The following is a 55612-nucleotide window of genomic DNA, read 5'->3' on the forward strand; positions in this document are numbered from 1 at the left end:
CACTCTCCGGGGCAGGTTGAGAGCGCCGTGGCTGACGCGTTGGTAGGTCCAGTCGGCACGAAGATCCTCGGGCAGCGCCTGTTGGTTAGGACGCTGGCCGTTGACGGCCGAGGCCTTGAGGGCCTTGTGAGCGATGATGTCCGCGGCCAGGGTCAGCTGGTCCCATTCCTCGTCTCCAGGGTAGTCGTGGGGCCTGGCCCGCGGAAGGGGCTTGAATTCCAGATAGGCCCACCCCCGGTCCATCCGACACAGGTCGATGGCTTGAGAACCCTTGGCATAGACATGCTCGCCAAGAGGCTCGCCTGCAGCGTTGTAAGCCACGATCTGCAGATCCCCAACCTCTTCACCGGGCTCGGGGTGGACCAGGTCGGTGATGGGCGTGTTTTCGAAATCAACAATCCTGAGCCGCAGGCAGCGTCTTTCAAAACATCGAATTGGGGCAATCTGCATGATGCATCCTCCTCATCTATTCACTGTTGAAGAAAATCCGGCAACGCCCACACGTCGTCAGAGGCAAGATAGCTGAGTTGTTCTGGAGTTATTGTGACCGATGTTTGATTTTTTTCCTTTAACCCAGTATTAACCAAGATTAATACGTATGAATCATGCACTTTCTTTATCTTCCAAAAGATATTTTCTGTTAATGATGTATCAATATAAATTATTTCATTATCTTTGAAATTAATATTCTTATTATAAGAATAAATAAATGATTTATTATTTTCATAGTAATTCCTTGTAATGTATAAAATTTTATTTCTCGAAAAATTAATATTAATTTTCCCAGAATCTCTTAAATATAGAGCAACATATGGAGTTGCAGACATATGAGTTTGGCCTTGAGCTTTTGGATTGTTGCATTCATATGATCGCCTTTGTTCGACATAATTTTTGTCCGGAAATATCTTTTCAGAATCGAACTCGGAAATATCACAAACAAGAAACGCCTCGTTTTGACCATCTTGAAAGTCTTTCTGCTTGGCTGGATTTTCGAAATCTGACTTTGTTTCCTCAAGAAGATAGGCATACGCCAAATCATAAAATCGTGTCCTCTCTTCATTGGCATCCATACCGATAGTCAACTGCCCGAATTCCCAGGTACAGAAGGGATGCCATACCTTGGTAGGAATGTGAGAAACCCACTCCCCTGGTGTCTGCTCCACGTTATCGAATGCGTCTCCGTATTCAGTGCCTTCGAGCCTTCCCGAACCGAAGCTCAGGTGCCGACACATGAAGGAGTCACTGTACCACGACGCCCCCGCATACATTTTGCCCCTCATCTCGTCGGGCACATTGTAGTGCAGGGTGAACATGCCGTCGTCGCGCAGCACGATCAGTTGGGTGTCGAACAGGAAGGCCAGGAGAAGGAGCCCAAGCACCGTCAGGCAGATCCTGGTTCGCGTGATCATCGTGACTCCCCCTTCAACTGAACCAGCATGCGGAGTTGATCGAGGGCCGAGACGGGATCCTGCGAGGCGTCCAGCATGGCGTCCCTGACAACGCTGTCGTTCTGGGCGCCGAAGGGCATGGTCAGGCACAGACGCAGGAAGATGAATATGTGCGTTTCATCGGCAAAACCGTATCTCATGGCCGCATCCACATATTCACCGACAGCCGCGTCCAGCGAGCCGTAATGCTCCGCAGTCAGCGCTGCCGTAACGGGCGAGTTTTCCTTGAGATCCTGGGAAAGGTTGTAGACGAGAGCCGCCCGGTTTTCCTGCGACAGGCCCCCCAGATGCTCCTCCCGCACCTCCCACCAGGGCCTGCCCTTCGCCAGCCGGTGTAAGTCCGCCAACTCGCGCTCCGTGCGCCCGGACAGGACCGGGCTCGGGACATCCAGCCACGCCCGCTCCCCGTCATGATTGCGGATGGGGATGAACAGGCGCGCGGCAGGCCCGAGAAACCAGCCCAGTTCCTGGTCGCTGAAGGTCGGCAGCATCTTTTCCAACGCACCGGGGTCCTGGAACCTGAAGAACGATTTCTTGCCCGAAGGCAGAAGGACTTCGCACAGGCTCCGCCAGTGGCCGCAATGCGTCTGCTCGCTTGCCGCCGTGACGGCAAAAAATCCCCAGGCAGAATGCTCGGCAAGGAGATGGGTTTCGAGTCTGGAACCCGCCCCAATTCGACTCAGGTAAGGCATCGAAGCCCAAAGCGATGCGTACGGCGTATCTTGCAGCACGGGATGAAAGGCATCGGCACCCTTCCAAGAAAAATAGTCCTCAAGCATCTGCGGGGTCGCATCGACGGCGACAATGGCGTCAATGTGCAGACCGCGATGCCGGGCGTCGGTGAACGCGGCGGTAAGGTCGGACGACGCGAGTTTGCGGAAATTGCGGATGGCGCTGTTGTCCGGCATGTTCATTCCTCCTTCGGGGATGTCGCGCATGAGATACACAAAGGCATGCAGGTTCGGTTGGATAGCGTGAGCGCAGATCTCTTCCCGGCCTTTCTTGTCCTCGATGCGCAGCTCGTTGAATCCGCGCAGCTCGCCTTCCCTTCCCGGCGTGGACATGGACTTGAAGACCGTTCTCGTCTTGTGTTCCGGAAGAGGGTACGGGACCGGGTTGCGGGAATTGAAGACTCGGCCCGTGATGACGGGCCGGTCCGGGGCGCCCTCCAGGAAGGTGACCAGCACCTCCTGGCCGAGGCGGGGGATGGCCATGGTACCGAACTGCCCTCCGGCCCAGCCCTGGGAGGCGCGGATCCAGCAGGTGGTGTTCTCTTCGCGCCCCCCAGTCGGTCCCTGTGGAATTGTACCTTGTTGTCCAGATCGTGGACGAGTTCGATCTCGAACTCGTAGGCGCGATGCGCTTCCTCAAAGCCGGAGAAGGCATAGACCCTGAAGCCGCTTGCGGCCGCAGTCTCGAACGTGAACCACGGGCTCTCTGCTGCCGGATGCCTCATTGAACCTCCCTGTGCCGTGCGCGGCACAAGTTTTCAGCCCATTGTGCCAGCATCGCGACGTTAGGGATATTCGGGGACATGCGCACGCTGTGCGGGAGGAATCTGGAGACAAGGAATCAGCGACAGGCCGGAACATTTACGGCATAGGCGCCCGGAGGGCGCGTTCGTCACACGTGCGCATGGCCAGGACGCGAACAGGTGCGGGGCAATTTCCGATAAGCGCGGTCGAGATGGGAATGCCGGCGAAACGTGTTTGAATTCCGCGTCCTGCAGGGTATACATGCAGGACGACACATTTTCGTCCTGGGGAGCCCGTCATGCATCCTTACGTCCGTCCACTTCTGGTCCTGGCCACCCTGCTGCTCGCCGCCTGCAGCCAGGAAGCCCCAAAGCAGCCCGAACTCCGCGACATCAAGGCCGGCACCCTGCGCCTGGCCCTGACCGATGCCCGGGAGTGCGTCAGCCTCCCCGGCCAGGTCCAGTCGCGCAACAGCGTGACCCTGGCCAGCAAACTAAGCGGCACCGTGGTCGAGGTCCTGGCCCGGGAAGGCGACGCCCTGCAGGCGGGACAGCCCATCCTGCGCATCGACGACGCGGAGCTGCGCCAGCGGGAGCAGAGCGTTCGTTCCTCGGCCGGCCAGGCCGGTCTGGAGTCCAAGGCCCTGGCCGCGCGCAAGGCCCAGGCCAAGGTAAGCCTGGACCGCATGCAGAAGCTTCTGGACCAGAATGCCGTGAGCCGCGACGACGTGGACCGCGCCCGGGCCGAGTACGAAGCGCTGGCCAGCCAGGAGAAGGCCATGGCCGCCCAGTCTTCGGCAGCCGGTTTCCAGGGCGCGGAGATTCGGGCCCTCATGCAGTACAGCACCGTGACCTCACCCCTGACCGGAGTGCTGAGCCGGCGTCACGTGGACTTGGGCGCCTTCGTACAGGCAGGCTCCCCCCTGGCCGAGGTCGATGACCTGACGAGCGGCTTCGAGCTGGTGGCCCAAGCCGACGAAACACTCCTGGGCCGCGTCGAGACGGGCATGACCGTGGTCGCACTCATCCCGGCCCTGTCTCCGGCCCCCTTCCTGACCAGACTGTCGGCCGTGATCGGCCAGGTGGACCCCGCGAGCCGCTCCTTCCGCGTCAAGGCGGCCCTTGACGAGACGCCGCGACCCGGCATGTTCGGCAAGATCTGCGTGCCCGTGGCCGAAGGGCCCAAGCTCCTGGTGCCGGAGTCCTGCATCCGACGTCGCGGCGAGCTGACCACGGCCCTCATCGTGGATGAGGATTCCGTGCTGCGCCTGCGCCTGGTCAAGACCGGCGGGGTCTACCAGAAGGCCGACATCGAGGGCCAGACCTTCATTCTGCAGACCGGGACGGACCGGCCCGAAGCGATGCCGGCAGGGGGTCTGGTGGAGGTGCTCTCGGGCCTGGCACCCGGAGACGAGGTGGTCACGGACGCGCCGGACGTGGCGCGCGAAGGCGACCGTCTGGTGCGGGGCTGACCATGTCCCACAACCACGACTTCCTGACGCGTCTCACGGCCGGCTTCGTCGACTCCAAGCTCGTGCCGCTCATCGTCGCCTTCTCCATCTTCCTGGGCGTCTTCGCCGTGCTGCGCACCCCGAGCGAGGAGGAGCCGCAGATCATCGTGCCCATGATCGACATCATGGTGCGGATGCCCGGCGCCATGCCCGAGGAGATCGAAAAACGCGTCGTGGGGCCCATGGAAAAGCTCCTGTGGGAGATTCCCGGCGTGGAGTACGTCTATTCGACCTGCATGGACGGCGAGGCCCTGACGATCGTGCGCTTTCTGGTCGGCGAGGATGTGGAGAAGAGCCTCATAAAGGCCTACAGCAAGCTGTACCAGCACCTGGACTGGATTCCGCCGGGCTGTTCCCAGCCGATTTTAAAGCCCCGCTCCATCGACGACGTGCCCGTCCTGGCCGTGGCCTTCATCGGCGAGGCCCACGACGGCCGCACCCTGCGCATGGTCGCGGCCGAGGCGGCCGAAAGCCTGCGGGCCCTGCCGGGCGTGTCGGAGGTGGCGGTCACGGGCGGGCGCAGACGCGCCCTGACCGTGGACGTCAGCCCCGAGCGCCTGCGCGCCCTGAACCTGGACAGCGTGGACGTGGCCGGGGCCATCGCGGGCCAGAATCAGGCCGACCAGAGCGGGCTCATGACCCGCGCCGGGGCGTCGAGGCAGGTGCGCCTGGACAACGCCCTGCGCACGGCGGCCGACGTTTCCGCCACGGTCGTGGCCGTGCGCGACGGCCGGCCCGTGACCCTGGGCAGCGTGGCCGAGGTGCGCGACGCCACGGCCGAACCCGAGGACTACGTGCTCTTCGCGCCGGGCCCGCGGGCCGACGCCAAGGGCGTCCGGGCGGAAGCGGGCCGGCTCCAGCCCGCCGTGACCCTGACCGTGGCCAAGCGGCCCGGCATCAACGCCACGGACCTCTGCCGCAAGGCCATGCAGACCATCGAGAGCCTGCGCGGAACCGTCATCCCGGACGACATCCAGGCCGTCATCGTGCGCGACTACGGCGAGACGGCCAAGCACAAGTCCGACGAACTGCTCCTGCACCTGGCCATAGCGGCCCTGTCCGTAGGCGCCATCGTGGCCTATTTCCTGGGGCACAGGGCCAGCGCCGTGGTCATGGTCGCCGTGCCCGTGACCCTGGCCGTGACGCTCGCCACCTACTGGCTCATGGGCTACACCCTGAACCGGGTCACCCTCTTCGCCCTCATCTTCTGCATCGGCATCCTCGTAGACGACCCCATCGTCGACGTGGAAAACATCGTGCGCCACGTACGCCTGCCAGGCTCGGCCGGCCGCCCCTTCACCCAGGTCATCATCGAGGCCGTGAGCGAGGTGCGCGCGCCCCTGGTCCTGGCCACCTTCACGGTCATCGCGGCCATCATGCCCATGGCCTTCGTCGGCGGGCTCATGGGGCCGTACATGCGGCCCATGCCGGTCGGCGCGAGCATGGCCATGCTCCTGTCCATGGCCGTGGCCTTCGTCATCACGCCCTGGCTGGCCCGGCGGGTGCTGAAACCCTCGGACGGGCACGAGCCCGAAACCCACGACGACCCCTTCACCCGCGGTTACGTCTGGCTCATGCGCCACCTCATCGAGCGCCCGGCCTTCCGCTGGACCTTCCTGGCCGCCGTGGCCGGGCTGCTGGCCCTGGCCGTGTCCCTCTTCCCGCTGAAGGCCGTGCTCGTGAAGATGCTGCCCTTCGACAACAAGAGCGAGTTCGAGATCGTCGTGGACATGCCCGACGGCACGAGCCTCGAATCAACGGCCGCGGCGGCCGAGGCCCTGTCGCGCCGCGTCCTGGAGCAGCCCGAGGTCACGGACGTGCAGCTCTACGTCGGCACGGCCGCGCCCTTCTCCTTCAACGGCCTGGTCCGCCACTACTACCTGCGGCGAGGGCCGAACGTGGCCCAGATCCAGGTCAACCTGGTGGGCCGCGGCGACCGGGTCGCGTCGAGCCACGAGATCGCCGGAAGGGTACGCGAACTCGTGGCCCCTGCGGCCAAGGCGCACGGGGCGAGGATCAAGGTGGTGGAGGTGCCGCCCGGGCCGCCCGTGCTGCAGACCCTGGTGGCCGAGATTTACGGGCCCACGCCCGAGAGCAGGCTGGCCGTGGCCCGACAGGTCAAGGACATATTCTCGGAAACGCCGAGCGTGGTGGACGTGGACTGGTTCGTGAACGACCCGCGGCCCGAGACGCGCGTGCGCCTGGACCCGGACAAGGCCCTGCAGAGCGGCGTCAGCCCCGACCGGGCGCGGCAGGTCCTGGCCGCTTCGGTGGCTGGCGTGCAGGCCGGCATCCTACACGACCCGACGGCCCGCGAGGACGTGCCCATCGTGGTCCGTCTGCCCCTGGCCAGGCGCTCGGCCCCGGCCGACCTGGAAACCCTTCCCGTGCGAGGCGAGAGCGGCATGGTTTCTCTGGGACAGGTCGCGGCCTTGAGCGAAGCCGTAACGCCCGGCTTCATCTACCACAAGAACATGCTGCCCGTGGTCTACGTCACGGCCGACATGGCCGGCAACGAGGAAAGCCCGGTCTACGGCATGGCCCGCGTGGACAAGGCACTGGACGAACTGGCGGCGACGGGCCGGGGTGCGTGGCAGGCCGGCGACACGCGGGTGCTCAGGCGCCTCTATACCGCCGGGCCCGAAACGACCCACGACATCGCCATGAAATGGGACGGGGAATGGCAGATCACTTACGAGGTCTTCCGGGACATGGGCGTGGCCTTCGCCGTGGTCCTGGTGCTCATCGCCATCCTGGTGGTGGGCTGGTTCGGGTCCTACACCACCCCGCTGGCCATCATGATCCCCATCCCGCTCTCGCTCATCGGCATCATCCCGGCCCACGCCGTTACCGGCGCCTTCTTCACGGCCACGTCCATGATCGGCTTCATCGCCGGGGCGGGTATCGTGGTGCGCAACTCCATCATCCTGGTGGACTTCATCGTCATGCGCCGCGAGCAGGGCGCGACCCTGGAGGACGCCGTGGTCGAGGCCGGGGCCGTGCGCTTCCGGCCCATGGTCCTGACGGCCCTGTCCGTGGTGGCCGGGGCCTTCGTCATCCTTTTCGACCCCATCTTCCAGGGCCTGGCCATCTCGCTCCTGGCCGGGGAAGTGGCGGCGACGCTCTTTTCGAGGATGGTCGTGCCCGTGATGTATTATCTGGATCAGCGGCGGTAACGCGACCCTGACTCCCGGTTGTGAGGCGATCGTGTTGCGATGGGGATGCCAAGGAGCATGCCCGCGCTTGTGCTTTGCGCCGGTCCTGGGCTACGTTTCGAGCAAATGCCAGCCATCGGGAGGAACGAGACATGGGGAACTCATCGAGCTTGCCGCTGGCGGCCACTACCAGCCGGCTTCATGGCAAATATCCCTCCACTCCCCGAATTCCGGGCGTAAATCGATCCATGGCGAAATGCTTTGCGCTGCTCTGCCTCTGTTTTTTGCTCCTTTCCCCCGCAATGGCCTTATCCCAAAACGACAACGCGACATCCCGGGCGGTGCGCGTGGGCGTCATCAACCTCGCGCCCCTCTCCATGAAAACCGCCGACGGCCGGTGGGAGGGATACAGCGTCGAGCTTTGGCAGGATGTGGCCGCGCGCATGGGAGTCACCTTTGAATTTCAGGAATTCCACACTCTGGAACCGATGCTGGAGGCTCTGAAACAACGGACAATCGACGCCATCCCATCGCTGCCTGTACGCGAAGGGCTCGAGACCGTGATGGACTTCAGCCAGTCGTATCTCAAGTCGGGGCTCGCCATCGCCGTACCGGCGGAAGAGGTGGAATACGCCTGGCGACGCATTTTCGAGGCCATCTTTTCCTTCCACTCCCTGAAGGCGATCGCCTTCCTGATGGCGTTGTCGACCGTTGCCGGGGTCATCGTCTGGCGCCTGGAGAACGTCAGGAACAGCGAGATGTTCGGGGGCGGGCATGTCAAGGGAATCGGCCACGGCATCTGGTGGGCCATGGTCACGATGAGCACCGTGGGCTATGGGGATCTGGCCCCCAAAACCCTTGGCGGACGAATCGTGGCCCTTGTCTGGATGATCTTCTCGATCGTTTTCATCGCAGTCTTCACGGCCAGCATAACGACAACGCTGACCATCAGCGAACTGAAAGGAAAAGTCCGCGGCTTTGGGGACCTCTACAAGGTGCGGACAGGGTCCATACCAGGCTCGGAAGGGTTTGATTATCTGACCCGGCAAGGAGTGGCCGTCGTCTCCTGCGCAAGCGTTCCGGAAGGCATGGAGGCCTTGACGAGCGGCAGGATCGACGCGTTCGTCCTGAACGAACAGATCCTCAAGCATCTGGCCAAAAGGGATTATCCCGGTCGAATTCAGGTTCTGCCGGGAACCTACGACGAATATTTCGTGAGCATCGCGCTGCAGCAAAACAGCACGCTCAGGAAACCGATCAACAAGGCGCTGCTGTCGCTGATGAAAACGCAACGGTGGACCGAGCTTGGCAACCGCTACATCCAGTGACTCGCATTTTCAGGAATTATTGCCGCGGGTGAAGCGCTTCAGGCAGTTCAAGCACGAAATGTCGGGACAACCCGCAGCCAGGGCTGCTCGGAAGGCTGCAAAGGGCTCAGAGTTCCAGACGGCCATCGGGTCGCCCGTCAGGCAGGAGCCGAAAACCCGGCGGCGCGGGTCGTCCAGGGTGGTCGGCAGGTTGAGATGGACGCAGGGGGCCATGTTGCCTTCAGCGTCGATGAACACGTTGCGTTCGGCGTCTTCGAAACAGCTCCCCGTGGGCGCGGGTTCCGGCAGGGAAAAGTGAAAATCGAGGCCGAGGCTCCGCGCCTGTGCGGCGGCGGCTTCGAGCGCACCGCGCGCTTCGACAACCTTATCCCGCTCTTCCGGGTCGAAGCACTCTCCGCGCCAGCCCGGAACGAGGCTACCGTCCAGGATGCTGACCACCGTGGCGTGGACGCCCAGTTCCTGCATCAGGCCCGGCAGGCGGCCGATGTCGCCGATACGGCTGGCCAGGAGCAGGTAGGCGATGTGGATTTCCAGATGCACGCCGCCCCTCCCTCGCCGCACCTCCTGCAGGACCCGGATTGATTCCAGCACCCTCTCGAAAGGCGTCCCGGCGCGGAGGCTGTCGTTGGTCCCGCCAGTTGTTCCGGCCAGGGAGAAGGCGATGACATCGAGCCCGCTTTCGACCAGCGCTTCGGCCAGGTCCCGAGTCATGCGCCGGCCCGACGTGGTGGTAGAGACGCTGCAGCCCGCCTCGCGCGCCTCGGCGACCATGTCCAGAAAATCCGGATGCTCCAACGGCTCCCCCCACCCTTGCAGGTGCACCCGCCCGGACTCACGGAACAGGGGCCGGAGCCGGGAGAAGGTGCCGGGCTGCATATGGCGGGACTTCCAGTGTTCCCCCTGGGCCGTGCGCGGGCAATAACCGCACCTGTTCGGGCAGACAGACGTCACCTCGACCTGCGCCACGCCCACAAGCCGCCTGCGCAGGCCCAGGGCGTCCTTCAGCCCGGCCCAGAACCCGACCCGGTCGGCCGGGGCCGCTGCGGCCGTGCCGCCTTCCGGGCCGCCCGCCCTCTGCATTCCGATGATTTCCTTCCTGGATACCGCCATACGCCCCCTTCACTCCGCCGCCGCGGCAATCGGAACCTTACAGCCCCCGATAGCGCTGCATGCCCATGACCCGGTGGAAATCCTCGAACCGCGGGGTCTGCACGGCGCCCTTCTTTTCGGCCCAGCCCAGCTCACTGAAACGCGAGCCCTGGATCTGGACGAGGACCCGCGTGCCGCCGGGACCCAGGACCAGGGTTTCGTAGGCGCGGACCACTTCCCCCAGCGTCGCCGTTCCCACGGCGGCCGTAAGCCGCTGCAGCCCGTCGAAAGCGGCGTTGCCCAGGCGCAGGTCCGTCTCGTACCAGCCGAATTCCTCGTCCAGGGTGTCCGGGGTCTTGGTCAGGGAAGCCAGCACGCCCTGGCGCACGCTCTCGAACTCGCTCTCGCTCACACCGCGCAGCTGCGTCAGGGCCTTGAAGTAGAAGGACTCGAAGCGGTCCGCCAGGTCGGCGGTGCCGGCCACGGGGCTCTGCACGCCGAAGCCGATGCCCGCCCCGTGGGCGAACATGACCGGGAAGCTCGTGGCCACGTAGCCGAGCTGCTCCTCGGTGCGCAGCCTGCTGTAGAACCGCGTGGACAGCAGGCCCTCGAGCAGGAGCAAGCGCGACCTGGACTCGGGGCCCACGGCCGGGTCGAGGAACATTTCGACCAGGGCGCTGTCCTCCAGCACGCTGTCCCGCCGGTAGTCGGCCACGACGCCCTGCGCGGGCAGGATGCGCGCGGCCTCGGCCGGCTTGCCGGCTTCCGGCCCGATGAAGGGCGCGACGGAGTCCGCCATGGCCAGCACATCACCCTGCGTGACGTTGCCGAAGCCGAAGACCGTGAAGCGCAGGTCGCGGCGCACGGCGGCCATGTAGGTCTTCAGATCGTCAAGGGTCACGCCCCTGACCGCCCCCTCCACTGCCCTGTGGTCCCAGGACGGGACCTTGAGGAGCCCGCGCATGGCGCCCATGGCCTGGCCGAAGGGCCCCTGCTTCTCCATGTTGGCCAGGCTTCTGAGCTGTTCGGCCCTGGCCAGTTCGAAATCTTCGGCCGTGACCTCCTGGTTCAGGAAACCGAGCACGCGGGGCAGCAGGTCGGCCTGATGCTGGCTGAAGCCTTCGATGCGGATGACGATGCCCTCGTCGCCGGAAAGCGAAAGTCCCAGCCCCGCCTCCTGGGCCTGGTAGCGCAGGCCGGCCTGCTTCTGGCCCCAGAGTTCCAGGAGCACGCCCTGCATGGCCGTCTGCTCCAGGGTACTGGCGATGTGCGCCGACTGCAGCCTGGCCATGAGGATGGCCCGGGGCTCGCGCCGGAACTGCGACAGGCCCTGCCAAACCGTCAGCCCGGGCCTGTCGGCCAGCTTGCGGGGGCCCTTGCCGCCGTCGCGCAGCACCAGGGAGAAATCGTCGGGAACGAAGGGGTTGAGGTCCGGCAGGGCCAGTTTCACGCCGTGCCCAAGCTCCGCCCAACGCGCCGTGTCGGCCGCGGCGACGGGGCGCACGCTGTAGGGCGTCTGATAAAAGAAGGCCTCCCGGTCCGTCGGCTGGTCCGGTCCCACATGAAAGATGCGGGAGTTGGCCGGCGTGAGCATCCCCACCAGTTCCCCGACCGCCGCGGCGTCATAGGAGTCCAGCCTGTAGGGCCCGTAATTGACGTCCTCCACCGGGTGGCGGAGCATGACTCCCGCGGCCTCGGCCACGTAGTCGAAGCCGCTGGTCAGGGGCGCGAAGCGGAACTCCATGGACATCATGTTCCCCAGCTGTTCGACGTACTCCTGCCCGATGCCCCTGGACCGCAGCATGTCGAGATAGGCGAAGACCGTGGCCAGAATCTCGTCGCGCCGCCGGTCGCCTTCCTCCGTCAGCTGCAGGAAGAGGGACATTGTCACGCCGTTGCGCAGGGACGTCGAGTCCCCGCCGGCGGAAAGCCCCAGGACGAGACCTCGGCCGCGCAGGTTCGCCACCAGGGAATTGTCCGTCTCGGTGCCGAGCACCGCGGCCGCGACCTGCAGGGGCTTGGTGGACGGGTCGTCGAACTTTTTGGGAAGCACGAACTCGATGGTCATGCTGCGGGTTTCGCGCACGGGACGCACGCCGAAGATCACGCCGCGCTCGCCGTCCGTGACCGGCGGGACCGAGGGCTCGCGCACCTGCGCCCCCCGGTCGGGGATGACGGCCAGCTCGGCCCGGGCCAGACGCTCCAGTTCGTCCAGGCTCTGGGGCCCGTAAAGCACGCCCTTCATCAGGTTGGCCGAGTACCAGGTGTGGTGGAAGCGCACCAGTTCGTCGTGCAGGCGGCTGCCCGGCTTGTCGGACAGGGTTTCGAGGTTGCCGCCTGTGAAGCGCGTGGCCGGGTGGGCCGGGTTGAGAGTCGAAAGGGTCAGCATGGCCAGCCTGCGGCCGTCGCTGTGCTTCTTGGACTCCATCTCGGCGTTGACGGCGTTTCGTTCCTTGTCGGCGTAGACCGGGTCGAGCCTGGGCCTGGCCAGGGTGTCGGCCATGCGGCGCAGGGCCTCGGGGAAGGCTGGGGTGTCGACCTCCATCATGTAAGTCGTGGAGGTGTAGCCCGTGGCCGCGTTGGTCTGTCCGCCGTTTCTGGTGATGAAGGACTGGTACTCCTCGGCCCCGGGATAGGACTCGGAGCCCAGGAAGAGCATGTGTTCCAGGTAATGGGCCAGGCCCGGCTGGGAGTCGGGGTCGTCGAGGCTGCCCACGGGCAGGGCCAGGGCGGCGGCGGCCTTGGAGGCCCGTTCGTCGTGCACCAGCAGGACCGTGAGGCCCGTGTCCAGGGTCAGGGCCCTGTAGGCGCGGTAATCGGTGTCGGAGACGCGCACCTGGGCCGCCAGGGCCTGGGTCGCGACGAGCAGAAAGAGAATGACAAAGCGGATTATGGGCATGGCTGCACCTCGGGTGGTCGTGTGTAGAATGGGCGTCGCCGCCTCGCGCGACGAGCCCGGGCGGCGAAAGGTTACGGTAAAACCGTTCGGGAGCGCGTCAAGGCCTAGTCCGAAAAGGCAAGGCGCGCTCCGAGCCCGGCCAGGAGGCCTCCACCCAGTCGTTTGAGCCAGGCCGCGGCCCGGCCGGTTCCGGCCAGGCGGCGGTGCACGGCTCCGGCAGCGACGGCCACGAACAGGCACCACAGGGTGCCCGTGGCGACGAAGGTCAGGCCGAGAACCAGGAAGGCCAGTCCCGGATGGGCGGCGCCGGGGGCGATGAATTGCGGTATGAGGGCCAGGAAGAAGAGGGCCACCTTGGGGTTCAGGACGTTGGTCACCACGCCTTGGAGATAGACCCGGCCCAGGGTCTGGCTCGCGGCGGGGATCCTGCCGGGCCCTTCGGGCCTGGACAGCAGCATGGCCAGGCCGAGCCAGACCAGATAGACGGCTCCGGCCCATTTGACGAGCTGGTAGGCCGTGGCCGAGGCTGCGACGATGGCCGTCAGCCCCGCGGCGCCGAGCAGGGTGTGGACGACGGCCCCGCTGCCGATCCCCAGGGCCGAGACGATGCCCGCCCCGCGCCCCTGGGAGACGCTGCGGCCGAGGATGTAGAGGGTGTCCGGACCGGGGTAGAGGTTCAGCGTCACGGCCGTGAGCAGGAAGAGCGGATAGTGGATGATGTCGAACATGGTTTCCCCCTGCCGAAGAAGGCTTGCCCCGGGGCGGGCCTGCGTGTAGCCCGTGCCCATGAACGCCTTCCTCAAGCTCCTGAAAGATTCCCCCAGCGGCCCGGTCTTCAACCCCTGGCACCAGTGCGACCCGCAGCACGACGCCTCGAACCGGTCGCCCGCCATCCGTCGAGAGCAACTCGCGTCCTATCTCGGAGAGCGCCGAAAGGCCACCATCATTCTCCTGGCCGAGGCCCTGGGCTACCAGGGCGGCCACTTCACGGGCATCGCCATGACCTCCGAGCGCCTGCTGCTGGGCCATCTGCGCCACAAGGGACTGGGCCCGGAGATGGTCTTCGAGGCCGCGCCGCGCCGCACCAGCCGCGAGGACGTCCGCCCGGACGGCTTCACGGAACCCACCGCCACCATCGTCTGGGGAGCCATGCACGAACTGGGCGTGGACCCGCGGGAGGTCATCCTGTGGAACGCCTTCCCCTGGCACCCCTACAAGCCGGGCATGGGGCTCCTGAGCAACCGCACGCCTTCGGAAGACGAGGTGCTGCTGGGCAGGCCCGTGCTCCTGGCCCTGAAGTCCTTCGTCCCCCAGGCCGAAATCCTGGCCGTGGGACAGAAGTCGGCGGCGCTGCTGGCGAACATGGGCATCATTGCCCCGGCCTTGCGGCACCCGGCCAACGGCGGGGCCGGCCAGTTCCGGGAGCAGTTCGCCCGCATCGTGAAAAAAAGGCGCCGCTGAACGCCGCGCGTTGACACGGCCCCTCGTCCTCGGGATATGTTGCGGAAAAGATCAACCCGGAGGCGAACATGAAATACCAAAGCCCATACTCTCCCGACTTCAGCAAACGCGACCCCCTGCCCGGCGTGGCCGACGAATTCCCCGGCCGCTGGTCCCCGCGCTCCTTCGTCAAGACCGCCATCCCGGCCGAGGATTTGGCCGTCATCTTCGACGCGGCCCGCTGGGCGCCCTCGGCATACAACGAACAGCCCTGGCGCATCCTGACCTCCACCCCCGAGACCTTCGACACGTTCCTGGGCCTTCTGGTCGACGCCAACCAGAAATGGGCGAAAAACGTCTCCCTCATCGGGTTCATGGTGGCCAGGAAGAACTTCACCCACAACGGCAAGCCCAGCTCCACGGCCGTGTTCGACTGCGGCTCGGCCTGGATGTCCCTGACCATGCAGGCCCGCAAACTCGGCCTCTACACCCACGGCATGGCCGGCATCAGAAAGGACGCCATTTACGAGACCTTCGGCATCGACCGCGAGGAATACGAGGTCGTGGCCGGCTTCACCATCGGCATCCTGGATCTGAAGGAGAAACTCGACAAGCCCTACGTCGACTGGGAAGGGCCGTCGCCGCGCAAACCCCTGTCGGAGGTCTGGAAGCAGGGAGCCTGGTAAAAGGACGGGCCGCGCTCCACGAGGAACGCGGCCCTTTTCGCGTGCAGGGACGGCCGTCAGGCCCCGAAGATCTTCTTGCGGAACATGAAGAAGGCCGCGCCCAGGATGCACAGGCCGGCCCAGACGTAGTCCATGCTGGGCTTCTCCTTCATGTAGATGATGGAAAAGGGGATGAAGACCGACAGGGCGATGCACTCCTGCAGGATCTTGAGCTGGCCGACGTTCATGACCTGGTGCCCGATGCGGTTGGCCGGGACCTGCAGCAGGTACTCCAGCAGCGCGATGCCCCAGCTGGCGAAGGCCGCGATGACCCACGGCGTGTGGGACAGGTTGCGCAGGTGCCCGTACCAGGCGAAGGTCATGAAGATGTTGCTCAGGGACAGCAGAATGATGGTGGTCAGATAGAAACGCATGGCGCCCGCCTCGGCCCGGACCGGGCCGTAATCGTGGAAGAAATGGATGCGGCTGGATGTAGCAGGGCCCCGGGAAAAAACAAGGCGTCCGCCCAAAAAATAAACTCTTTTATTCCGAGAAGCTACATCAACCCTTCGGCCATTCTGTACGCCGTCTCACGACCTCCGCAGAAAAATGGACTCGTCGAGCCTCCCGAACGGATCGAAGGCAGCCTTGCGTGCGAAGTGAACGGCCAGGAAGGCCGAGACCGTGGCCGCCGTGAAGATCGCGATCATGATCATGATCTGGTAGCCGATGGCCACTGCCGGGGACGAACCGCCCAGGATCTGGCCGGTCATCATGCCCGGCAGGGAGACGATGCCCATGGTCGCCACGGTGCCCAGCTGCGGACCCACGGCCGCGCGCAGGGCGCTGCGCAGGAAGGGCCGCACGGCCTCGGCCTCGCTGGCCCCCAGGGTCAGGTACTGGATGTGCATGTCGCTGTTCGCCCGTAGGTCCGAGAAGAAGCGGTCCAGAGCCACCACGTTGCTGCGCAGGATGTTGCCGAGCACCATGCCCATGAGCGGCACGAGATAGCGGGCCGAACCCAGGGTGGCGGGGTCGAAGACCAGCAGAAACCCGGCCAGGGTCAGGGCTGACGTCAGCAGGTGGGCCGGCAGGACCGCCCGCAGGCACCTGCGCCACGACAGGCCGCTCTGGCGCAGGATGGAGCCCGTGGCCATGACGATCATGACCAGCACCCAGGCCACGTTGAGGGCCAGCATGTCCAGGCGGAAGACCCATTCCAGGTACACGGCCACCAGCCCGAGCTGCACGGCCATGCGCAGCATGGACACGATCAGGTCGCGGGTCAGCCTGAGCTGCAGGTGGCGGAAGATGGCCACCGGAAAAACGAGCATGACGGAGAAGATGATCAGGGCCGGAATGGAAATGGCCATGGTTTCGCTCATGGGAGCCTCCGGAGCTTTCCGGCCTCGAGGGCGATCTCGGCGAAGCCGAAATCGAGCCACTGCCGGTTGTGGGTCACGGCCAGGACGGTGCGCGCAGTGTCGGCGGCGAAATAGCGGACCACGGCCTCCAGGGACTCCTGGTCCAGGCTGGAGGTGACCTCGTCCAGCAGGCAGAAGGACCGCTCCAGCTGCAGGCCCTGGATGATGGTCAGACGCTGCTGCTCACCTCCCGACAACCGCCCGTAGGGGATCGTGCGCAGGGCGGGGTCCAGGCCCATGGCCTCCATGAGGCGGTCCTGCATGGCCCGGTCCGCGCGGCGGGCGCGGTGGGCGGCGAAGGTGAAGGGAAGGTCCAGGTACTGCCCGGCCGACCCGTCGAAGGGCAGCGGCTTCTGCCCGATGTATAGAAAGCGGGCGCGATGGGCGGCCTGGTCCGCGGCGGTCACCGTGCGGCCGTCCCAGAGCACCTCGCCCTCGTCCGCGGGCTCGAACAGCAGGGCGACCTTGAGGATGGTCGATTTTCCCGCCCCGGACGGTCCCGTCAGCACCAGATGTTCCCCCGGGGCCACGGCCAGGCCGACCCGGTCCAGGATGACCCGCCCGCCCCGGCGCACGGTCACATCGCGAAGTTCCAGCATGTTCTCTCCATGAAATGACGAATCGATGACCCAACATTGCAGGCACGCTGCGGAATATCAAGGCCGGGATCTCCCGCCCTGCCACAGCGTCATGCCCGCCTGCGACATACCCCCTACGCCTTCCCCTCCAGCAATTCCAGCAGCACCGAGCCCAGCGTGGGACCGTCGTGATCGGCGTGGCCGTAGCGCACCCGGGCCACGGGCTTGCCTATGCGCAGCACGCGCGAGATGTCGATGGGCGTGCCCGAGACCACGGCGTCGCAGGGCACGGCGGCGATGGTCGCCTCCAGGTCGCGGATCTGCCCCGGGCCGTATCCCATGGCCGGCAGCACGGGGCCGATGCCCGGATGCGCGGCGAAGGTCGCGCCCAGACTGCCGGCGAGCCAGGGCCTGGGGTCCACCAGCTCGGCCGCCCCGCATTGCCGCGCGGCCAGGAAGCCCGCCCCGTGAGGCATGCCGCCGTGGGTCAGGGTCGGGCCGTCCTCGACCACCAGGACGCGACGCCCCCGGATGAGCTCCGGGCGGTCCACGGTCAGGGGCGAACTGGCCAGGACGATGCGCGCCCCCGGGTTGCAGGCCCGGATGTTCGCGCGCACGGCCTCGACCTGGTCCGGCCGGGCCGTGTCGACCTTGTTGATGACGGCCACGTCGCACATGCGCATGTTCGTCTCGCCGGGGTGGTAGAGTAGTTCGTGCCCGGCGCGGTGCGGGTCGAAGACCGTGACGTGCAGGGCGGGCCTGTAGAACGGCGTGTCGTTGTTGCCGCCGTCCCAGACGAGGACGTCCGCCTCGGCCTCGGCCTGCGCCAGAATCCTGGCGTAATCCACCCCGGCGTAGACCACCACGCCCATGTCCAGGATGGGTTCGTACTCCTCCCGCTCCTCGATGGTGCAGCGATGAAGGTCCAGATCGGCGTGGGAGGCGAAACGCTGCACGGTCTGGGCCCGCAGGTCGCCGTAGGGCATGGGGTGGCGCACGATGACCACCCGGCGCCCATCCGCCTGGAGCACGCGGGCGATCTCGCGGCTGACCTGCGACTTGCCGCAGCCCGTGCGCACGGCGCACACGGCCACCACCGGTTTGGCCGTCGGCAGCATGGTGTAGGTGGCCCCGGCGATCATGAAGTCCGCACCCGCTGCCGTGACCAGGGAGGCCTTGTGCATGACCTCGTTGTGGGTGATGTCGGAATAGGAAAAGACCACGAGGTCGACGGCGAGCGCCCTGATGAGGCGCGCGAGTTCCGTGTCGGCGAAGACCGGGATGCCCTCGGGGTACATGTCCCCGGCCAGCTCCGGTGGGTAGACGCGGCCGTCGATGTCCGGAATCTGCGTGGCCGTGAAGCAGACCACGCGGTAGCGCGGGTTGCCGCGGAAATAGATGTTGAAGTTGTGGAAATCACGGCCGGCCGCGCCCATGATGATGACCTTTTCGACCATGGCAACCTCCATGCCCAGCTCTGTCCGACAAAATGGAAATTAAATATGAATACTGGAAATATAACGTTCCAAATAGGGTATCGCGTCGGCACCCTCTATTTTCAAGCCATTATCATCAAAATGGAAATAAATAATTCCAGACGGACGCAGGGTCGAGTATCACGCCGCGGTCGGTTCCGACGGGAAAGCGACCACGCCCCCCCGCAAACCCTTGCCGTTTCTGCATTGACCGTTTTTCCGTCCGGCTTTGCCTGCTTCCTCGCGTTGTGGTAAGCTTTTTGCCATGAGTCCCGCATCGTTCCCTTCAACCCAGGCACAAGACGCAGCGCAAGGAGCTCGAACATGATCGTCGGCGTTCTCAAGGAAATCAAGACGCAGGAAAACCGGGTCTGCATGACCCCGGCCGGTGTGGAAGTCATGACGCAGCACGGGCACACCGTGCTCGTGGAAAAGGCGGCCGGCGTCGGCAGCGGATTCGGCGACGCGGACTACGAGGCCGCAGGGGCGAAAATCGTCGCCGCCCCGGCGGACATCTACGGCCAGTCCGACATGGTCATGCACGTCAAGGAGCCCCAGCCCTCCGAATACGGCCTGGTCCGCCCCGGCCAGATCGTCTTCACCTATTTCCACTTTGCGGCCGACGAGCAGCTGACCCGCGAGTTCATGAAGACCGGCTCCGTGGCCATCGCCTACGAGACCGTCACCGGCCCCCAGGGCGGCCTGCCGCTGCTGACCCCCATGAGCGAGGTGGCAGGACGCATGGCCGCCCAGGAAGCCGCCAAGTACAACGAACGCGTCCACGGCGGACGCGGCATCCTGCTCGGCGGCGTGACCGGCGTGGCCCCGGCCAAGGTCCTGGTCCTCGGCGGCGGCATCGTCGGCACCAACGCGGCCATGATGGCCGCGGGCCTGGGCGCGCGCGTCTACATCCTGGACATGAATCTCGACCGCCTGCGCTACCTCTCGGAGATCATGCCCAAAAACGTCACGCCACTCATGAGTTCGCCCGCCAAAATCCGCGAGCTGGCCAAGGAGGCCGACGCCATCATCGGCGCGGTGCTGGTGGTCGGCGCCAAGGCGCCCAAGCTCGTCACCCGCGAGATGTTCAAGGACATGAAGCCCGGCTGCGTGCTCGTGGACGTGGCCATCGACCAGGGCGGCTGCTTCGAGACCTCCAGACCCACCACGCACACGGACCCCATCTACGAGGTGGACGGCATCATCCATTACTGCGTGGCCAACATGCCCGGCGCCGTGCCGATCACCTCGACCATGGCCCTGACCAACGCCACCCTGCCCTACGCCCTGCAGATCGCGAACAAGGGCTGGCAGGCCGCCTGCAAGGAAAACCCGGGGCTCAAGAACGGCCTGAACATGGTCGGCGACAGGATCACCTTCAAGGGCGTGGCCGACGCCTTCGGCCTGCCCTACACGCCGGCCGACTCCTGCCTCTAGCCACGGAAGAAACCCACGTTTCGAAAGGCCGCTCCTCACCGGGGGCGGCCTTTTTCCTTGCGCGCGCCGCGCTTGTCCCTCGACGAAGCCCCGCCGTTGGCGGTATGGACGGGACACGGACGCCGCCGAACCCTTTGCTCCCGGCAGTCCCAAACCATGACAAGGAGGCTCCCATGCGCCTCGCCCTGCTTTGCGTCATTCTCCTGCTCTCCATGCCGGTCCTGGCCGCGCAGGAGGTGGAGATCATCGAACTCCGCCACCGCACGGTCGAGGACGTCCTGCCCGTCCTGGAACCCCTCGTCGAGCCGGGCGGGGCGCTGTCGGGCATGAACGGGCATCTCATCGTGCGCACCTCGCCCGGCAACCTGCAGGAGCTGCGGAAGGTGCTGTCCGTCATCGACCGGCCCGCCCGTCAGCTGCTCATCCGCGTCAGCCAGACCCGGGAGACGAGCGGCGCGACGAGGTCCCTGGGCGTGGCCGGCGCTGTCGAGGTCGGCGACGACGTCCGCGTCGTCGCGCCGGGAGGACGCATGCCCGGCGGAACCGGGGTGGAGGTGCGCAGCGGCGGATCGGCTGCCGGGGTGTACGGGCAGGACGTCCGGCGCAGCGCGTCGAGCGGCGCGGACCAGTTCGTGCGGGTCATGGATGGGGGCGAAGCCTTCATCAGGGTCGGCCGGTACCTGGCCGTGCCCTTCCGCCGCGTAGAGATGCGGCCGGGCGGCGTCAGGGCCAGCCAGGGCGTGGTCTACGTCGACATCGGGCAGGGCTTCTCCGCCGTGCCCCGCCTGTCTGGCGACCGCGTGACCATCGAGATCAGCCCTCAATTCGACAGCCTTACAGGCCGCGGCCGCGACGTGGAGACCCAGAGCCTGTCGACGACGGTCACGGGGCGGCTGGGAGAATGGATCGAGCTCGGCGGCGGAGCCAGCCGGACGGACGAGAGCACTGGAAGCGCCACGGGCACCGCGACGCAGGAAACGCGCGACACCCGCAGCGTCTGGCTGCTGGTCGAGGAGGTACGCTGAACCGGGGGCTTCTCACCCCTGCAGCGGAATCTGCAGTTCGACCTGATTGTCCGCACTGCCCTCGTCGATCCACTCCAGATAAACCTCGCGGCCGATGGGCTGCAGCGCCTCGCCCCTCTGCAGGGCCAGAGGCGTGAACGCGCTCCAGGCCGGCCCGATCCCCTTCATGGCCCCGCGGTACACGGTGCTCAGGCATTCGTGGGCGGCGACCTCCGCGCACGCGAAGGCCCCCTGGCCGCGGCAGGCGTCCACAGGGAAACCGACCTTCATGGTGAACGCCCTGTCGGGAGAGCCGTCGCACCCCTCGTAGGTGAAGACGCAGGGGCCGGTCACGGCCATGCCCCGGCTCTCGGCCTCGGCCAGGAGCATGGGGATGATCTTTTCGGCGTAGGCCGGGACATCGGGGATAGTCAGGGTCGTGACGGCCTCGATGGCCGTGGATGCCGGGATGCGCTTGCGCTCGATCTGCATGAGACCTCCTTGGGGGTCGGTGGTTCCGGGTTCAGTCAAAGGCGGCCACGATGGCGTCGAGCTGCCCCGCGATGCGCGCGGCGACGTCCGCGGTCTGGTCCGGCCGCAACGGCAGCAGGGCGGCAAAACCGGGCCTCATGGGCGGCGGGCCGCACTCGCCGCTGCAGCCCAGACCCATGGCGTGGACGACGAGGTCCGCCAGATGCAGGACGCCGGGCAGCATGGGATTCGCCGCCTTGAGGGGGTCGTGGTGAAAGCCTGCGGCCTGGCTCAGGGACCTGGGCATGTCCCAGCCTTCCAGAAGATGTCGGCCCATGGTTCCGTGATCCACGCCGAAGAAGAGGACTTCCTCGTCCAGGAGCGGGCGGCCATGCCTGAGCCCGCTGTTGATGCAGTACCGGGAGCGCTCCGGGAAGGCCGTGAAGAAGTACAGCCGCCCGATGTCGTGAAGCAGGCCCGCGACAAAGGCCTGCTCCGGCTCCACCGCCTGCGTGACTTCGGCCAGGGCCTTGCTGGCCAGGGCGCAGGCCAGGCAGTGTTCGAGGAAGGTGCGCATGTCGACCACGGACGCAGGGATGACGCCGAACTGCTCGACCATCAACAGGCTCGAAGCCAGCATGCCCACCTCTTTCAGGCCGACGATGGTCACGGCCCTGGAGACGGTCTCGACCTTGCCGTGGCTGCCGTAAAGCGGGGAATTGACCAGACGCAGCAGGCGCGCCGTGAGCCCCGGACTCTGCCCGATGACGGACACGATTTTCTGGCTGGAGGGCTCGGGGGCGCCAAGCTCCCTGTTCAGCTGGAAGGCCACGGCCGAGAGCTGCGGCGGTTCGAAGCTGTCCAGGCAGAAGGTCGGCAGTTCCTCGGAGGACGGGGAGTCCGCCACGGGCTTCCTGCATTCGCGCAGCAGCGCCGGCAGCCCCTTCTCCATGCGCTGCGCCTCGGCCTCGACGCGCAGCCCGAGCAGGACGGGCCCGGGGGGAATGGTCATGTCGTGGCCGGCATAGTACTTGCGCGCCCGCTCCGTGGCCTTGGCCAGCAGCGCGGGATTGAGGGGCGTCTCCTCCCCGACGACGGTCACGGCCGAGACGCCGCGCTGACGCAAGGCCGCGATGGCGCTCCCCGTCAGGATCGAGCCCCGCGGGTAAAGGACTCGTCCCGTACCGTCCGTGATATCCGCCGCCAGAGTCTCGCCAGGCGCGGCGCGATCGATGGGCTTCTTCATGCCGTCCCCTCCATGCCGAAACAACGAATCTCCGACCATCTCCTCATGTATGCGGCGGGGCAAAAAAACGCAACCGCAGGGCGTTCGAGACCACGAAGACCGAGCTCATGGCCATGGCCGTGCCGGCCAGCATGGGGCTCATGGTCGGCCCGCCGAAAAGGTGCAGAAGGCCGGCCGCCACCGGGATGCCGATGGTATTGAAGGCGAATGCCCAGAACAGGTTCTGGCGGATGTTGCGCATGACCGCACGGCTTAAGGAGAGCGCCGTGAGCACGCCCGAGAGGTCCTCGCGCATGAGCACCACGTCGCCCGACTCCATGGCCACGTCCATGCCCGAGCCCATGGCCACGCCCAGGTCGGCCCGGGCCAGGGCCGGGGCGTCGTTGATGCCGTCGCCGACCATGCCGACCACCCGACCTTCCTTCTGCAAGGCCTCGATCTCCTCGGCCTTGCGGTCGGGCAGCACCCCCGCCACGACCCGCTCGATGCCGAGCTGGCCGGCCACGGCGCGGGCCGCGCGCTCGGAGTCGCCCGTCAGGAGCACGACCTCCATGCCCAGCTCCCGCAGCCGTTTGACCGCCGAGGCGGACTCGGGCCGGATCTGGTCGCTGATGGCCAGCAGGCCGGCCAGGCGTCCGTCCACGGCCACATGCACCACCGTGGCCCCCTGCCCTTCCATACGCGCGCGGTCAGCGGCCGCCGCGGCCGGGTCGATGCCGAGGGCGCGCATCATCAGCTCGTTGCCGATGGCGACCCGCCGGCCGTCGGCCTCGGCGCTCACACCCTGTCCGGGCACGGCCGAAAAGCCCGAGGCCTTGGGCACGGCTCCCGGAGCCGCGGCCACCACGGCCCGGGCCAGGGGGTGCTCGGACTGGGCTTCCACGGCCGCGGCCAGCCGCACCAGGCCGTCCCTTTCAAAGCCCTCGCCCGGCGCAGTCCAGACCTCGGCCAGCACGGGCTTGCCCACGGTCAGGGTCCCGGTCTTGTCGAAGACCAGGGTGTCGAGTTCCCCGGCCCGCTGCAGGGCGCGGCCGGACTTGATGAGCACGCCCAGCTGCGCGCCGCGCCCCGTGCCGACCATGATGGACGTCGGCGTGGCCAGGCCCATGGCGCAGGGGCAGGCGATGACCAGCACCGAAATGGCGATGCGCAGGGCGAAGACGAAGGGTTCGTCGCTGAAGAAATGCCAGGCCAACCCCGAAACCAGGGCCAGGGCCATGACCACGGGCACGAAATAGTAGCTGATGGTGTCGGCCAGGCTGGCGATGGGAGCCTTGGAGCCCTGGGCGTCGCGCACCAGGCGCACGATGCGGGCCAGCATGGTGTCCTCGCCCACCAGGGAGGCGCGCATGACGAAGGAACCCGTGGTGTTCAGGGTGCCGCCGAAGACCGTGTCGCCGGGGGCGCGGCGCACGGGCAGGGGTTCGCCCGTGAGCATGGACTCGTCCACGTGGCTCTCCCCCTCGGCCACCTCGCCGTCCACGGGCAGGCGTCCTCCGGGGCGGATGCGCAGCAGGTCGCCGGGTTCGATCTCCTCCACCGGGATCTCGCGCTCGGACTCGCCGTCCACCAGGAAGGCCGTGTCCGGGGCCAGGGCCATGAGGGCGCGCACCGCTCCCGTGGTGCGGGACACGGAGCGGGCCTCGAAATACTTGCCCAGCGATATCATGGCGATGAGCACGGCCGCGGACTCGTAGTAGAGGTCCATGGCCCGGGCCATGGCGTCCACCCCGAGCCAGATCTCCACCGTGTTCCACAGGGAGTAGACCAGGGCCGCGCCCGTGCCCACGGCCACCAGGGAGTCCATGTTCGGGGCGCGGCGAACCAGGGCCGGAAATCCGATCAGGTAGAAGCTGCGCCCGCTCCAGACCACGGGCAGGGTCAGCAGGAGCTGGGCCAGGGCGAAGACGCCGGGTGCGTGCATGGGGTCGAGCCAGTGCGGCAGGGGCAGGCCCCACATGTGGCCCATGGACAGGACCAAGAGCGGCATGGCGAAGGCCATGGCCCATACCACGCCGCGCCTCTTCTCGGCCAGGCGGGCGGCGATGCGCGCCTCCTCCTCCCCGGCCTTCTCCCGGCGCGGCAGGTCCGTGGTGAACCCCGCGTCGTGGATGGCCTGGCGCAGGGCGCGCTGGGACACCTTCGACGGGTCGAAGACGAACCGCCCGCTCTCGGCCCCAAGGTTGACCGCGGCCTCCTTCACGCCGTCCATGCCGGCCGCGATGCGCTCGATGCGCGACGAGCAGGCCGCGCAGTGCATGCCGCCGATGCGCAGTTCGAGCACCGTCTCGGCGGCCGGCTCCTCCACGCTGAAGCCCATGTCGCGCACGCGCCCCAGAATTTCGTCCAGCTTCGCGCCGCCCGCATCGTAGCGCAGGTCCATCTCGCCCGTGGCCAGGTTGACGGAGACTGCCTCCACGCCGGGCATGCCCCCGACCACCTTCTCGATGCGCGACGAGCAGGACGCACAGTGCATCCCCCCGACGGTCAGACGTTTCGCTTCGCTACCCATGCGCACCTCCCAGCCTTTATTCCAATTTTTTCAAGATGTTTTCGATTCTGCTGCGCAGACGACACGTACCCGCCCTACGTACATGATTGACTGATCAATCCCGATGGACTAGCAACTCTTTCTACAAAAATCCATGTCCGAAATTCTTCGGAGCATCATTGCGTTGAGACAAACGAATTGGTTGTTCAACCAGGAGCCTGTACTGCATCGGCTCCGCAACTTCGGAGGAAGTATGTCCGTTGATGCCACCATGCATGTCGCGCGCCCGAGCCGCCGGGATGCATACCTCGACTGGATCCAGATGCTCACGGGCGTCGGTCTGGTCCTGTTCATGGCCTTCCACACCCTGCTCACCTCGTCCATCATCTTCGGGGCGGGGGCCCTGGACGGCGTCGCCGGCTTCCTGGAGACCCTGCACCTCGACACCCTGGCCCACATCTTCGTGCCCGTGCTCTTCTTCACCCACTTCGTCGTGGCCGCCCGCAAGATCCCCTTCAGAAGCGACGAACAGCTCGCCATCTGGCGCGACGCGAAGCTCCTGCGCCACCGCGACACGTGGCTGTGGGTCGTGCAGGCCGTCTCGGCCATGATCATCCTCGTCCTGGGCGCCGTCCACATGTGGACCAACATCAACGACGACGCCATCCTGGCGGCCACCTCCACGGCCCGCGTGCAGAGCGGCGGCTGGACGCTCTTCTACCTGCTCCTGGTGCCGCTCGTGCAGCTGCACGTCTTCATCGGCGTGTACCGCATCGGCGTGAAGTGGGGTTTCATCACCGACGCCCTGCGCCCCAAGGCCGTGAAGATCCTGACCATCGTCTTCGGCTGCGTCACCGCCCTGGCCCTCATCGCCCTGGCCCGCTACGCCACCATGACCGTCTAATCTCAGGGAGCTGCCATGTACACCCATACTTCTGATCTGTTGGTCATCGGCGCCGGACTCTCGGGCGAGCGCGTGGCCGTGGAGTCGGCCCTGGCGGGGTTCGACGTCGTCTGCCTGTCCATCGTGCCGGCCAGGCGCTCCCACTCCTCCGCGGCCCAGGGCGGCATGCAGGCCGCCATCGGCAACTGCGCCATGGGCGAGGGGGATAATCCAGATGTGCACTTCCTGGACACGGTCAAGGGCTCGGACTGGGGCTGCGACCAGGAAGTGGCCCGCATGTTCGCCGACACCGCGCCCATCGAGATGCGCCGTCTGGCCCACTGGGGCGTGCCGTGGAACCGCGTCGTGCCGGGCAAGTCCTTCTATTTCAAGGGCGGCGAGAAATTCGATAAATTCGAGAAGCCCGAGAAGGAGGGCCTCATCACGGCCCGCTCCTTCGGCGGCACGGCCAAGTGGCGCACCTGCTACACTTCCGACGGCACCGGCCACGCCGTCATGTGCACCATGGACAACAAGTGCGCGGAACTCGGCATCACGGTCCTGGACCGCAAGGAGGCCATCTCCCTCATCCACGACGGCGAGAAGTGCATGGGCGCGGTGGTCCGCTGCCTGCGCACGGGCAAGCTCGAGGTCTTCCTGGCCAAGGCCACGGTCGTCTGCACCGGCGGCTACGGACGCCTCTACACGGCCACGACCAACGCCGTCATCTGCGACGGCGCGGGCAACGCCATCGCCCAGGAGACGGGCCTGGTGCCCATCGGCAACCCCGAGTCCATCCAGTTCCACCCCACGGGCATCGTGCCCACGGACATCCTCGTGACCGAAGGCTGCCGCGGCGACGGCGGCACGCTCCTCGATGTGAACGAGGAGCGCTTCATGCACATCTACGAGCCCGAGAAGGCCGAACTGGCCTCCCGCGACGTGGTCGCCCGGCGCATGACCGAACACATGCGCGCAGGACATGGCGTGCAGTCGCCCTACGGCGAGCACCTCTGGCTCGACATCCGCCACCTCGGCGACAAGCACATCTCAACCAAGCTCCGTGAAGTGGACGAGATCTGCAAAAACTTCCTCGGCGTGGACGCCCGCACCCAGCTCATCCCGGTCCGCCCGACCCAGCACTACACCATGTCCGGCATCCGCACGGACAAGACCGGCGCGGCCTATGGCCTGAAAGGCCTCTTCTCGGCCGGCGAGGCGGCCTGCTGGGACATGCACGGCTTCAACCGCCTGGGCGGCAACTCCCTGGCCGAGACCGTGGTCGCCGGCGGCATCATCGGCAAATGCATCGTCGAATACCTGAGGGGCTGCGAGACGACCTACAGCACGGCCGCCATCAATGCCGAGGTCAAACGCCAGCAGCAGCGCATCGACGACCTCATCGCCGGACGTCTGGGAAGGGAGAACGTCTACAAGGTCCGCTCCGAGATGCAGGAAGCCCTCATGAAGGGCTGCTTCGTCTTCCGCAACGAGAAGGACCTGCAGGCCTGCATCGAGACCCTGCAGGGCGTGTACGAGCGCGCCGGCAAGATAGGTCTGGTCTCCAACGGCCTGGGCGCCAACCACGAACTGGCCGCGGCCCTCAAGCTGCGCGGCCAGGTGCGACTGGCCCTGTGCATCGCCGCCGGGGCCCTGGCCCGCAAGGAAAGCCGCGGCAGCCACAACCGCGAGGACTTCCCCGCCCGCGACGACCAGAACTGGCTCAACAGGACCCTGGCCTACTGGCCCGAAGGAGCCGACATGCCCGTGCTCAAGTACGAGGACGCCACCCCGTACTTCGAGATCCCCCCGGGCGAACGCGGCTACGGCGGAGGCAAGATCATCCAGGCCGACCCAGCACTGATCGCGGCCAAGACCATCAAGGGCAAATAAGGAGCACGCCATGGGCAGAATGCTGACCTTCGAGATATTCCGCTACAATCCAGAGGAAAAAGGAACCGAGCCGCGCATGCAGACCTACCGGCTGGAGGAGACGGCGAACATGACCCTGTTCATCGTCCTCAACCGCCTGCGCGAGGAACAGGACCCGAGCCTCATCTTCGACTTCTGCTGCCGGGCCGGCATCTGCGGGTCCTGCGGCATGGTCGTCAACGGCCGCCCGCGCCTGGCCTGCCAGACCAAGACCAAGGACCTGCCGGACCACATCGTCCTGCTGCCCCTGCCGGTCTTCAAGCTCGTGGGAGACCTGTCCGTGGACACGGGCGTCTGGTTCCGCGAAATGTACCAGAAGACCGAGTCCTGGGTGCACACCAAAAAGGTCTTCGACCCCGCCAAGGAAGAGGAGCGCATGGACAACGCCGTGGCCGAGCAGATCTACGAGCTCGAACGCTGCGTGGAGTGCGGCTGCTGCATCGCGGCCTGCGGCACGGCCCGCATGCGCGACGACTTCCTCGGCGCCGCGGCCCTGAACCGCGTGGCCCGTTTCGTCATCGACCCGCGCGACGAGCGCACCGACAAGGAGTACTTCGAGATCATCGGCAACGATTACGGCATCTTCGGCTGCATGGGCCTCTTGGCCTGCGAGGACATCTGCCCCAAGCACCTGCCCCTGCAGAACCAGCTCGGCTTCCTGCGGCGCAAGATGGGCATCACCGCCATCAGGAACCTCTTCGGGAAATAGCCATGCGCACCATAGACGCATCTCAGATCATCGACACCGTGGCCCGGATGTGCATCGACTCCAACCGCTACCTGCCCACGGACGTGCGCGACAGTTTCGCCCGCAGCGCGGCCCGTGAGGAATCCCCGGCGGCCAGGGAAGTCTTCCGCCAGCTGACGGAAAACTACGAACTGGCCGAGCAGACCGGCCTGCCCCTGTGCCAGGACACGGGCCTGGCCGTGTTCTTCGTCGATGTCGGCGAGGACCTGCGCGTTGCGGGCATGAACATCCGCGAGGCCATCAACGAGGGCGTGCGCAAGGGCTACGCCGAAGGTTACTTACGCAAGTCCGCCTGCGACCCGCTGACCCGCGCCAACACCAAGGACAACACGCCCGCCGTCATCCACTTCGACATCGTGCCCGGCGACAAACTGAAAATCGCCTTCATGGCCAAGGGCGGCGGCAGCGAGAACATGTCCCGCGTGACCATGCTCGCCCCGGCCCAGGGCTGGCCCGGCATCAGGAAATTCGTCCTTGAGCGCGTGGCCGAAGCCGGCCCCAACCCCTGCCCGCCGACGGTCGTCGGCATCGGCATCGGCGGCACCTTCGACTACGCGCCCATCCTGGCTAAGAAGGCGCTGCTGCGGAAACTGGACGACGTGAACCCGGACCCCAAGCTGGCGGCCATGGAAACCGAACTCCTCGAAGCCCTGAACAAGCTCGGCATCGGCCCCATGGGCCTGGGCGGCAAGACCACGTGCCTCGGCGTCAAGATCGCCATGAGCCCCTGCCACATCGCAAGCCTCCCCCTGGCCGTGAACATCCAATGCCACTCCTCCAGGCACCGGGAGGTGGAACTCTGATGGCCGAACACGCATTGCAGACCCCACTGAACGACGCGGACATCCTCAAACTCCGGGCCGGCGACGTGGTCCGGCTGACGGGCACCATCTACACGGCCCGCGACGCCGCCCACAAGCGCCTGTGCGACCTGCTCGACAAGGGCGAACCCCTGCCCTTCGACCTGCAGGGCTCCGTCATCTACTACGTGGGCCCCAGTCCCGCGCCCCCCGGCCGCCCCATCGGCGCGGCCGGACCCACCACCAGCTACCGCATGGACACCTACGCCCCGCGCCTGCACGCCTTGGGCTGCAAGGCCTCCGTCGGCAAGGGCAAGAGAGGCGACGCCGTCAAGCAGGCCCTCGCGGACCACAAGGCCGTCTACTTCGGCGCCACGGGCGGGGCCGGGGCCCTGCTGTCCAAATGCATCACGGCGGCCAAAGTCATCGCCTTCGACGACCTGGGCCCCGAGGCCATCCGCGAACTGACCGTGGTTGATTTCCCGCTGTTGGTCATCAATGACTGCCTCGGGGGTGAATTGTACGTGCAGCCTGATCGCGCGGCGGCCGGGCTGGAATAGGAGGGGGGATGCAGGGTGACACACCGTAGGGGCGAAAAATTTTTCGCCCCTACCGCCATCCGCAAAACCCCGGGCGTGACGTTTATTATTTTTATTCGTGTTAGGCGCAAAACGTGACGTGCACGCACGTCCTGTGCGAATATGTGCAACCGTTGTAGCACCGTAGGGGCGAAAAATTTTTCGCCCCTACGGTGCGGGGCACACGCGGCCGGCCCCGCGGCCCGATCACCGAAATTGTCAACGCCGCCCATGCGGCATCACATGGAGGACAACATGGCCCTTTTCACACCCCAGGAAGCGCTGGATTACCATTCCGAAGTCCGTCCCGGCAAAATCGAGGTCGTGCCGGTCAAACCCTACTCCACCCAGAAGCACCTGACCATGGCCTACAGCCCGGGCGTGGCCGAGTCCTGCCTGGCCATCGCCAAGGACCCGGACCTGACCTACAAGTACACCGGCCGCGGCAACCTCGTGGCCGTGGTCTCCAACGGAACCGCCGTCCTGGGCCTGGGCAACATCGGCGCCCACGCTGGCAAGCCCGTCATGGAAGGCAAGGGGCTCCTGTTCAAGATTTTCGCCGATGTCGACGTCTACGACATCAACCTCGACGTGACCGACCCGGACAAGCTCTGCGAGATCGTCAAGGCCCTGGAACCGACCTTCGGCGGCATCAACCTCGAAGACATCAAGGCCCCGGAATGCTTCTACATAGAGGACAAGCTCAAGAAGGAAATGGGCATCCCTGTCTTCCATGACGACCAGCACGGCACGGCCATCATCTCCGCCGCCGGACTGCTCAACGCACTCGAGATCACCGGCAAGAAGATCGAGGACCTGCGCATGGTCGTTTCCGGAGCCGGAGCCGCCGCGATCTCCTGCACCCGACTGTACGTGGCGCTGGGCATGAAGCTCGAAAACATTGCCATGTTCGACTCCCGCGGCCACATGCACCTGGGCCGCACGGACCTGAACGAGCAGAAGCGCGAATTCGCCACCAAGAAGGCCTACGGCTCCCTGGCCGAAGCCATGGCCGGCGCCGACGTGTTCCTGGGCCTGTCCAAGGCTGGCGTGGTCAGCAAGGACATGGTCAAAGGCATGGCCAAGGACCCCATCATCTTCGCCTGCGCCAACCCGGTCCCGGAAATCTCCTACACCGACGCCAAGGAAGCCCGCCCCGACGCCATCATGGCCACGGGCCGCTCGGACTACCCCAACCAGATCAACAACGTCCTGGGCTTCCCTTTCATCTTCCGCGGGGCCCTGGACGTCATGGCCACGAACATCAACGAGGAAATGAAGCTGGCCGCGGCCAAGGCCCTGGCCGACCTGGCCAAGCAGCCGGTGCCGGACTACGTGCTGAAGGCCTACGGGGTGGAGAAGCTGGAATTCGGCATCGACTACATCATCCCCAAACCCGTCGACCTTCGCCTCATCGAGTTCGAATCCGCCGCCGTTGCCCAGGCCGCCATGGACACGGGCGTGGCCCGCAAGCCCATCGCCGACATGGACGCCTACCGCGTCTCCCTGCGGGAAAGAATCACCAAGTCCCGCGAACGCCTCGACGCCTTCGTGAAGAGCTACCCGCAGATCTTCTAGACAGGCCCGGAAACCCAAAACGAACCGCCCCGTCAGCGCAAGCCGGCGGGGCGGTGTTGTCTAGGGGAATGGCGGCCGCAATGATGGCGCATGAAACGCACGATCTTCACTGCGAATATCGATGAACTTTCACCGCAGCTTGAAATGCACCGGCAGGATGGCCTGGCAGGCCACGGGCACGCCTCGGGCCGTGGCCGGACGGAATCGGGAGCGCATCACGGCCTCGCGGGCGGACTCGTCCAGGCCGTAGCCCGGCGTCTGAAGGACATCGACGGCCGCGACCTCGCCGGCCGCATCGAGGGAGATCCTCAGCACCACGGTCCCTTCCTTGCCCAGCCGCCGGGCTTCGCGCGGGTACTCGGGCATGACCATGCGCGCGATCGCAGGCCCGCCCGGAGTCCCGAAACTGAGCAGGCCGCCCTCGCCCCCTCCGGGGCCGCGACCCGGGCCGCCAGGCCCCCCGCCTGCACCGGTTCCGCTGCCTTTGGCTGGTACGCCGTCGCCTCCCGCACCGGCTGCGCCGACGCCGCTGCCCGTGGAGTCGCCAGTCCCTGCGCCCGGAACGGTTCCGGCCGGAACGGCTGCAGGTGCTCCCGAAAATTCCTGGGCGTCATGTCCCGGGAGTGATTCATTTTCAAGGCGAGAGGATTCCGAAGGCTCGGAGCGAACGGGTTCCGGCTGGGGGGGCGCTGTTTCCTTGGGGGCAAGCGCGGCGGGTGCGACGGGCTTTGGCTTGGGGGGGGATGAGGCGGCGGGGCGGATATCAGGCTGTCTGGGTGCGACGTGCCGCGCGGGTTGCGCCTCGGACGACTCCTCCGGCTTATCGGCGCCAAGCAGGGGCAGCAGATCGGACATGCGGCCCGCGAGCGCGTCCGTTTCGCCATGACCGGGCGCAACGCCGGCTTTTTCCCCAGTCCCGGCTCCCCGGCCGTCCCGGGCGCCGCCCCCGCCGGAAATTCCGGCAAGCTCCAGGGACAGCAGCCGAGGCCCTGTCATGCCCCACCAGGGCACAAACCACAGCCTGACCGCGCCGAAGACTGCGACGTGCACCAGCAGGGCGCAGGAGACGGCCAAAAGGAAATGCCCAGCAGAAACCCGTCGCCAGAAATTGGCGGGTCCAGCGGCGCCAGTGGCGCCATTTTTCCCGTGGACGCCCCCCGGGGCTTGACCTATGTTTTCGGTCGCCTGCCCGTCCATGGCGCGCAGGAACTCACACTGCGGGGGTTCCCCCTGCGCATCAAGGACATCATCGTGGACCAACAGCTCATCATCGCCGCGGGCCGGGAAAAATCGCTGTTCCGGCGTCATCCGTGGATCTTTTCCGGTGCGGTGGCCTCTGTCAAGGGCCGCCCCAAATCAGGGCAGACCGTCGACGTTCTGGGGCAAAACGGGCAGTGGCTGGCCAGGGCCGCCTTCTCGCCCAAATCCCAGATCCAGGGCCGGGTCTGGACCTTTGATGCGGACGAACGGGTCGATGCCGAATTCTTCCTGCGCCGCATCGGCGAGTCCGCAGCCAGACGCCGGAGGCTCGAAACCGAAAGCGACGCCCTGCGCCTCGTGCAATCGGAATCCGACGGCCTGCCGGGCCTCATCCTGGACCGCTACGCCGGAGTTCTCGTTTTCCAGCTCCTGACGGCCGGCGCCGAATTCTGGCGGGCTGAGATCATCGAGGCGCTGCGCACGCTGTTTCCGGACGACGCGATTCTGGAGCGCTCCGACGTGGATGTGCGGGCCAAGGAGGGGCTGGCCGAGCGAATCGAAGCCGTGCACGGCGAAATCCCGGAACTGGTCGAAATCCGCGAGAACGGCTTGCGCCTCCTGGTCGACGTCAGAAGCGGCCACAAGACCGGCTTCTACCTCGACCAGCGCGACAGCCGCCTGGCCGTGGGCCAGGCCGCGGCCGGGGCCGAAGTCCTGAACTGCTTCTCCTACACCGGCGGCTTCGGCCTGGCCGCACTTCGGGGCGGGGCAAAAAGCGTCACCCAGCTCGACGCCTCGGCCCCGGCCCTGGACCTGGCCGTCCGCAACCGCGACCTGAACGGCTTCGCCCCCGAATCCATGACCACGGTCTGCGGCGACGCGTTCCAAATTCTTCGCGCCTGGCGCAAGGAAGGCCGCACCTTCGACCTCATCGTCCTGGACCCGCCCAAATTCGTCGACTCCAAGGCCAGCCTCACCCGCGCGGCCCGCGGCTACAAGGACGTCAACCTCTGCGCCTTCCACCTCCTGCGCCCCGGAGGCCGCCTCTTCACCTTCTCCTGCTCGGGCTTGATGGAGGACGCCCTGTTCCAAAAAATCGTGGCTGACGCCGCCTTGGACGCAGGGCGCACAGGACGGATCGTGCGCAGACTGACGCAGGCCTCGGACCACCCGGTGGAACTGGCCTTTCCGGAAGGGGCTTATCTGAAAGGATTGGAAATCGAGGTCGAATGAACCAAAAACTAACGATCCGTTAAGAGCCGCGCACTGGTTTGAACACGGAGGGGAACCGGCATCTGGCTTGGTAAAACACGTTGGACGGGTTGGCTCACACCCATGAGATTTGTGACAACCCTTTGGACATGGCGTGGGATCGAAGATTATCTGGCCGTCGCAGGACGGTGGGGCTGCTCCGGCGGCCTAGATCCTGATGGGTGACTGGTGCGGCGAAATACGCCGACACGCAATATTGATAATTCGAGAAAGGCAGAAAGCAAAGAAATCCTGGGTGTTATCCAGTGGTTTTTCCCGAGGCGAGAAAACCTGATTTTCTGGCCCGAAGGAACACTTTCTCATGACCTCGATCCTTTTGATGGATGGCCCCTTTGCCTTTCAAAAGAGTAAGCCTTGGGATTTTTCCAAGGCTTACCGAATACACCAATCGACAATAAAAATCAATTTAGTCCAAAGAACAGTTAGCCGTATTATTAACAATCGCTACATTGATAGTATACCCGCTATACACCGCCGTATCAGCTGGACCTGTCACATTTCCAGAATCTTCATCAAGAGTAATTACATACCCATTAAGCTTCGAGCTGGAGTTAACACAGTCGGAAACTGTGAGTGCAGAATTATTAGCAAATTCTGAAGCAAGCAAGCTGATACAATTTTTCAAATCAGCATTGCATGCTTGAATAGCCGCATTCTTCTTATACTTCACAAACTGCGGAATCGCGATCGCCGCCAAGATGCCGATGATGGCCACGACGATCAGAAGTTCGACCAGGGTGAAACCTTTTTCATTCTTTCTGAACCGGTTCATACAATCCTCCACAAAAATTGGGTTGAGGTATCCATGCTTGTGGTGGGCCTCTATCATGTTCCGTGCCAGGTTGTCATTCCCTTTTTTTTCCGTTGGTTAGTCCAAACCGGCATTGTTTTGGGGAGATGTGTTGACAAAATTTGTCAGTTCGTGGCGAATTTGGGCCGAATCCTGCCAATCCTTGACTTGCGCTCCAGATGACCTAAACCAAAAGTGCTGAAAACGTCGTGTCCGCCTCGCCGGGGGTGCATCGGTGCACAGCGCATCAGGTGCCCGCAGCAAATGGGCCTGGGCCAAACTCGGGCACGCTTCGTTTCAGTACGCGATTCAGCATAAAAGACACCGACCGAATAAGGAGGAGCAATGAATTTCCAGACCGTTTCCCGGACCCGGACCGATGTGCAGGCCACCAACCTGTTCCTGCGCGGGGTCTACAACTGGATGAGCCTGGGGCTCGGGCTCACGGCCCTCGTGGCCTACGCCGTGGCCACCACGCCGGCTCTGGCGCAGGCCATCTTCACGAACCCCATCCTGTTCTGGGGCCTGATCCTGGCCCAGTTCGGCATGGTCATGGGACTGTCCGGAGCCGTGCACCGCATGTCGGCCGGCATGGCCACGGGGCTCTTTCTGCTGTACAGCGCCCTGAACGGCGCGACCCTGTCCGTCATTCTGCTCGTGTACACGGCGGCCTCCATCTTCAAGGCCTTCATCGTCTGCACGGGCATGTTCGCGGCCATGAGCGTCTACGGCGCGACGACCAAGAAGGACCTGACCGGATGGGGCAGCTTCCTGTTCATGGGCCTCATCGGTATCATCATCGCGTCCGTCGTCAACATTTTCATGGCCAGTTCGGCCCTGGACTTCGTCATCAGCGGCATCGGCGTTCTGATCTTCACCGGCCTGACCGCCTACGACACCCAGAAACTCAAGGTCATGGGAGAATACGCCCCCATGGACGACGCCCTGGCCATCCGCCGCGGCACCATCCTCGGCGCCCTGACCCTGTACCTGGACTTCATCAACCTGTTCCTCTTCCTGCTCAGGTTCTTCGGATCCTCCCGAGATTGACAACCGGGCGGCGCAAGCCGCCCTTTTCCTTCGTGGCGCACCCATGACCCCTGACCGCATCCTCCGCCTTCAAGAAAAATTCGCGCACATCCTGGGCCCACTCAGCAAGGCCTACGCCCGGCTCATGCGCCTGCGCGCCCAATTCTACCTGTCCGGCAAATGGGCCTCATGGCGGCCGCCGGCGGCCTGCATCAGCGTCGGCAACATCTCCTGGGGCGGCACGGGCAAGACGCCCGTGGTCTCGTGGCTCCTGGACTGGGCCCGCGGCGAGGGCATCGACGCCACGGTCCTGACCCGCGGCTACGGCGGACGCCCGCCGCACCTGCCCTACGAGGTCCAGCTCCTGAGCCCCCCCCGTGAGGCCGGGGACGAACCCCTGCTCCTCAAGCGCACCCATCCCCAGGCCCGCATCCTGGTGGACCCCAAGCGCGTGCGGGCCGGAAAGACCGCGGGCCGGAACCGCACGGACCTCTTCATCCTCGACGACGGGTACCAGCACCTGCGCATCCAGCGCGACCTGAACCTTTGCCTGCTCTCGCCGCGCGACCTGGACGAGGAATGGAACCGCGTCATCCCGGCCGGTTCCTGGCGCGAGGACGTCTCGGCGCTGAAGCGGGCCGACGCCTTCCTGGTCAACACCATGTTCGACAGCGACGACGGCTGCATCGAAACCGTGGCCCGCATCAAGCTGACCCACCTGGGCAAGCCCATCTTTTTCTTCCGCGTCACGGCCCGCGGCGTGGCCAATGCCCTGACCGGCGAGGTCATGGACACCCTGGACGGCACGCGCTTCGTCCTGGTCACGGCCATCGCCAACCCGGACAAGGTCTGTCAGACCTGCAAGGGCGATCTGGGCGAAAAGCCCGTACGGCACCTGGTCTACCCGGACCATCACCCTTTCAGCGTCTCGGACTGGCAGGCCATCGTCGCCTCGGCCGAGCGCAACGCCTGCACGCACATCGTCTGTACACCCAAAGACGCGGTCAAGCTGGCCCCCTTCGCCGACGAGCGGCTGTGGACCCCGCAGCTGACCACGACCTTCTCGGCCGCCGGCTCGCAGGCCTTCCGCGCCTGGCTCGACGAGCGCGTCCACATTTTACCCCGGAAACCACATGCCCCCGAAGAAACGAGCAACGAATAAATTTTCCCGCAAAGCCCTCCTGGACGCCCTGCGCCAGGCCGGCGCGCCCCTGCGCAGCAAGAATATCTACGGCCTCTTCGACGCCGACGCGTCCCTGAAGAAGGTCATCAAATCCACCCTGGCCCAGATGGTCGAGAGCGGCGAAATCGCCCAGATGGGCAAGAGCTACGGCCTGCTGGACAGCCTGCCGCGCATGACCGGCACCCTGGACGTGCGCCGCTCGGGCGTGGGCTACCTCGTCCCCGACGACCGCCGCCAGAAGGACCTCTTCATCCACCCCAGCAACTTCGGCGGGGCCTGGCCCGGCGACCGGGTCACGGCCGTGGTCGACACGGGCCGCAAGAAGGACGCCCCGGAAGGGCGCATCGTCGAAATCCTGGAGCGCGGTGTCGCTGAACTGATGGTCCGCGTCAGCCGCCGCATCTCGGACGACAGGCACTTCTGCCACCCCACGGACTCGCGCATGCCCTTCTACGCCGTGGTCGACACGAGCGGCATTCCGACCCCCGAAAAGGGCGACATCCTGAGCGTGCGGCCCGAAGAGGAGCAGGAAAAGGGCCTGTGGCGCTGCACGGCCCTGCGACGTCTGGGAGAGGAGCGCGATCTGGCCACCCAGGAACTCTTGGTCAAAACCAGCTACTCCATCCCCGAGGAGTTCCCGACGCCCGTCCTGCGCCAGGCCGAAGCCCTGCCGGGCGAACCGTCGCCCGCGGACTGGGCCGGCCGCACGGACCTGCGCGGTGTGGCCCTGGTGACCATCGACGGCGAGACGGCCAAGGACTTCGACGACGCGGTCTACGTTGAGCGCCAGGAGAACGGCTACCGCCTCGTCGTGGCCATCGCCGACGTGGCCCATTACGTGCCGGAGAACTCGGCCCTGGACGTTGAGGCCCGGGCCCGCGGCAACTCCTACTATTTCCCCCTGTCGGTGGAACCCATGTTCCCCGAAGCCCTGTCCAACGGCCTGTGCAGCCTGCGGCCCCGCGTGCCGCGCCTGGCCATGGTCGTGGACACGCCCTACTCCCTGGACGGCGAGCCCGGAAAGCCCAGGCTCTACAACGCCGTCATCGAGAGCCAGGCCCGCCTGACCTACAACCAGGTGCAGGCCGCCCTGGACGGCTCGCCCGACTCGGACACCGCCCCCCTCCTGCCCATGCTGCGCGACGCCGAGGCCCTGGCGCAGCTCTTTCTGAAGCGCCGCACGGAACGCGGCTGCCTGGACTTCGACATCCCCGAGGCCCAGATCCGGATGGTCGAAGACATCGTCAGCGTTCACGCCGGCACCCGCCTTTTCAGCCACCGCCTCATCGAGGAGTTCATGATCGCGGCCAACGAGCGCGTGGCCGAATACCTCGGGGCGCGGGAACGCGTCTTCCCCTACCGCATCCACCCGCAGCCCGACGAGCGCAAGCTTGAGACCCTGCGCAACCTGCTGGCCCACACCAGCCTGGTGGACCGCCTGCCGAAAGACCTGGACCAGAAGGGCCTGCAGCGCCTGACCCACGCCGCCGACGGCACGGACATGGAGTTCCTGGTCAACCGCCTGGTCCTGCGGACCATGATGCAGGCCCAGTACTCGCCGGACAACGGCGGCCACTACGGCCTGGCCTCGGAAGCCTACTGCCACTTCACCTCGCCCATCCGCCGCTACGCGGACCTGCTGGTGCACCGCAGCCTCAAGCGTCTGTTGGCCGGGGAGACGGAAAGCATGGAGATGGATGAGGTGCAGGGCATCTGCGAGGGCCTGAACTCACTTGAGCGCAAGGCCATGGAGGCGGAGAGGGAGATCCAGAAACGCGCGTCCATCCTGGCCCTGGAGGACAGGGTCGGGGAGACCATGCGCGGCGTGATCTCGGGCGTGGCGGACTTCGGCTTCTGGGTGGAACTGCTGGACATGCCCGTGGACGGCCTCGTGCGCCTGGCCACCCTGGACGACTACTACGTCTACGACCCCGAACGTCAGGACCTCCTGGGCCAGCGCACGGGCAAGACCTTTTCCATGGGGCAGACCCTGGACGTGGTGCTCGTTGTCGTGAGCCTGGAGCGGGTGGAGATCAACTTCACCCTGCCCTGACTCACTTCCCGATGCAGAACCCGTCGAAAACGGCGTTCAGCACTTCCTGCGAGGTGATCTCGCCCGTGATCTCGCCCAGGAGGGCGCAGGCCGTGTCCAGGTGGACCGAGAGGATGTCGTAGGGCAGGCCTGCGGCCAGGTCGTGCAGGAGGCGGTCCAGTTCGCCCATGGCGGCGACCAGGGCCGTGTGCTGGCGCAGGTTGGGGACCAGGGCGCCGGGTTCGGGGGTGCCGGCGCCGGCGACCAGGCCGCGCACGGCGGCCAGAAGGTCGGGCAGGCCCTGGCCGTGCTTGGCCGAGAGGGGGCAGATCGTCCTTTCATCCCAGGGCTGTTTCGCGAACCATGCGGGGGCGCCGGACACGAGATCCATCTTGTTGGCCACGACCAGCAGATTCTTCACCGCCTCCGCCAGGTCGAGATCCTCGGCGCCGGGGCCCAGGTCCGCGTCGATGACCAGCAGCACAAGGTCGGCCCGGGACATAAGTTCCCGGCTGCGCTCGATGCCGAGCATCTCCACGCTGTCCAGGGAGGCGCGCAGGCCCGCCGTGTCCACCAGGCGCACGGGCAGTCCGTCCAGCTGCACGGACTCTTCCAGATAATCGCGGGTCGTACCGGGGATGTCCGTGACGATGGCGCGGCTCACGCCGAGGATTGCGTTCATGAGGCTCGACTTGCCCGCGTTGACCTGCCCGGCCAGGACCACCAGGGCGCCCTCGCGCCAGCAGCGGCCGCGGTCGTAATTGCCGGCCAGTTCGGCCATGGCCGCCCGCGCCTCGGACACGCCGCGCTCCAGCTCCTCAGGGGCCAGGCACTCCACTTCGTCCTCGGGAAAATCCACCGCCACACAGAGCTGCACGCGCAGCGTCTCAAGGCTCGCGCGGAGTTCGGCGACGCGCCGCGCCAGAAGCCCTTCGAGCTTGGTCCCGGCCAGGCCCACGGCCACGCCCGTGGGCGCGGCAACAAGCTCCATGATGGCCTCGGCCTGGGTCAGGTCCATGCGGCCGTTCAGGAAGGCGCGCTTGGAGAACTCCCCCGCTTCGGCCAGCCGCGCCCCGCGGGCCAGGCAGGCCTCCACCACCAGACGCAGGACGGCCGCGCCGCCGTGGCACTGGAACTCGAGCACGTCCTCGCCGGTGAAGGAGCGCGGGCCCGGCATCCAGGCGGTCAGGACCTCGTCGATGAAGTTTCCCGCCGCGTCACGCAATTGGCCATGGTGCAGGCGGTACGCCCCGAAACCGGAAAAATCCGGGCGCGAGGACTGGAAGAGCCCGAGCCCGATGTCCCGGGCCGCGGGACCGCTCAGGCGGACGATGCCGATGGCGCCCTGTCCGAGCGGGGTGGCGATGGCGACGATGGTATCGGTGTGTGTTGGCATGGCGTAAAAAAAGGGCGGACCGTGCAGGCCCGCCCTGGTTGTTAGGATTGACGCGCCTGCGGCGGCTCCTGCCGCCTGGGCGGCCGGCCTGCGTGTTTGCCGCGCTTGACCGGCAGGATGAGGACCCGCTTCATGTGCCCTTCCCCCTTGCTGCGCGTCTGCACGCCCCGGTCATCCTGCAGGGCCATGTGCACCACCCGGCGGTGGAACGAGCTCAAAGGCCTGGTGCTCTGCACCCGGCCGGACTTCTTGGCCTTTTCCGACAGGAACTGGGCGATGCTCAGGAGCTGTTCCTCCTGCTTCTGCCGGTAGTCGCCGGCGTCGAGCTGGATGCGCGGGCTCTTGGGCCAGGTCTTGGAAACGATGCGGTTGGCCAGGTACTGCAGGGCGGTGATGGTCTGGCCGTCGCGGCCGATGATGAGCCCCGAGCTCTCCTCGCCTTCGATGTGGACCGTGACGGGGCTCGACGCGACGTCGACGGTCAGGGTCACGTTCTCGGCGATGGGCCGCAGAAGGGCGGTCATGATGGTGCGGATGTCGGCCTCCAGCCGGGCCTTTTCCTCGTCGGAAAGCTGGACCGCGGGAGCCCCTTCGTCCTCGTCGTCAAACTCTTCGGCCAGATCGGGGCCGGTTTCGCCGTCAGCCTCGACGGTCTCGGTCTCTTCATCCGGACGTGCTGCGGCGGGTGCCGCAGGCTGCGAAACGACCGGTTCCTTCTTCTGTGGCGCGGCCGTTTCCTCCGGCACGGAGGAAATACGCCGGCGGACGGCCCTGATGGCGGCCTTCTTGGCGCCCAGACCGAAAATGCCCGAGGACCCGCCGCTGAGGATCTCGATCTCCAGGGCGTCCCGCTCCACGGCAAAGAAACGGCACGCGTCCTCGATGGCCTGGTCCACGGTCTTGGCCCGGAATTCCTTGTATGCGCTCATGCAATTCTCCTTCGCGTCCCGGAAGTTCAACAACGCGCCCACTGCAGGCGCGGCACCGTTGCCGGAACCGCGCCGAGGGGCACTACTTCGACTTTCTGATCATCAGCCACTGCTGGCCGATGGAAAGCACGTTGTTGACCAGCCAGTACACGACCAGGCCGGACGGGAAGTTCAGGAACAGGAAGGTGAAGATCACGGGCATGAACATCATGATCTTGGCCTGCATGGGGTCGCCCATGGGCGGGGACATGCGCTGCTGCAGGAACATGGTGGCGCCCATGACCAGCGGCGTGATGTAGTACGGGTCCTTGGCCGAGAGGTCGGCCAGCCAGACCATGTCCGTGAATGGCAGCTGCGGGATGAAGGCTGCGTGCCGCAGCTCGATGGCGCCGAGCAGGGCCTGGTACAGGGCGAAGAACACGGGGATCTGCAGCAGCATGGGCAGACAGCCGCCGGCCGGGTTGACCTTGTAGGTCTTGTAGAGCTGCATGATCTCGGTGTTCATCTTCTCGCGGTCGTCGGCGTACTTCTCGCGGATCTTGGCCATCATGGGCTGAAGCTTCTTCATCTGCTCCATGGACTTGTAGCTCTTGTGCGAGAGGGGCCAGAACAGGATCTTGATGATCACGGTCAGAATGATGATGGCCACGCCGTAGTTGCCCACGTAGCTGTGGAGGAAATGCAGGAACTGGTTCAGGGGCTTGGCGATGATGTCGAAGAAGCCGTAGTTGATGCTGGCGCTCAGGTTCTTGGGCATGGCGGCCAGATCCTGGGCGGTCTTGGGTCCGAGATAGTAGGAAGTCGTACGAAGTTGGGTGACGCCCGGATCAAGGAGCATCTGGTCGGCAACGGTCAGGCGGTAGACGTTGTCCTCGAGCTTGGCGCGCACGGGCATGTCCGCGGACGTGGGCACCAGGGCCAGCAGGAAGTAGTTGCTCTCGATGCCGCCCCACTGGGCCGGAGCCGAGGACTCGACGCCCAGCTGCAGGTCCTTGTGGCTGTCCTCCTGCTGGAGGGAGCCGGCGGCCATGTAGGCGATCTTGGTCAGGTTGTACTTGTCGCTCTCGTCGGTGAGGCTTGCGCTGGACAAGGAAAAGGCCAGGTTGCCCTGGATCTGGGCGGGAGAGGTGTTGATGATCTTGACCTCTTCCTTGATCTCGTAGGTGCCGCCGGTGAAGATCAGAGTGCGCTCGATCTTCACGCCGCCGATGGTGCCCAGCAGCTGGATGGCGCCCGTCTGGCCGTCGGCCAGGCCCATGTCGCCGCCCTGCACCGTCCATTCACCCTGGGCCCAGGTGGGCTGGGAGTTCCAGATCAGGCCCATGGGGGCCTTGGTGAGGGACTGGGCCGACACCAGATCGATATTCTTGGAGCCCTCGACGATGGTTTCCTTGTACTTCTTGAGCACGAAGCTCTCGAGCACGCCGCCGGAGGTGTTGATCACGGCGTGGTACAGGGGGGTGTCCACGTTCAGCTTCTGCCCGCCGGCAGGCGAGAACTGTACCGTCGGGGCGGACGATGCCGCGGGCGCGGTCTGGGCTCCGGACTCGGGCGCCTGGGCCACGGTCTGGTTGGGGGCAGTCACGTTCTGGGTCTCCGTCTCCAGGGGGGTGATGGGCGGAAAGAAGTAATTCCAGCCCAGAAGCACCATCAGGGACAGGGAAACGGCAAGGATGACGCGCTTGTTGCTATCCATCGATTTCAATCTCTCTTTGAGAAGTTAGGGGAGGGAACCGGGTCGTAGCCGCCGGCGCACAGGGGATGACAACGCATGATCCGCATGAAGGCGAGGCCCATCCCCCGGAAGATGCCATGAGTCATGACGGCCTGCCGGGCGTACTCGGAACACGAAGGAGTGAAGCGGCAACACGGGGAATACAGCGGGGATATCAGGTACTGATACAGGGAAAGGAAAGATACGAATGCTCGTCTCATGCAATCTCCGGTCAGCCTACCCGGCGGTGGCCCGGGACACGATCTTCGCCATCAGGGGGCCGAGTTCCGAGGATACCTGCGCCAGGCTCAGGCTGTCCGCGCAGATGCCTCGCTTGGGCACGACGACAATGTCCGCGCGCAGGGAAAAATCGTGCTGATGGAGCCGGAAAAACTCCCGGACCAGACGTTTGATCCGGTTGCGCCGCACGGATTTGCCGACTTTTCTGCTCACCGTCAGTCCAAGACGCCAGGTCCCCCCGGCGTCTTCCCGCTCGAGAACAAAGAGGCTGAAACTCTTTGAGAAAAAACGACGGCCCCGATCAAAACAGCTCGTGAACTGGGGCCGTCTCTTCAGGCGGTACGAGGAAGGGGAGACTAGACGGCTAATCTTTTTCTTCCCTTGGCTCTTCTGCGGCGCAGGACTGCCTGGCCGTTCTTGGTCCGGGAGCGCACCAGGAACCCGTGGCTTCTTTTGCGCTTGGTGGTGCTGGGCTGATATGTTCTCTTGCTCATTTCTGTTCTCCTTCGAAAAAAGTAAACTGGGAAAATAGCCGCAAGAAAGCGACTCGTCAAGCACTCTCGTGCATGTCAACTCTGGACAATTTCATCCGCTTCACCCAAACTAGGCGGATAAAGGAGGGACCATGCATTTTCACACCCCGGACTGGGAGCTGGCGCTCTTCGCCTGGATGAATCAGGACATGCAAAATGGCCTGTTCGACGCGGTCATGCCGCTCTTCTCGAACGAGGCCGTCCTGTGGGTACTGTGCATCGCCCTGGCCGCCATGGGCCTGTGGAGCAGGCGCGTGACCCTGGCCGTGGTCGTGGGCATGGCCCTGTGCATCGCCGTTTCGGACCTGACCTGCTACCAGATCAAGGAGATCGCGGGGCGTGTGCGGCCCCACCACCGCCTGCCCGGGACCCGCTACCAGGACTCGGGCGTCTGGAAAGCGCGGCCCGCCGACTTCACGACGGACAAACGCTCCGGCTCGTCCTTCCCCTCGTCCCATGCGTCAAACGCAGCCGCGGCCACGCTCTTCCTGTACGCAGGATGGCGCAGAAAGGCCCTGTGGCTGGTGCCGCTGGCCATCGGCTTTTCGCGCGTGTACGTCGGCAAGCACTTCCCCACGGACGTCCTGGCCGGCTGGGCCGTCGGGCTCGCCGTGGGCGGCATCGTCCTGGTGGTCTACCCCTCCCTCTGCGACCGCATCCGCTCGCGGTGGATGAGGTACAGGTTGCGCAAGTAGATGACGGAACCCGTGGACTGGCCGACGATGAAGACGATGTCGCGGCGCAGGATGGCGTAGGTCAGCAGAAAAAAACTCCCCAGCAGGCTGAAATACCAGAAGCTTATGGGGATGACGCTGCGCTTCTCCTTTTCGGAGACCACCCACTGCCAGAAAAAGCGCATGAAGAAAAAGGCCTGTCCCAGAAAGCCGATGGCCAGCAGCCACCACTCGGTCGAAAAGTCCATATCCCACCCATGACGCATTGGCGCCGGATTCAGGCAAGCCCCGGCAACGCCCCTTCCGCGCTGGAGCGCGGCCGGAGGCCTTGCCCGGACGGGCCGGGGTTCATTTCAGGTTCGTGTCGGCGACATCGTAGCCGATGTGGCGCTTCTGCATCCAGCGCACGGCCAGGAGGTCGTACGCCGAGGCCCAGGCCCGGTCCCAGATCCCGTACTTCGATACGCCTTTGCTCCTGGGACGGTGATTGACGGGCACCTCCGCCACCCTGGCACCCTCCAGCTTCATGAGCGTCGGCAGAAAGCGGTGCATGCCGGTGAACATGGGAATGGAGCGGACCATTTCCGTACGCATGACCTTGAGGGAGCAGCCCGTGTCGCGCACGGTTTCCCGGCTGACCCTGTTGCGCACCCAGTTGGCGAAGCGGGAGGCGCAGCGTTTGACGAAGGAATCCCGGCGCCTGATCCGCCAGCCGATGACCATGTCCGCCCCCTGCTCGTACACATCGAGCATGGCCGGGATGTCGGCCGGGTCGTTCTGCAGGTCCGCGTCGAGGGTCACGACCGCATCGCCGCCGGCAAAACGGAAACCCGCGGCAAAGGCGGCGGACTGCCCGCAGTTCCTAGCGAAAGAGATATATCGCACACGGGGGTCGGCGGCGGCCAGCTCGCGGATGACGGACAGGCTTCCGTCGGAACTGCCGTCGTCGACCAGCACCATTTCCCACCCGCAGGTCAGCCCGGAAAGGCTCCGCGTGATCTCCAGATACAGATCCCGAAGATTTTCTTCTTCGTTATATACCGGAATTATCAGTGAAATTTTGTCGATTTTGTTCTGCATACGAAAAAAAGTGACTATAGCATTTGACAAGCCTTGTAAACCTGCATAGAAAGCTCTTCTCACATGACGCGGGGTGGAGCAGCATGGTAGCTCGTCGGGCTCATAACCCGAAGGCCGTAGGTTCAAATCCTGCCCCCGCTACCAAAGAGATCAAGGGCTTGGATGGAAACATTCAAGCCCTTTCCGTTTTGCCCAGCCCGACATATCCGCCGACATCCGGTCCAACATGGGCGGCCCTTCCTTGTCCGGCCTGCCCGCAACGATTATTTCCATGAACATGACCACAGAATCATTCGACGCACTGTCCCTCTTTTCCGGAGGCCTGGACAGCATCCTGGCCACCAAGCTCCTGCAGAGCCACGGGCACAGGGTCCTGGGCCTGCACTTCGTCAGCCCCTTTTTCGGCAAGCCCGAGAAAAAGGACTTCTGGGAGAGCGAGTACGGCATCCCGGTGGAGGTCATCGACGTCGGCCAGGAGTTCGTCGACCTCATGGCCGCCTTCCCGCCCCACGGCTTCGGCAAGGTTCTGAACCCCTGCGTGGACTGCAAGATCCTCATGCTGCGCAGGGCCAAGGAACTGCTGCCGGCATACGGCGCGAAGTTCATCATTTCTGGCGAGGTCCTCGGGCAGCGCCCCATGTCGCAGCGCGCCGACACACTGAACATCATCCGCAACGACGCCGACGTGCGCGACGTGCTGCTGCGCCCCCTGAGCGCGGGCGTGCTCCAGCCCACGCCCATGGAGGAGTCGGGCCTCGTCGACCGCTCGAAGCTCCCGTCCCTGGTGGGCCGCGGGCGGAAAGGGCAGTACGACCTGGCCAGGGCACTGGGCGTGACGACCATCCCCACCCAGGCCGGAGGCTGCCGCCTGGGCGAGCGGGAATCGGCCAGGCGCTACTGGCCCATCCTGCGCGCCTTTCCCCGGCCCCTGGCCCATTATTTCGACCTGGCCAACGTCGGCCGCCAGCTTTGGCGCGACGGCGGCCACTGGCTGGCCATGGGCCGGGAGCACAAGGACAACGAGAAGCTCCTGAAGCTGGTGCGGCCCGAGCATTACGTCTTCGTGCTCAAGAACTTCCCCGGCCCCCACGCCGTGGGCTGCCCCGTCCCCGACCGGGACTGGCCCGAGGACATCCTGGCCGAGGCAGCGGCATGCCTGGCCTCCTTCTCGCCCAAGGCCCGCAGGAGCGGAGGCGAGGTGGAGGTTGCCGTCACCCGGTTCGGACAGGAGCGGATCGTCGCCGTCCGCCCCGACGCCCCGCACGGGTTCACGGACAACGCCACCTGGCCCGCGACCAGGGCACAGCAGAAGGAATGGGAAAAAAGCCTGGGACGATGACGGCCGCCGCACGGGTCGCCTTTGGGGCCGTCCAGTCCCGACGGCCGGTCCGGCATTTTCGCGGGCGTCCTTGACGACGACCCGATAGGCCCTATCTTTTGGGGTTTACGACAACACCCACCCCTGGCCGCATCGGCCAAACAAGGAGAACGCCATGAAGATGCTCATCGTCTATCACTCCGCATACGGACACATCCGGACCATGGCCAAGGCAGCGGCCGAAGCCGCTTCCGCAATCCCCGGCGTGGAAGTGGCCCTGCGCCGCGTCCCCGAAACCCTGAACGACGAGGTGCTGGCCAAGATGGGCGCCCTCGACGAGGCCCGGGCCCAGGCCGACGTTCCCGTGGTCACGGTGGAGGAACTGGGCCAGGCCGACGCCGTGCTCTTCGGCACGCCCACCCGCTTCGGCAACATGACCGGCCAGATGCGCCAGTTTCTGGACGCCACGGGCGGACTGTGGGCGAACGGCGCCATGGTCGGGAAACCGGGCGGCGTCTTCACCTCCAGCGCCACCCAGCACGGCGGGCAGGAGTCGACCATCCTGTCCTTCCACACCTTCCTGCTGCACCAGGGCATGGTCGTGGTCGGCCTGCCTTACGCCTTCCAGGGCCAGATGCGCATGGACGAGATCACCGGCGGCTCGCCCTACGGGGCCAGCACCATCGCCGGCGGCGACGGCTCGCGCCAGCCGTCGCAAAACGACCTGGACGGCGTGCGCTACCAGGCCGCCCACCTGGCGAAAATCGGACTCAAGCTCAAAGGCTGACGGTCTGCACCAAGAGATGAACGAAGCCCCGCGGTCTGGCGATCGCGGGGCTTTTCGTTTTTCAAGGGGTTCCCGGGAGCATCGCCTCCCTAGGCCACGGCCTTTGCTCCGAAAGCCCGCCGCACGAAACGACCGGCCTTGTCCAGGTACATGTAGTAGACCGGCGTGATGTAGAGGGTCAGGAGCTGCGAGGTGATCAGGCCGCCGACCACGCACAGGCCCAGGGGCTGACGCGCGTCGCCGCCGGCGCCGTAGCCTACGGCGATGGGCATGGTGCCCATGATGGCGGCCATGGTGGTCATCATGATGGGTCGAAAGCGCACCAGACAGCCCTCGAAGATGGCCTCGGCCGGGGTCTTGCTCCCCTCCCGCTGGGCCTCCAGGGCGAAGTCGATCATCATGATGGCGTTCTTCTTGACGATGCCGATGAGCATGATGATGCCCACGAACCCGTACAGGTTGAGATCCATGCCGAAGAGCTTGAGCGTCAGGAGCGCCCCGAAGCCGGCCGAGGGCAGGCCTGACAGGATGGTCAGGGGGTGGATGAAGGACTCGTACAGGATGCCCAGCACGATGTAGATGACCAGCACCGCCAGAACGAGCAGCAGGCTCATGTTCTTCAGGGAACTCTGGAAGGCCTGGGCCGTGCCCTGGAAGCTCGCGCTGAAGGTGTCGGGCAGGGTCTGCGCCGACAGGGCCTCCACGGCGGCCGTCGCCTCGCCCAGGGACACCCCGGGGCGCAGGTTGAAGGACAGGGTCACCGACGGCAGCTGGCCCGAATGGTTCACGGACAGTGGGCCGACGCCTGTGGTCGTGTCCACGAGGGTGTCCAGGGGCGCGAGCCTGCCGTCTCCGGTGCGGACGTAGATGAGCGACAGGGCCGATGGGTCGCGCCGGTACTCGGGCAGCAGTTCCATGATGACCGAGTAGCTGTCCGTGGGCGCGTAGATGGTCGAAACCTCGCGCGAACCGAAGGCCGACTGCAGGGCCAGCTCCACCTCCCTGGGCGAAACGCCCAGGCTCGCGGCCTTGTCGCGGTTGATGAGGAGGCGCACCTCCGGGTTCTTGAGCTGCAGGTCGCTCGTCACGTCCTGCAGCTGGGGCAGCCCTTTGAGCTTCTCCTCCATGATCACGGCGTAGCGGTAGAGCTCGTCGGTGTCCGGGCTCTGCAAGGTGTATTGGTACAGGCTCTTGGAACTGCGGCCGCCGATATTGATGGCCGGCGGGTTGACCAGGAAGGTCTGGATGCCCGGCTGGGTGTTCAGCTTGGGGCGCAGCTTGGCGATGAGCTCGTCGGCGGTCTCGTTGCGCTCGGCGTGGTTCTTGAGGCGGATCATGAAGCGGCCGGAGTTGCCCGCGGCGTTGGGGCCGCCGCCGCCGACCACGGACATGAAAGTCTCCACCGCCGGTTCTCCCTGCAGCACCTCGTGCAGGGCCAGCTGGTTGCGGACCATGTTCTCGTAGCTGATGCCCTGCACGGCCTCGGTCACGCCGTTGATCTGCCCCGTGTCCTGACTGGGCAGGAAGCCCTTGGGCATGTCGCGGAACAGGACCACGCTGCCGGCCAGCACCGCCAGAGACACGAGGAAGGTCAGCACGTGATGCCGCAGGCAGGCCGCCAGGCTCCAGCGGTACAGGGCCAGCAGGCCGTCGAAGACCTTCTCCGAGGCCCTGAAGACCACCCCGTGCCGGACCTCGTGCGAGCCTTTGAGGAAGCGGGAGCACAGCATGGGCGTCAGGCTCAGGGACACGAAGCCGGAGATGAGGATGGCCACGGAGATGACCACCGCGAACTCGCGGAAAAGCCGGCCCACGATCCCGCCCATGAACAGGACCGGGATGAACACGGCGGCCAGGGATATGGTCATGGACAGGATGGTGAAGGAAATCTCCCTGGAACCGTCGAACGCGGCCTGGAGCACGGGCTTGCCCATCTCCAGGTGGCGCACGATGTTCTCGAGCATGACGATGGCGTCGTCGACAACGAAGCCCACGGCCAGGATGAGCGCCATGAGGGACAGATTGTCCAGGGAGTACCCGCACAGGTGCATGACGGCGAAGGTGCCGACCACGGACATGGGCAGGGCCATGCTCGGGATGAGCGTGGCGCGCACGTTGCGCAGGAAGATGAAGATGACGCCGACGACCAGGCCCATGGTCAGCAGCAGGGTGAACTTCACGTCGTCCACGGATTCGCGGATGGACTCGGAGCGGTCGTAAAGGACCTTGAGCTCGATGGAGGCCGGGATCTGCTCGGAAAAGGCGGGCAGCAGCTTGCGGATGTTGTCCACGACCTCGACGGTGTTGGTGCCGGGCTGCCGCTGCACGGCCAGGACGATGGCCCGCGTGTCCCCGCGCCAGCTGGCGATCTTGTCGTTCTCCACGCTGTCGACGACCTCTCCCAGGTCGTGCAGGCGCACGGGAGCGCCGTTGCGCCAGGCCACGATCAGGGGCCGGAAGGCCGCCGCGTCCATGAGCTTGCCGCTGGCCTGCACGTTCATGGCCGTGAACTCGCCGTACAGGGTGCCCGTGGGAAGGCTAACGTTGGAACGGTCGATGGCGTCGGCGACCTCCTCGAGGCCCACGTCGCGGCCGGCCAGGGCCTTGGGGTCGAGCTGCACGCGGACCGCGTACTTCTTGGCGCCGTAGACCGAGACCTGGGCCACGCCGCCGATCATGGAGATGCGCGGGGCGATGACGTTGTCGGCGTACTCGTTGACCACGGACATGGGCTGCGTGGCCGAGGACATGGTCAGGTAGAAGACGGGCGAGTCGGCCGGGTTGACCTTCTGGTACGACGGCGGGCTGGTCATGTCCGGCGGCAGCTGGCGCTGGACCTTGGCGATGGCCGACTGCACGTCCTGGGCCGCGGCGTCGATGGAGCGCTCCAGGGCGAACTGCAGGGTCACGCGCGTGGAGCCCAGGGTGTTGGTCGAACTGATGGAATCGATGCCCGCGATGGTCGCGAACTGGCGTTCCAGAGGGGTGGCCACGGTGGAGGCCATGGTCTCGGCGCTGGCGCCGGGAAGGTTGGCCGAGACTGAAATGGTCGGGAAGTCCACGTTGGGCAGGTCGCTGACCGGGAGGATGCGGTAGCTCATGACCCCGAAGACCAGGATGGCCAGCATGACCAGGGTCGTGGTCACGGGCCGGCGGATGAAGAGGTCGGCGATGTTCATTGGCCGGCCCCCGGCGCACCTTCGGCCGGGCCGCCGCCCTCGCTGCGGATGGTCACCGCCGCGCCGGGCGTGAGGCGCAGGTGCCCGTCGAGGACGATCCGCTCCCCGCCGTTCAGACCCGACTCGACGACGACCCGGTCGCCGTGGCGAAGCCCGGTCCTGACCGTGCGGTACTCCACGGTATTGTCGTTCAGGATGACGAACACGTACTCGCCCTCGGCCCCCGGGGCCACGGCCCGCTCGGGCACGAGGACGGCGTCCTGCATGGTCCCGACTTCCAGGTTCACGTCGGCGAACTGGCCGGGCCAGAGCTGCCGCCCGCCGTTGGCGAAGCGGGCCTTCAGGGTGATGGTGCCCGTCCCGGAATCCACGGCGCTGTCGATGAAAAACAGGCTGCCGGAAACGGCTTCGCTCACGCCGGCGGGCCTGGCCGTGACCCTGAGGGGCGCCTGGGCCTGGGCGGCCATGATGGCCGAAAGATGGGCCTCGGGCACGGCGAAACGCACATTGACCGGCTCGACGCGCGAGATGACGACCATGGGCGAGTCGGCGTTGGCCTTGACCATGTTGCCGGCGTTCAGCTGGAGAACGCCAGTGCGGCCGTTCAGGGGCGAGCGGATCTCGGCGTGGGACAGATCAACGGCGGCCGCCTCCACGGCGGCTTCGGCCTCGCGCAGCTCGGCCTGGAGGGCGGCCAGGGCCGTGTCCGTGGTCTCCTGCTGATCGCGGCTGATGAGGCCCTGACGCAGGAGGTCGTCGTTGCGGCGCTTGTCCTCGCCGGCCTTCTTCAGCTGGGCCCTGATGCGGTCAAGGCCCGCCCGCGCCGAGCGCAGCTTCGCCTCGAGATCGCGGGAATCGAGGGAAAAAAGCGGATCCCCCTGGCGCACGTCGCTGCCCTCCTCGAAGTGCACCTGGCGCAGGAGGCCGTTGATGCGGGCCTTGATCTCCACCACCTCGCTGGCCTCGACGGTGCCCACGGCGGTCAGGGTAACGGGAATGGAGCCGCGCACCGCCTCGCCGGCCAGGACCGGGGCGGCCTTGGCCCTGGGCTTTTCCTGGGCGGAAGCGGCGCCCGAAGCCAGGCAGCTCAGGACAAGAAGAAAAAATATGAATACGCGTCTCTTCGTCATGGGCATCTCGGGTGTTGCGGGGGAAGGGGATTGTCCGGAATGTTTTTCGACACGAAATACGGACGAAGACATGAGGGCGTCAACGCAAAGCCCCGCGGATCACCCAAAAAGTTGCGCAGTTCCTCACCTCGAATCGGCATAACTGCTGCCTATGGCCGAAAAGGGCAGGTCGAGGCCGAGCTCCGGCACCTGCCGCCCGATCCAGGCCACGAAGGTGTTGCTGTTGGGGCCGGGGAAGGCCTTGTATTCCGTGACCCACGGGTAGGACTTGGCGGCGCGGTCCACGGCATCGATCAGCTCGTCCACACCCGGCCCCCGGTGCTCCTTGAGCAGGCGGGGCGGGGCGCCGTACCAGTGGCGGTCCGGCGCGTCCCGGGCGATGCGCACCACGGGCACACCGCGGGAGGCCCGCCAGCCGACCACGTCGTAGACCGTGTACGCGTCCTCGCCGGTGCGCTTGGCCGCGACCCAGGTGTGGATGGCGAACCAGCCGCGCCAGCCCCAGGCGTCGGCGCCGTAGACATGCAGCACGGCCTCTTTGGTCGTGGCCGGGTCCGGGGCGATGCCGGCCGGCTCACGACTGGCCGTGCGCCAATCCTGGCCCGAGGAACACGAAACCAGGAGCGCCGCGACACACAACAGCACAAAACGCATCTTCATTCTTCTCCCGTCTCCTGTCCTTCAGGTTTGGCGGCCTCGAAGCCGCCGAGCAGAACCCGCACCACCTCGCTGGCCACGTACAGGCCGAACATGCCCGTCAGGTACGAAATGGACCCGATGGGCGCCCTCGGCCGGCCGCTCACGCCCTGCTCCGGCGCCTCCTCGATGACGGGCTCGTTCTTGTTGCGCGCCGCCTCGGTCGAAAAGACGCAGCGCACGCCGGACGTCACGCCCCTGCGCCGCAACCTCTTGCGGATGATCTGGGCCAGGGGGCACATGAAGGACTTGGAGATGTCGGCGGCCCTGATCTTCGATGGGTCGAGCTTGGCCGCCGCGCCCATGCTGGCCACCACTTCCAGCCCTTTTTCACGGGCCGCGACGATGAGGTTGACCTTGGAGTTGACCCCGTCGATGGCGTCCACCACCACGTCGAACCTCCCCTCCATCAGCCCGGCGACATTGTCTCCGTCCACAAACTGAATCCGCGCCTCCACGGCGCAGTCCGGGTTGATGTCCAATACCCGCGCCCGCGCCACCTCGGCCTTGGGCCTGCCGACGGTCGAGTGCAGGGCGAAGAGCTGGCGGTTGATGTTGGACGGGCTCACGACATCGTGATCGAAGAGCACGAGGCTCCCCACCCCGGCCCGCGCCAGGGCCTCCACAACATAGGACCCCACGGCCCCCAAACCGAACACGGCCACGGTAGCCCCCCGCAGACGGGCCAACCCGTCCTCGCCGATGAGCTGCATGGTCCGGGCGAATCGCATCATAACGCAAACCTCTTTTCATCTTTACGTAACATCGTGCCCAGGCCCGAGGCCTGCCGGTCCGCTTGGGCCGGGTCGCATCGACTGTCTGACTGAGCCTGGCATCGTTTGGTCAATCGTCGCCAGCCGCCCGAAGCGCAGGCTCGCGTTCGAAGGGGCGACGATTGGCCTCTACGAGGCCGGCGAAGGAGTTTCGAGGCGATCCGGCCCAAGCGGACCGGCTGGCCGCCGCGCTGCCACATCGGGGCGGGCCATGCGCCTCCCGTGGCCGTTCTGTATTCTTGGTCCGGTGTAGGGCAGGCGCGCAGGCCAGGGCAGGCACGCAGGCCTGCCCCTACGATTCATTCCGCGGCCACGACCGCGCCCTCGCAGCACCGGAAAAACATTCGCGCGTTGGCCGCCGTCCGCGCTGCCACCGCTTCCGGCTCCTCGCCCCGCAACTCCGCCAGCGCCTCCACCACCATGGGCAGATAGGCCGGCTCGTTGCGCTCGAAATCCACGCCCGCGGGCGCGATGGCCGGGCTGTCGGACTCCACCAGCAGCCTGTCGGCCGAAACCCGCACGCAGGCAGTGCGCGCCTTGCGATTGGCCGTGCGGGTGATGGAGGCGCAGATGGAGATGTGGAACCCCAGTTTCTCGAACACGGGCACCATCTCGTGAGACCCGGCATAGGCGTGGAGCATCATGGACGGCGGCCTCTGGTCCATGGCCGCGACCAGATCGGCCAGCCTCCCGAAGGCCTTGCGGCAATGGATGGTCACGGGCCGGCCATAGCGCGCGGCCAGCCCCATCTGGGCCAGGAAGACCTCTTCCTGCTCGCCGTCGTTGCGCTCGGGCAGGGCGTTGTCCAGCCCTATCTCGCCCACGCCCACGGGATTGGCGGCCACCAGTTCCTCCAGCCGTTGGAGCCACGCGGGGCCGCGCTGGCCCACGTACCAGGGGTGCAGGCCCAGGGACACGCAGATGTCCGGGTGGCTGCGGCCCAGGCCCAGGACATAGGCCCAGTCGCCCTCGTGGGTGCCGTTGCAGCACATCATGCGCACCCCGGCGGCCCGGGCCCGGACAAGGGCCGGTTCCAGGGCGTGGCGCAGGAACCCGTCCTGCAAGTGGCAGTGGGCGTCCACGAGATCAACGTTGGCGGACACGTTCCAATCAGTCACGGAAAAACCCCTGTTTTGCCTTTGCGCACCGCCTGTGCTAGCCATCGTCCATGGGGTTCTTCCCGGCACCCGAAGGAGCGGACATGCACAGGCGGCACATCGTGGTTCTGACCGGCGCGGGCATCAGCGCCGAGAGCGGCATCCCCACCTTTCGGGGTTCGGGAGGCCTGTGGTTCAAATACCGCATCGAGGACGTGGCCACGCCCGAAGCCTTCGCCCGCGACCCCGCAATGGTGCTGGACTTCTACAACCAGCGCCGGGCCCAGCTTGAAAGCGTGCAGCCCAATGAGGCACATAAGGCCCTTGCCCGCCTGGAGCAAGGGCACAAAGTCAGCGTCGTGACCCAGAACGTGGACGACCTGCACGAACGGGCCGGCTCCACGCGCGTGCTGCACCTGCACGGACAGCTCCGGCGCGCGCGCAGCTCCTTGGACCCGGACTGGACCATGGACATCGGCTACGGGCCCATCCGCATGGGCGACACCTGCCCCCTGGGCAGCCAGCTGCGGCCCGACGTGGTCTGGTTCGGCGAGCCCGTGCCGGCCATGGACGCGGCCCGCGACGTGGTCGCCTCGGCCGACGTGCTGCTCATCGTCGGCACGTCCCTGGGCGTGTACCCGGCCGCGTACCTGGCCCACGACGCCCCGGCCCGGGCCGAGATCATCGTCGTGGACCCCGAGGCCCTGGAGGGGAGAGTCCCCGGGGCCAGAATCTACCGGGAAAAAGCCGCCGGGCGCGTACCGCTCCTGGTGGATGAACTGCTCGGATAATACCGCCTGATCACGGCGGAAGGAGGACCGCATGCAGGAACTGCTGTACCTGCTCCTCATCTTCGGCGTCTGGCTCGTGCTGGTCAGATTCGTCTTTCCGAAGATAGGCATCCAC

At 65.8% G+C, this 55612-nt stretch carries 49 protein-coding genes and 1 tRNA gene (1 of these 50 cut by a window edge); 22 read left to right on the plus strand and 28 right to left on the minus strand.

The window, feature by feature from the left end:
- The 3 genes in view from ACZ5AC_RS15155 to ACZ5AC_RS15165 are tightly spaced (at most 20 nt apart) and all read right to left on the minus strand, a layout consistent with a single transcriptional unit that may run on beyond the window.
- Positions 1-450, minus strand: the 5' portion of a protein-coding gene (locus ACZ5AC_RS15155) for a lipase family protein (RefSeq protein WP_464248408.1). It extends 1686 nt beyond the left edge of the window; only the first 450 of its 2136 coding nucleotides appear in the window; it begins with the start codon at positions 448-450; its stop codon lies beyond the left edge, outside the window.
- 20 nt (positions 451-470) lie between these two features.
- The gene (locus tag ACZ5AC_RS15160) at positions 471-1409 is read right to left on the minus strand and encodes a hypothetical protein (protein WP_464248409.1); all 939 of its coding nucleotides are present in this window, start codon (positions 1407-1409) and stop codon (positions 471-473) included.
- A complete protein-coding gene (locus tag ACZ5AC_RS15165; protein WP_464250618.1) occupies positions 1406-2752 on the minus strand; it encodes a DUF4123 domain-containing protein in 1347 nt (448 codons plus the stop codon). The genes ACZ5AC_RS15160 and ACZ5AC_RS15165 overlap by 4 nt, the downstream gene beginning before the upstream one ends.
- A 469-nt stretch (positions 2753-3221) precedes the next feature.
- Here ACZ5AC_RS15165 and ACZ5AC_RS15170 point away from each other — a divergent pair, with 469 nt between their 5' ends.
- The 3 genes from ACZ5AC_RS15170 to ACZ5AC_RS15180 all read left to right on the plus strand — a co-directional run bounded on the left by ACZ5AC_RS15170 (position 3222) and on the right by ACZ5AC_RS15180 (position 8916).
- Positions 3222-4394: an efflux RND transporter periplasmic adaptor subunit gene (locus ACZ5AC_RS15170; RefSeq protein ID WP_464248410.1), complete on the plus strand. Its 1173-nt coding sequence runs from the start codon at positions 3222-3224 to the stop codon at positions 4392-4394.
- Positions 4395-4396: 2 nt separating this feature from the next.
- A complete protein-coding gene (locus tag ACZ5AC_RS15175; RefSeq protein ID WP_464248411.1) occupies positions 4397-7609 on the plus strand; it encodes an efflux RND transporter permease subunit in 3213 nt (1070 codons plus the stop codon).
- Positions 7610-7740: 131 nt separating this feature from the next.
- Positions 7741-8916: a transporter substrate-binding domain-containing protein gene (locus tag ACZ5AC_RS15180; RefSeq protein ID WP_464248412.1), complete on the plus strand. Its 1176-nt coding sequence runs from the start codon at positions 7741-7743 to the stop codon at positions 8914-8916.
- Between the two features lie 9 nt (positions 8917-8925).
- Here ACZ5AC_RS15180 and ACZ5AC_RS15185 read toward each other — a convergent pair whose 3' ends face one another.
- The 3 genes from ACZ5AC_RS15185 to ACZ5AC_RS15195 all read right to left on the minus strand — a co-directional run bounded on the left by ACZ5AC_RS15185 (position 8926) and on the right by ACZ5AC_RS15195 (position 13692).
- Positions 8926-10026 (minus strand): radical SAM protein, encoded by a 1101-nt coding sequence (locus ACZ5AC_RS15185; RefSeq protein ID WP_464248413.1) that lies wholly within the window; start codon positions 10024-10026, stop codon positions 8926-8928.
- 37 nt (positions 10027-10063) lie between these two features.
- Positions 10064-12904 carry an insulinase family protein gene (locus ACZ5AC_RS15190; protein ID WP_464248414.1) on the minus strand — a complete coding sequence of 947 codons (2841 nt, stop codon included), beginning with the start codon at positions 12902-12904 and terminating at the stop codon, positions 10064-10066.
- A 104-nt stretch (positions 12905-13008) separates the two neighbouring features.
- Positions 13009-13692, minus strand: a complete 684-nt coding sequence (locus ACZ5AC_RS15195; protein WP_464248415.1) for a LysE family translocator — start codon at positions 13690-13692, stop codon at positions 13009-13011.
- Here ACZ5AC_RS15195 and ACZ5AC_RS15200 point away from each other — a divergent pair.
- The gene (locus ACZ5AC_RS15200) at positions 13691-14365 is read left to right on the plus strand and encodes a uracil-DNA glycosylase (protein WP_464248416.1); all 675 of its coding nucleotides are present in this window, start codon (positions 13691-13693) and stop codon (positions 14363-14365) included. The two genes, ACZ5AC_RS15195 and ACZ5AC_RS15200, sit on opposite strands and share 2 nt — an antisense overlap.
- A gap of 68 nt (positions 14366-14433) precedes the next feature.
- A complete protein-coding gene (locus ACZ5AC_RS15205; protein ID WP_464248417.1) occupies positions 14434-15030 on the plus strand; it encodes a nitroreductase family protein in 597 nt (198 codons plus the stop codon).
- A gap of 56 nt (positions 15031-15086) precedes the next feature.
- Here ACZ5AC_RS15205 and ACZ5AC_RS15210 read toward each other — a convergent pair whose 3' ends face one another.
- From ACZ5AC_RS15210 to ACZ5AC_RS15225, 4 genes are all read right to left on the minus strand, one after another.
- Positions 15087-15443 (minus strand): DMT family protein, encoded by a 357-nt coding sequence (locus ACZ5AC_RS15210; RefSeq protein WP_028576284.1) that lies wholly within the window; start codon positions 15441-15443, stop codon positions 15087-15089.
- A 156-nt stretch (positions 15444-15599) separates the two neighbouring features.
- Complete coding sequence (locus ACZ5AC_RS15215) at positions 15600-16394, minus strand: ABC transporter permease (RefSeq protein ID WP_464248418.1); 795 nt, start codon at positions 16392-16394, stop codon at positions 15600-15602.
- Complete coding sequence (locus ACZ5AC_RS15220; RefSeq protein ID WP_464248419.1) at positions 16391-17032, minus strand: ABC transporter ATP-binding protein; 642 nt, start codon at positions 17030-17032, stop codon at positions 16391-16393. Before ACZ5AC_RS15220 ends, ACZ5AC_RS15215 begins: the two co-directional genes overlap by 4 nt.
- 113 nt (positions 17033-17145) lie before the next feature.
- The gene (locus tag ACZ5AC_RS15225; RefSeq protein WP_464248420.1) at positions 17146-18468 is read right to left on the minus strand and encodes a cyclic 2,3-diphosphoglycerate synthase; all 1323 of its coding nucleotides are present in this window, start codon (positions 18466-18468) and stop codon (positions 17146-17148) included.
- Positions 18469-18810: 342 nt separating this feature from the next.
- On the opposite strand from ACZ5AC_RS15225, the gene ald reads away from it, so the two are divergent.
- Both ald and ACZ5AC_RS15235 read left to right on the plus strand, forming a co-directional pair.
- Positions 18811-19923 carry an alanine dehydrogenase gene (gene ald / locus ACZ5AC_RS15230; RefSeq protein ID WP_464248421.1) on the plus strand — a complete coding sequence of 371 codons (1113 nt, stop codon included), beginning with the start codon at positions 18811-18813 and terminating at the stop codon, positions 19921-19923.
- 173 nt (positions 19924-20096) lie between these two features.
- Entirely contained in the window at positions 20097-20948 is an 852-nt protein-coding gene (locus ACZ5AC_RS15235) for a secretin N-terminal domain-containing protein (protein WP_464248422.1), read from the plus strand.
- Positions 20949-20960: 12 nt separating this feature from the next.
- Here the strand turns inward: ACZ5AC_RS15235 and ACZ5AC_RS15240 are convergent, their stop codons facing one another.
- From ACZ5AC_RS15240 to ACZ5AC_RS15250, 3 genes are read right to left on the minus strand one after another with little or no spacing between them, the layout of a single operon-like run.
- Positions 20961-21419 carry a GyrI-like domain-containing protein gene (locus ACZ5AC_RS15240; RefSeq protein WP_464248423.1) on the minus strand — a complete coding sequence of 153 codons (459 nt, stop codon included), beginning with the start codon at positions 21417-21419 and terminating at the stop codon, positions 20961-20963.
- A 31-nt stretch (positions 21420-21450) separates the two neighbouring features.
- Complete coding sequence (locus ACZ5AC_RS15245; protein WP_464248424.1) at positions 21451-22644, minus strand: HDOD domain-containing protein; 1194 nt, start codon at positions 22642-22644, stop codon at positions 21451-21453.
- Between the two features lie 43 nt (positions 22645-22687).
- A complete protein-coding gene (locus ACZ5AC_RS15250; RefSeq protein WP_464248425.1) occupies positions 22688-25156 on the minus strand; it encodes a heavy metal translocating P-type ATPase in 2469 nt (822 codons plus the stop codon).
- 232 nt (positions 25157-25388) lie between these two features.
- Here ACZ5AC_RS15250 and ACZ5AC_RS15255 point away from each other — a divergent pair, with 232 nt between their 5' ends.
- The 6 genes from ACZ5AC_RS15255 (at position 25389) to ACZ5AC_RS15280 (ending at position 31654) form a co-directional block, all read left to right on the plus strand.
- A complete protein-coding gene (locus ACZ5AC_RS15255; RefSeq protein WP_464248426.1) occupies positions 25389-26039 on the plus strand; it encodes a succinate dehydrogenase/fumarate reductase transmembrane subunit in 651 nt (216 codons plus the stop codon).
- 15 nt (positions 26040-26054) lie between these two features.
- Positions 26055-27911 carry a fumarate reductase flavoprotein subunit gene (locus ACZ5AC_RS15260; protein ID WP_464248427.1) on the plus strand — a complete coding sequence of 619 codons (1857 nt, stop codon included), beginning with the start codon at positions 26055-26057 and terminating at the stop codon, positions 27909-27911.
- A 10-nt stretch (positions 27912-27921) separates the two neighbouring features.
- Entirely contained in the window at positions 27922-28659 is a 738-nt protein-coding gene (locus tag ACZ5AC_RS15265) for a fumarate reductase iron-sulfur subunit (RefSeq protein ID WP_464248428.1), read from the plus strand.
- A gap of 2 nt (positions 28660-28661) precedes the next feature.
- On the plus strand, positions 28662-29501 hold the full coding sequence (locus tag ACZ5AC_RS15270; protein WP_464248429.1) for a fumarate hydratase: 840 nt from the start codon (positions 28662-28664) through the stop codon (positions 29499-29501).
- Positions 29501-30058, plus strand: coding sequence for a Fe-S-containing hydro-lyase (locus ACZ5AC_RS15275; protein ID WP_464248430.1), 558 nt, complete (start codon positions 29501-29503; stop codon positions 30056-30058). The genes ACZ5AC_RS15270 and ACZ5AC_RS15275 overlap by 1 nt, the downstream gene beginning before the upstream one ends.
- A gap of 273 nt (positions 30059-30331) precedes the next feature.
- Positions 30332-31654 (plus strand): malic enzyme-like NAD(P)-binding protein, encoded by a 1323-nt coding sequence (locus ACZ5AC_RS15280; protein WP_464248431.1) that lies wholly within the window; start codon positions 30332-30334, stop codon positions 31652-31654.
- A gap of 129 nt (positions 31655-31783) precedes the next feature.
- On the opposite strand, the gene ACZ5AC_RS15285 is transcribed toward ACZ5AC_RS15280, so the two are convergent.
- The gene (locus ACZ5AC_RS15285) at positions 31784-32026 is read right to left on the minus strand and encodes an energy transducer TonB (RefSeq protein ID WP_464248432.1); all 243 of its coding nucleotides are present in this window, start codon (positions 32024-32026) and stop codon (positions 31784-31786) included.
- A gap of 411 nt (positions 32027-32437) precedes the next feature.
- Here ACZ5AC_RS15285 and ACZ5AC_RS15290 point away from each other — a divergent pair, with 411 nt between their 5' ends.
- Positions 32438-34087 carry a class I SAM-dependent rRNA methyltransferase gene (locus ACZ5AC_RS15290; RefSeq protein WP_464248433.1) on the plus strand — a complete coding sequence of 550 codons (1650 nt, stop codon included), beginning with the start codon at positions 32438-32440 and terminating at the stop codon, positions 34085-34087.
- A gap of 445 nt (positions 34088-34532) precedes the next feature.
- On the opposite strand, the gene ACZ5AC_RS15295 is transcribed toward ACZ5AC_RS15290, so the two are convergent.
- On the minus strand, positions 34533-34898 hold the full coding sequence (locus ACZ5AC_RS15295) for a prepilin-type N-terminal cleavage/methylation domain-containing protein (RefSeq protein ID WP_464248434.1): 366 nt from the start codon (positions 34896-34898) through the stop codon (positions 34533-34535).
- A 363-nt stretch (positions 34899-35261) separates the two neighbouring features.
- On the opposite strand from ACZ5AC_RS15295, the gene ACZ5AC_RS15300 reads away from it, so the two are divergent.
- From ACZ5AC_RS15300 to rnr, 3 genes are read left to right on the plus strand one after another with little or no spacing between them, the layout of a single operon-like run.
- Positions 35262-35966: a Bax inhibitor-1/YccA family protein gene (locus tag ACZ5AC_RS15300; RefSeq protein ID WP_464248435.1), complete on the plus strand. Its 705-nt coding sequence runs from the start codon at positions 35262-35264 to the stop codon at positions 35964-35966.
- Positions 35967-36009: 43 nt separating this feature from the next.
- Positions 36010-37107: a tetraacyldisaccharide 4'-kinase gene (lpxK, locus tag ACZ5AC_RS15305; RefSeq protein WP_464248436.1), complete on the plus strand. Its 1098-nt coding sequence runs from the start codon at positions 36010-36012 to the stop codon at positions 37105-37107.
- Entirely contained in the window at positions 37079-39181 is a 2103-nt protein-coding gene (gene rnr / locus ACZ5AC_RS15310; protein WP_464248437.1) for a ribonuclease R, read from the plus strand. The genes lpxK and rnr overlap by 29 nt, the downstream gene beginning before the upstream one ends.
- Before the next feature lies 1 nt (position 39182).
- Here the strand turns inward: rnr and mnmE are convergent, their stop codons facing one another.
- From mnmE to rpmH, 6 genes are all read right to left on the minus strand, one after another.
- Positions 39183-40556 carry a tRNA uridine-5-carboxymethylaminomethyl(34) synthesis GTPase MnmE gene (gene mnmE, locus ACZ5AC_RS15315; RefSeq protein WP_464248438.1) on the minus strand — a complete coding sequence of 458 codons (1374 nt, stop codon included), beginning with the start codon at positions 40554-40556 and terminating at the stop codon, positions 39183-39185.
- A gap of 41 nt (positions 40557-40597) precedes the next feature.
- Positions 40598-41485 carry a Jag family protein gene (locus ACZ5AC_RS15320; protein WP_464248439.1) on the minus strand — a complete coding sequence of 296 codons (888 nt, stop codon included), beginning with the start codon at positions 41483-41485 and terminating at the stop codon, positions 40598-40600.
- An 82-nt stretch (positions 41486-41567) separates the two neighbouring features.
- Positions 41568-43181 (minus strand): membrane protein insertase YidC, encoded by a 1614-nt coding sequence (yidC, locus tag ACZ5AC_RS15325; RefSeq protein ID WP_464248440.1) that lies wholly within the window; start codon positions 43179-43181, stop codon positions 41568-41570.
- Positions 43182-43186: 5 nt separating this feature from the next.
- A complete protein-coding gene (yidD, locus tag ACZ5AC_RS15330) occupies positions 43187-43420 on the minus strand; it encodes a membrane protein insertion efficiency factor YidD (RefSeq protein ID WP_464248441.1) in 234 nt (77 codons plus the stop codon).
- 16 nt (positions 43421-43436) lie between these two features.
- Positions 43437-43808 carry a ribonuclease P protein component gene (gene rnpA / locus ACZ5AC_RS15335; RefSeq protein WP_464250619.1) on the minus strand — a complete coding sequence of 124 codons (372 nt, stop codon included), beginning with the start codon at positions 43806-43808 and terminating at the stop codon, positions 43437-43439.
- Complete coding sequence (rpmH, locus tag ACZ5AC_RS15340) at positions 43796-43933, minus strand: 50S ribosomal protein L34 (RefSeq protein ID WP_015775318.1); 138 nt, start codon at positions 43931-43933, stop codon at positions 43796-43798. Before rpmH ends, rnpA begins: the two co-directional genes overlap by 13 nt.
- A gap of 131 nt (positions 43934-44064) precedes the next feature.
- Here rpmH and ACZ5AC_RS15345 point away from each other — a divergent pair, with 131 nt between their 5' ends.
- Positions 44065-44667, plus strand: a complete 603-nt coding sequence (locus tag ACZ5AC_RS15345; RefSeq protein ID WP_464248442.1) for a phosphatase PAP2 family protein — start codon at positions 44065-44067, stop codon at positions 44665-44667.
- On the opposite strand, the gene ACZ5AC_RS15350 is transcribed toward ACZ5AC_RS15345, so the two are convergent.
- Positions 44607-44894, minus strand: coding sequence for a lipid-A-disaccharide synthase N-terminal domain-containing protein (locus ACZ5AC_RS15350; protein ID WP_464248443.1), 288 nt, complete (start codon positions 44892-44894; stop codon positions 44607-44609). The two genes, ACZ5AC_RS15345 and ACZ5AC_RS15350, sit on opposite strands and share 61 nt — an antisense overlap.
- A 100-nt stretch (positions 44895-44994) precedes the next feature.
- The gene (locus ACZ5AC_RS15355) at positions 44995-45726 is read right to left on the minus strand and encodes a glycosyltransferase family 2 protein (RefSeq protein WP_464248444.1); all 732 of its coding nucleotides are present in this window, start codon (positions 45724-45726) and stop codon (positions 44995-44997) included.
- A gap of 67 nt (positions 45727-45793) precedes the next feature.
- Between ACZ5AC_RS15355 and ACZ5AC_RS15360 the strand changes: the two genes are divergently transcribed.
- From ACZ5AC_RS15360 to wrbA, 3 genes are all read left to right on the plus strand, one after another.
- A tRNA-Met gene (locus ACZ5AC_RS15360) sits at positions 45794-45870 on the plus strand.
- Between the two features lie 127 nt (positions 45871-45997).
- Positions 45998-47065 (plus strand): tRNA(5-methylaminomethyl-2-thiouridylate) methyltransferase, encoded by a 1068-nt coding sequence (locus tag ACZ5AC_RS15365; RefSeq protein WP_464248445.1) that lies wholly within the window; start codon positions 45998-46000, stop codon positions 47063-47065.
- A gap of 154 nt (positions 47066-47219) precedes the next feature.
- The gene (gene wrbA, locus ACZ5AC_RS15370) at positions 47220-47831 is read left to right on the plus strand and encodes an NAD(P)H:quinone oxidoreductase (RefSeq protein WP_464248446.1); all 612 of its coding nucleotides are present in this window, start codon (positions 47220-47222) and stop codon (positions 47829-47831) included.
- Positions 47832-47920: 89 nt separating this feature from the next.
- Here wrbA and ACZ5AC_RS15375 read toward each other — a convergent pair whose 3' ends face one another.
- The 5 genes from ACZ5AC_RS15375 to ACZ5AC_RS15395 form a co-directional block, all read right to left on the minus strand.
- The gene (locus ACZ5AC_RS15375; RefSeq protein WP_464248447.1) at positions 47921-51010 is read right to left on the minus strand and encodes an efflux RND transporter permease subunit; all 3090 of its coding nucleotides are present in this window, start codon (positions 51008-51010) and stop codon (positions 47921-47923) included.
- On the minus strand, positions 51007-52140 hold the full coding sequence (locus ACZ5AC_RS15380) for an efflux RND transporter periplasmic adaptor subunit (protein WP_464248448.1): 1134 nt from the start codon (positions 52138-52140) through the stop codon (positions 51007-51009). The genes ACZ5AC_RS15375 and ACZ5AC_RS15380 overlap by 4 nt, the downstream gene beginning before the upstream one ends.
- Before the next feature lie 123 nt (positions 52141-52263).
- On the minus strand, positions 52264-52800 hold the full coding sequence (locus tag ACZ5AC_RS15385) for a DUF3750 domain-containing protein (protein ID WP_464248449.1): 537 nt from the start codon (positions 52798-52800) through the stop codon (positions 52264-52266).
- Positions 52797-53570 (minus strand): tRNA threonylcarbamoyladenosine dehydratase, encoded by a 774-nt coding sequence (locus ACZ5AC_RS15390; protein ID WP_464248450.1) that lies wholly within the window; start codon positions 53568-53570, stop codon positions 52797-52799. The genes ACZ5AC_RS15385 and ACZ5AC_RS15390 overlap by 4 nt, the downstream gene beginning before the upstream one ends.
- A gap of 338 nt (positions 53571-53908) precedes the next feature.
- Positions 53909-54727 carry a TatD family hydrolase gene (locus tag ACZ5AC_RS15395; protein WP_464248451.1) on the minus strand — a complete coding sequence of 273 codons (819 nt, stop codon included), beginning with the start codon at positions 54725-54727 and terminating at the stop codon, positions 53909-53911.
- Between the two features lie 83 nt (positions 54728-54810).
- Between ACZ5AC_RS15395 and ACZ5AC_RS15400 the strand changes: the two genes are divergently transcribed.
- The gene (locus ACZ5AC_RS15400; protein ID WP_464248452.1) at positions 54811-55497 is read left to right on the plus strand and encodes an SIR2 family NAD-dependent protein deacylase; all 687 of its coding nucleotides are present in this window, start codon (positions 54811-54813) and stop codon (positions 55495-55497) included.
- The last annotated feature ends 115 nt before the right edge of the window (positions 55498-55612 follow it).

It is taken from the genome of Desulfomicrobium aestuarii (assembly GCF_055385525.1).

Excerpts from the sequence above, each read along its gene's own strand:
- ACZ5AC_RS15160 (WP_464248409.1), bottom strand. The coding sequence starts at position 1,409 with ATGATCACGCGAACCAGGATCTGCCTGACGGTGCTTGGGCTCCTTCTC.
- ACZ5AC_RS15170 (WP_464248410.1), top strand. The coding sequence starts at position 3,222 with ATGCATCCTTACGTCCGTCCACTTCTGGTCCTGGCCACCCTGCTGCTC.
- ACZ5AC_RS15175 (WP_464248411.1), top strand. The coding sequence starts at position 4,397 with ATGTCCCACAACCACGACTTCCTGACGCGTCTCACGGCCGGCTTCGTC.
- ACZ5AC_RS15180 (WP_464248412.1), top strand. The coding sequence starts at position 7,741 with ATGGGGAACTCATCGAGCTTGCCGCTGGCGGCCACTACCAGCCGGCTT.
- ACZ5AC_RS15185 (WP_464248413.1), bottom strand. The coding sequence starts at position 10,026 with ATGGCGGTATCCAGGAAGGAAATCATCGGAATGCAGAGGGCGGGCGGC.
- ACZ5AC_RS15190 (WP_464248414.1), bottom strand. The coding sequence starts at position 12,904 with ATGCCCATAATCCGCTTTGTCATTCTCTTTCTGCTCGTCGCGACCCAG.
- ACZ5AC_RS15200 (WP_464248416.1), top strand. The coding sequence starts at position 13,691 with ATGAACGCCTTCCTCAAGCTCCTGAAAGATTCCCCCAGCGGCCCGGTC.
- ACZ5AC_RS15195 (WP_464248415.1), bottom strand. The coding sequence starts at position 13,692 with ATGGGCACGGGCTACACGCAGGCCCGCCCCGGGGCAAGCCTTCTTCGG.
- ACZ5AC_RS15205 (WP_464248417.1), top strand. The coding sequence starts at position 14,434 with ATGAAATACCAAAGCCCATACTCTCCCGACTTCAGCAAACGCGACCCC.
- ACZ5AC_RS15210 (WP_028576284.1), bottom strand. The coding sequence starts at position 15,443 with ATGCGTTTCTATCTGACCACCATCATTCTGCTGTCCCTGAGCAACATC.
- ACZ5AC_RS15215 (WP_464248418.1), bottom strand. The coding sequence starts at position 16,394 with ATGAGCGAAACCATGGCCATTTCCATTCCGGCCCTGATCATCTTCTCC.
- ACZ5AC_RS15220 (WP_464248419.1), bottom strand. The coding sequence starts at position 17,032 with ATGCTGGAACTTCGCGATGTGACCGTGCGCCGGGGCGGGCGGGTCATC.
- ACZ5AC_RS15225 (WP_464248420.1), bottom strand. The coding sequence starts at position 18,468 with ATGGTCGAAAAGGTCATCATCATGGGCGCGGCCGGCCGTGATTTCCAC.
- ald (WP_464248421.1), top strand. The coding sequence starts at position 18,811 with ATGATCGTCGGCGTTCTCAAGGAAATCAAGACGCAGGAAAACCGGGTC.
- ACZ5AC_RS15235 (WP_464248422.1), top strand. The coding sequence starts at position 20,097 with ATGCGCCTCGCCCTGCTTTGCGTCATTCTCCTGCTCTCCATGCCGGTC.
- ACZ5AC_RS15240 (WP_464248423.1), bottom strand. The coding sequence starts at position 21,419 with ATGCAGATCGAGCGCAAGCGCATCCCGGCATCCACGGCCATCGAGGCC.
- ACZ5AC_RS15245 (WP_464248424.1), bottom strand. The coding sequence starts at position 22,644 with ATGAAGAAGCCCATCGATCGCGCCGCGCCTGGCGAGACTCTGGCGGCG.
- ACZ5AC_RS15250 (WP_464248425.1), bottom strand. The coding sequence starts at position 25,156 with ATGGGTAGCGAAGCGAAACGTCTGACCGTCGGGGGGATGCACTGTGCG.
- ACZ5AC_RS15255 (WP_464248426.1), top strand. The coding sequence starts at position 25,389 with ATGTCCGTTGATGCCACCATGCATGTCGCGCGCCCGAGCCGCCGGGAT.
- ACZ5AC_RS15260 (WP_464248427.1), top strand. The coding sequence starts at position 26,055 with ATGTACACCCATACTTCTGATCTGTTGGTCATCGGCGCCGGACTCTCG.
- ACZ5AC_RS15265 (WP_464248428.1), top strand. The coding sequence starts at position 27,922 with ATGGGCAGAATGCTGACCTTCGAGATATTCCGCTACAATCCAGAGGAA.
- ACZ5AC_RS15270 (WP_464248429.1), top strand. The coding sequence starts at position 28,662 with ATGCGCACCATAGACGCATCTCAGATCATCGACACCGTGGCCCGGATG.
- ACZ5AC_RS15275 (WP_464248430.1), top strand. The coding sequence starts at position 29,501 with ATGGCCGAACACGCATTGCAGACCCCACTGAACGACGCGGACATCCTC.
- ACZ5AC_RS15280 (WP_464248431.1), top strand. The coding sequence starts at position 30,332 with ATGGCCCTTTTCACACCCCAGGAAGCGCTGGATTACCATTCCGAAGTC.
- ACZ5AC_RS15285 (WP_464248432.1), bottom strand. The coding sequence starts at position 32,026 with ATGGTCATGCCCGAGTACCCGCGCGAAGCCCGGCGGCTGGGCAAGGAA.
- ACZ5AC_RS15295 (WP_464248434.1), bottom strand. The coding sequence starts at position 34,898 with ATGAACCGGTTCAGAAAGAATGAAAAAGGTTTCACCCTGGTCGAACTT.
- ACZ5AC_RS15300 (WP_464248435.1), top strand. The coding sequence starts at position 35,262 with ATGAATTTCCAGACCGTTTCCCGGACCCGGACCGATGTGCAGGCCACC.
- lpxK (WP_464248436.1), top strand. The coding sequence starts at position 36,010 with ATGACCCCTGACCGCATCCTCCGCCTTCAAGAAAAATTCGCGCACATC.
- rnr (WP_464248437.1), top strand. The coding sequence starts at position 37,079 with ATGCCCCCGAAGAAACGAGCAACGAATAAATTTTCCCGCAAAGCCCTC.
- mnmE (WP_464248438.1), bottom strand. The coding sequence starts at position 40,556 with ATGCCAACACACACCGATACCATCGTCGCCATCGCCACCCCGCTCGGA.
- ACZ5AC_RS15320 (WP_464248439.1), bottom strand. The coding sequence starts at position 41,485 with ATGAGCGCATACAAGGAATTCCGGGCCAAGACCGTGGACCAGGCCATC.
- yidC (WP_464248440.1), bottom strand. The coding sequence starts at position 43,181 with ATGGATAGCAACAAGCGCGTCATCCTTGCCGTTTCCCTGTCCCTGATG.
- yidD (WP_464248441.1), bottom strand. The coding sequence starts at position 43,420 with ATGAGACGAGCATTCGTATCTTTCCTTTCCCTGTATCAGTACCTGATA.
- rpmH (WP_015775318.1), bottom strand. The coding sequence starts at position 43,933 with ATGAGCAAGAGAACATATCAGCCCAGCACCACCAAGCGCAAAAGAAGC.
- ACZ5AC_RS15345 (WP_464248442.1), top strand. The coding sequence starts at position 44,065 with ATGCATTTTCACACCCCGGACTGGGAGCTGGCGCTCTTCGCCTGGATG.
- ACZ5AC_RS15350 (WP_464248443.1), bottom strand. The coding sequence starts at position 44,894 with ATGGACTTTTCGACCGAGTGGTGGCTGCTGGCCATCGGCTTTCTGGGA.
- ACZ5AC_RS15355 (WP_464248444.1), bottom strand. The coding sequence starts at position 45,726 with ATGCAGAACAAAATCGACAAAATTTCACTGATAATTCCGGTATATAAC.
- ACZ5AC_RS15365 (WP_464248445.1), top strand. The coding sequence starts at position 45,998 with ATGAACATGACCACAGAATCATTCGACGCACTGTCCCTCTTTTCCGGA.
- wrbA (WP_464248446.1), top strand. The coding sequence starts at position 47,220 with ATGAAGATGCTCATCGTCTATCACTCCGCATACGGACACATCCGGACC.
- ACZ5AC_RS15375 (WP_464248447.1), bottom strand. The coding sequence starts at position 51,010 with ATGAACATCGCCGACCTCTTCATCCGCCGGCCCGTGACCACGACCCTG.
- ACZ5AC_RS15380 (WP_464248448.1), bottom strand. The coding sequence starts at position 52,140 with ATGACGAAGAGACGCGTATTCATATTTTTTCTTCTTGTCCTGAGCTGC.
- ACZ5AC_RS15385 (WP_464248449.1), bottom strand. The coding sequence starts at position 52,800 with ATGAAGATGCGTTTTGTGCTGTTGTGTGTCGCGGCGCTCCTGGTTTCG.
- ACZ5AC_RS15390 (WP_464248450.1), bottom strand. The coding sequence starts at position 53,570 with ATGATGCGATTCGCCCGGACCATGCAGCTCATCGGCGAGGACGGGTTG.
- ACZ5AC_RS15400 (WP_464248452.1), top strand. The coding sequence starts at position 54,811 with ATGCACAGGCGGCACATCGTGGTTCTGACCGGCGCGGGCATCAGCGCC.